Below are 57,671 nucleotides of genomic sequence, written 5' to 3'. Positions count from 1 at the left end.
CCGCCAGATCGCGGGCTATCTGGTAAATTCCCTCTTTGTTGGCGATATCCACGCCTACGGTAGGGGAGTCGAGGATCAGGATGCGGGGATTGGTCGCCACCCATTTGGCAATGGCGATACGCTGGGCATTACCGCCGGAAAGGGTTTTGACCGGCAGGTGCGGATCGGACACTTTGATATTCAGTTCGCGGATCAAGTCGGCGACCAGCTTTTGCGCTTTACGATGATCGAGCAGGCCGCTGCCGGTATGCAGTTGATCAAATACCGTGACGATGGTGTTGTCATAGATCGACTGCTCCATGATCAGCCCCTGTGTCAGACGATCTTCGGAGACATAGCCGATCCCGTGTTTGATGGCGTCATGGTTATTGCGCAGAGTAACCGGCTGGCCGTTAATACGAATCTCGCCGCTTTCCGGGTGGGTCATGCCAAACAGGCTCAGACAAAGCTCGGTGCGCCCGGCTCCCAGCAAACCAACAATGGAGACAATCTCGCCGCCGTGCAGCGACAGATTAATGTTTTGGTATTTGCCCCTGCGGCTCAGATTGCGCAGCTCCAGCAGAGGTTCTTGCTCAATTGTGGGCCTTTGTGGCAGTGGACTGTAGTGAAAGCGTTGTCCGGTCATCAGGAAGGCCAGCTCGTGGCTGTCGAGTTCGCTGGCAGGGTAAGTGCCTACCAGTTTGCCGTCGCGCATCACGCTGATGCGGTCTGCCACTTCCATCACCTCATCCAGACGATGGCTGACAAACACGACGCAAATTCCGGCAGCTTTCAGTTCGTTAACAACCCGCAGCAGGCCATTAACCTCCTGACGGGTTAGCGAGGCGGTGGGCTCGTCCATAATCACCAGACGCGCATCGGCGGCAATCGCCCGGCAAATGGCGACCAGCTGGCGGTCAGCAATCGAGAGTTTTTCAACTTTTTTATCGGGATCAATGTTCACCCCGATACGCTTCATGGCTGCCAGTGCCTGCTGTTTCATGGCGCCACGACGTACCCAGATATCGCCCCCGGGCAGATAGCGGTTGACGGCGATATTTTCCGCGACGCTAAAGTTGGGAAACAACGACAGGTCCTGATAAATAACCTGAATTCCATAATGGGAGGAGAGCTGCGGCGTCAGGTGATGGAACAATTTGCCGTCGAGTAAAATCTGCGCGCCTTTTTCCGGATGATAAACCCCGGAGATCACTTTAATAATGGTGCTTTTACCACAGCCGTTTTGACCCGCCAGACAGTGAACTTCGCCTTTTCTCAGCGTCAGATTCACGTTATCCAGCGCCAGCACGCCCGGGAATTGTTTGCTGATATTCTCAAGAGTGATAAATGCGGTGGTGTCTGTCATGGACAATACCCCTGCGAGCGTCCAGGTGGACGCTGAGTGTTAATTTGGTTGATAGCGCCGACCAGACGGCCGGCGTTAAGGTTCCCTGGTGTCGGCTAAAGCCTTAGAAACCAAGTGATTGTGCGTTGTCTTTGGTGACTTCGAGGATCTTGTTAAAGCGGATCACTTTCTTCTCCGTGTCGATATCGGCTTTCCCTAAACCATCAATACTCAGATCGGCGTTCACTGCTTTACCCTGTAACAGCTGATCGGCAACCGTTACCAGCGCGTAGCCCGCATCTTTTGGATCCCACAGCAGCGCTTTTTTGATATCACCACGCATCAGGTAAGGCGCAGCCTGTGCTGGCATAGCGATCCCGACGACGGCGATTTTATCTTTGGCGCGTTTTTTCTGCACAGCCTGACCCGCGCCGATTGGACCCAGCGAACCGAAGCCGATAATGCCTTTCATCTGCGGATAGGTTTTCATCAGGTCCAGCGTCGTGGCGTAGGATTTATCGATGCTTTCCGCGACCGGCAGACGTGAAGTGACCTCGAACATTTCCGGATATTTTTCTTTCTGGTACTTAATTGCATAATCCGCCCACGCGTTATGCAGCGGCACCGTCAGCGAACCGACATAGATAGCGTACCCGCCCTTACCACCCATGTTTTTCGCTAACTCATCGACGTTGGCCTGGGCGTATTTTTCACTGTCGATGGTTTCGATATCCCACTGGCCAATTTGCTCATCCGGGGATTCGTGCGTCAGCACCACGATGCCTTTATCGCGTGCTTTTTTTAGTACCGGCTCAAGAACCTTGGCATCATTCGGTACCACGATGATCGCATTGACGTTTTTGGCGATCAGATCCTCAATGACTTTCACCTGTTGCGCTGGATCCGGCGTGGAAGGCCCGGTCTGATAAGCATTCACATCCAGTTTTTTTGCTGCTTCATTAACGCCGGTTTCCATCCGGTTAAACCACGGAATCCCGGTGACCTTGGCAACCACAGCAATTTCATATTTTTCCGCCGCAAAGGACGTGCCGGACAACATGCATGCAGAAACCAGGGTTGCACTGAGTAATGCGAGTTTGAATTTCATAGTTGTACCTTTCGTAGGGGGCAGGACATGTCACGCCGTGAAGTTAACAACGAATGGAAGAGGGAATGAATCATGAGTTTCCTGAATGTGATCCATGCCCATTATTGTTAATATTTGGAAATTAAATGGTTAAATTTGAGTTAATTTTGTATGGTTTTACATTCAGTTATTCAAATTTGGTGTTAACAAAATATTAAAATGAAACTATAAATTAACATTTTATTATCATTTAACTTAAGTCGTGACCCCGATAAGGTAGTTGGACGGGATTTGTCGAAGAAGAAATTATCGAAATTGAGAACTGAATCGATACCGGAAAAGGGGACTCAACATTTTTTCGTTCAATGGTATCCTCAACACTCTTTCGCCAAACCCAGCTTCATTATTTGTGGCGGTGTCGATTTTTTCCGTGGAGAACTCATGCAAGGCGTTAAACGTATCATTGTCACGTTGTTTCTCGCTCTCCTGTCCTTTGGCGCAGGCGCGCATCCCCACAGCTTTATCCATCTGAAAACCGAGATAGTGAGCGCGAATGATCGGTTCGTCGCGCTTAAAATGCGCTGGACGATGGATGAAATTACCTCGGCGGATCTGCTTTATGATGCGGGGAATGCCAAACCTGGTGATGAGATCTGGAAAAAACTGGCGGCGGAAGTGATGGCCAACGTTCTCGGTCAGCACTATTTCACCGAAGTGTGGCACGACGGGCAAAAGGTAAAGTTTAAAAACAGGCCGACGGAATATGGTATGGAGCGTGAGGAACACCAGGCGGTGCTGACGTTCGTTCTGCCGTTGGCTGAAGCTCAGCCGCTGAGTGGACAAAAATATACCATTTCAACCTTCGACCCGACCTACTACGTTGATATGAGTTATGACAAAGACAGCGACGCCAGGCTGGGACATGTCATAAGCCAGAAATGCCGTATTTCAGTACATACGCCGACGCCGAATGAACAAACGCTGAGCTTTGCGCAGTCGCTGGATAAAGAAGATGCACCGCCGGAGGATATGGAGTTGGGTAAACAGTTTGCACAGACGGTAACGCTGCAATGTCAGTAGTTTCTCAACAACGTGCAGCCAGACGTCGCTGGCTCATGCTATGGCCGCTGGCGGTGTTTTTACTGCTGGCAGCAGGCGGCGTGCTGTGGCTATGGCAGACCTGGCCGCAGGTGATGATGCAAAGTATCGTCTGGCAGCGCGACGTTAATCAGCAGATGAGCGGTTTGCTCAAAGCGGTTGCCGCCAGGCCGGCCCAGGCTGGGGGATCGCTGCTGCTGTTTAGTTTTCTCTACGGCGTCCTGCATGCGCTGGGGCCGGGGCATGGAAAAGTCGTTATTACCACCTGGCTTGCAACGCATCCCTCGAAACTCAAATCAAGTATCGGCCTGACGCTGGCCTCGTCTTTATTACAAGGACTGGTCGCTATTGGTCTGGTCGTTATCGTGCTCACCGTCTTGCAGTTGCCTGCGCGACAGTTACATATGAGTAGTTTCTGGCTGGAGAAAGGGAGTTATGCGCTGGTTGGCGTGTTGGGCGTTTTATTGTGCGTCCGTGCGCTGAAGAAATTGCGCCAGCTGCTGCGTCGCCCGAAATTCACCGCCTTCACGCCGCATCATGTGCATCACGAAGGTTGCGGCTGTGGACATCAGCACTTGCCCGATCCTGAACAGCTGCAAAGCGGTGATGACTGGCGCGCCCGGCTGATGATCGTTTTATCAATGGGAATGCGTCCATGCTCGGGGGCAATCATGGTCTTACTGTTTAGTAAAGTGGTTGGCGTTTTTAGCTGGGGCATGGCGTCGGCGCTGGCGATGGCGGCAGGAACCTCTTTGACGATTACGTCACTGGCTCTGCTGGTGCACAGTTTCCGCTCGCTGGCGGTAAGACTTAGCGGGCATAAAGCGCCTGTGCTATGGCGACAGATTGGCTGGACGACGCTGGCGTTAGCCGGTGGTGCGGTGCTGATTGCTGCTGCGGTAGTGATGTGGATGAGCGCGGTGCCGGTGGGGCGGGGGATAAGACCGTTTTAGGTTAGAGAGCGGTATGGTATGAATTATTGGCCGGATAAGACGCGAGAGCGTCGTATCCGGCACCACAGCAGATTAACGCTTCAGCGCGTCGCTCAGTTCGTCACGCATGTTCGCCAGCATGGCTTTCACTACGCGCGGGTTGCCTGCAACGATGTTACCGGTCGCCAGGTAGTTATGACCGCCGGTGAAGTCGCAAACCAGTGCGCCAGCTTCACGAGCAATCAGCTCGCCTGCGGCGAAATCCCATGGTTTCAGGCCGATTTCGAAGTAACCGTCAACGCGCGCAGCGGCAACGTAAGCCAGATCCAGCGCAGCAGAACCCGTGCGGCGGAAGTCAGCGCACTCGGTGAACATCTTGCCAAGAATTTTCATGTAAGAAGCGGCGTGCTGTTTCGCTTTGAACGGGAAACCGGTAGCGATGATGGTGCCGTCCAGATCGCGGGCGGTGCTGCCACGCAGACGGTAGCCGTTTAGCTGTGCGCCCTGGCCGCGAGTTGCGGTGAACAGTTCGTTACGCATTGGATCGTAAACAACGGCGACTTCAGTACGGCCTTTAATGCGTACTGCGATGGAAACCGCGAAGTGCGGCAGACGTTTTACGAAGTTGGTGGTGCCATCCAGTGGATCGATAACCCATTGAACATCCTGATCTTCACCAGCGTGCTCACCGCTTTCTTCGGTGATGATGGTGTGCTGAGGGTAAGATTTGCGAATCGTTTCGATAATAATCGCTTCAGCGGCTTTATCGACGTTAGTCACGAAATCATTGCTGCCTTTCTGGCTGGTTTCTACTGAGTCTGGTGTTTCGTAGTGTTTGGCAATTACATTACCCGCCTTGCGCGCTGCGCGCACGGCGATGGTCAGCATCGGATGCATCGGTCTCTCTCACTGGATGTTAAAGAACGGGAAAACGGCGCAGAGTATAGCAGCGAGTTCGGAATATGTCTTCGTTTTATGATAATATGCCCGAATAATCTTTAGCTGAAGAAATACAATGCTGCAAAATATTCGAATCGTGCTGGTGGAAACCTCTCACACTGGCAACATGGGCTCTGTGGCCCGCGCAATGAAAACCATGGGTTTAACCAATCTATGGTTGGTAAATCCACTGGTTAAACCGGACTCCCAGGCCATCGCCCTGGCGGCAGGCGCCAGTGATGTGATCGGCAGCGCGCAGATCGTCGATACTCTCGATGAAGCGCTGGCGGGTTGCAGTCTGGTTGTAGGCACCAGTGCGCGCTCGCGTACGCTGCCGTGGCCGATGCTGGATCCGCGTGAATGCGGTTTAAAAAGCGTCTCTGAAGCAACGAATTCGCCGGTGGCGCTGGTGTTTGGCCGTGAACGCGTTGGCCTGACCAACGAAGAGCTGCAGAAGTGCCATTATCATGTCGCCATTGCCGCGAACCCGGAATACAGTTCGCTCAACCTGGCGATGGCGGTGCAGGTCATCTCTTATGAAGTGCGCATGGCCTGGCTGGCAACGCAGGAAAGCGACAAGACCGCAGATTACGAAGAAGCAGAGTATCCGCTGGTTGATGATTTAGAGCGTTTTTACGGTCATCTGGAACAAACGCTGTTGTCGACCGGGTTTATCCGCGAAGGGCACCCGGGGCAGGTGATGAACAAACTGCGTCGTCTGTTCACGCGCGCGCGACCTGAGAGCCAGGAGCTGAACATCCTGCGTGGGATTTTAGCTTCAATCGAGCAGCAGAATAAATGCAAGTAACTGTACTAATGCCGCACGGAACGTCAAATACCTGACTAAATTAGTCAAGTAAATAGTTGACTGATTTAGTCGGGAATGTCAGACTTGCCCCTGCTATGCAATACCCCCATTTTACAATAAAAAACCCCGGGCAGGGGCGAGTTTGAGGCTAAGTAAGACATGAGACTGACATCAAAAGGGCGTTATGCCGTGACCGCAATGTTGGACGTTGCGCTCAACTCCGAAACGGGCCCGGTACCGTTGGCTGATATTTCTGAACGTCAGGGAATTTCCCTGTCATATCTGGAGCAGCTGTTTTCCCGTTTGCGTAAAAACGGTCTGGTTTCCAGCGTACGTGGACCAGGCGGCGGGTACTTGCTGGGTAAAGATGCCGGCAGCATCGCAGTAGGTGAAGTGATTAGCGCTGTTGACGAGTCTGTAGATGCGACCCGTTGCCAGGGCAAAGGCGGTTGTCAGGGCGGCGATAAGTGCCTGACCCACGCGCTGTGGCGCGATCTGAGCGATCGTCTGACCGGTTTCCTCAACAACATTACGTTGGGCGAGCTGGTTAATAATCAGGAAGTCCTGGATGTGTCTGGTCGCCAGCACACGCATGACGCTCCGCGCACTAATCGTGCTCAAGACGCGATCGACGTTAAGTTACGCGCATAATTTGCCCGTTATATTTCGTGCCGCAACTGCGTTGGCCGCACTTGCTCGCCTTGCTGCAACACGAACTATTTAGGGCAAAGATAATAAGATATTAGAATCAGGCCGGGGTGTTCGACGCCCCGTTAACTCGGTCGTACATCCAGCCGGTTGCCTGATTCCTTGCATTGAAGCGATGTACGGAGTTTATAGAGCAATGAAATTACCGATCTATCTCGACTACTCCGCAACCACGCCGGTGGACCCGCGTGTTGCCGAGAAAATGATGCAGTGTCTGACCCTGGACGGAAACTTTGGTAACCCAGCGTCTCGTTCACACCGTTTCGGCTGGCAGGCTGAAGAGGCGGTAGATATCGCCCGTAACCAGATTGCCGACCTCGTGGGCGCTGACCCGCGTGAAATCGTCTTTACTTCCGGTGCGACTGAATCCGATAACCTGGCGATTAAAGGTGCAGCCAACTTTTATCAGAAAAAAGGCAAGCACATCATCACCAGCAAAACCGAGCACAAAGCTGTGCTGGATACCTGTCGTCAGCTGGAGCGCGAAGGGTTCGAAGTCACCTACCTCGCCCCGCAGCGTAACGGTATTATTGACCTGAAAGAACTTGAAGCGGCAATGCGTGACGACACTATCCTCGTGTCCATCATGCACGTGAACAACGAAATCGGCGTGGTGCAGGATATCGCGACTATCGGCGAAATGTGCCGTGCTCGCGGCATTATCTATCACGTTGATGCAACCCAGAGCGTGGGCAAACTGCCTATCGATCTGAGCCAACTGAAAGTTGACCTGATGTCTTTCTCCGGCCACAAAATCTATGGTCCGAAAGGTATCGGCGCGCTGTACGTTCGTCGTAAACCGCGTATTCGTATTGAAGCGCAGATGCACGGCGGCGGTCACGAGCGCGGCATGCGTTCCGGTACGCTGCCTGTGCACCAGATCGTCGGTATGGGTGAAGCTTACCGTATCGCTAAAGAAGAGATGGAAACCGAGATGGCGCGCCTGCGCAGTCTGCGTAACCGTCTGTGGAACGGCGTGAAAGATATGGAAGAGGTGTACCTCAATGGTGACCTCGAGCAGGGCGCACCGAACATTCTCAACGTCAGCTTCAACTTTGTTGAAGGCGAGTCGCTGATTATGGCGCTGAAAGACCTGGCTGTATCCTCCGGTTCTGCATGTACTTCTGCAAGCCTGGAGCCATCCTACGTGCTGCGCGCGCTGGGGATGACCGACGAGCTGGCACACAGCTCAATTCGTTTCTCTTTAGGTCGTTTCACTACCGAAGAAGAGATTGACTACGCCATCAATCTGGTTCGCAACTCCATCGGCCGCCTGCGCGACCTTTCTCCGCTGTGGGAAATGTTCAAACAGGGCGTGGATCTGAACAGCATTGAATGGTCACATCACTAATCGGTACCGATAAGGAGAATTCATCATGGCTTACAGCGAAAAAGTAATCGATCATTACGAGAATCCACGTAACGTGGGTTCTTTTGACAACAGCGACGAGAACGTGGGCAGCGGCATGGTGGGTGCACCGGCCTGTGGCGACGTGATGAAGTTGCAGATCAAAGTCAACAATGAGGGTATCATTGAAGACGCGCGTTTCAAGACTTACGGCTGCGGTTCCGCTATTGCCTCCAGCTCTCTGGTTACCGAATGGGTAAAAGGGAAATCTCTGGATGAAGCACAGGCGATTAAAAACACCGATATTGCCGACGAACTTGAACTGCCACCGGTGAAAATTCACTGCTCTATTCTGGCTGAAGACGCGATTAAAGCCGCGATTGCGGATTACAAAAGCAAACGTGAAGCAAAATAATTAAGAGTTGAGGTTTTATTATGTCGATTACCTTAAGCGACAGTGCAGCAGCGCGTGTAAATACCTTCCTGGCAAACCGCGGTAAAGGGTTTGGTCTGCGTCTGGGCGTGAGAACCTCCGGCTGCTCAGGTATGGCTTATGTACTGGAATTTGTTGACGAGCCGGCGGCTGAAGATACCGTGTTTGAAGACAAAGGCGTAAAAGTCGTGATCGACGGTAAGAGCCTGCAATTCCTCGACGGTACGCAGTTAGACTTCGTCAAAGAAGGTCTTAACGAAGGGTTTAAGTTCACTAACCCGAACGTGAAAGACGAATGTGGATGCGGCGAAAGCTTCCACGTGTAACGCGCTTACTGATAACCCCACCGTGGTCGCCTGCGCGTGGGGTTTGTTTTACCTGACTCTCTGGTTTTGCCTCATCGAACAACAGAGAATCGATGCCCTGAGAATGTTATGGACTACTTCACCCTCTTTGGCTTGCCGGCCCGTTATCAGCTCGATACTCAGGCGCTGAGCCTACGTTTTCAGGATCTACAACGTCAGTATCATCCTGATAAATTCGCCAGCGGTTCCCAGGCGGAACAACTTGCTGCGGTATCGCAGTCCGCCACTATCAACCAGGCCTGGCAAACGCTGCGTCATCCTTTGATGCGCGCCGAATACTTATTGTCTTTACACGGCTTTGATATCCGCAACGAGCAGCACACGGTGCGCGATACCGCGTTCCTGATGGAGCAACTGGAGCTGCGTGAAGAGCTGGACGAGATTGAACAGGCAAAAGACAGTCAACGTTTAGATGCGTTTATGCAACGCGTCAGTGAAATGTATAACGTTCGCCATCAACTGATGGTGGAACAGCTGGATAGCGAGACGTGGGACGCCGCGGCAGATACCGTGCGTAAGCTGCGTTTTCTCGATAAACTGCGAAGCAGTGCAGAACAACTCGAAGAAAAACTGCTCGATTTTTAATTTCCGGAAGCGAAAATGGCCTTATTACAAATTAGTGAGCCTGGTCTGAGCGCCGCGCCGCACCAGCGTCGTCTGGCGGTAGGTATCGATTTAGGCACCACCAACTCCCTGGTTGCGACCGTACGCAGCGGCCAGGCCGAAACGCTGGCAGACCATCAAGGTCGCCACCTGTTGCCGTCAGTGGTTCACTATCAGCAGCAGGGCTACTCTGTCGGTTACGATGCCCGCGCCAATGCCGCGCTGGATACGGCAAACACCGTCAGCTCGGTAAAACGCATGATGGGCCGCTCTCTGGCGGATATTCAGGCGCGTTACCCGCATCTGCCTTATACGTTCCAGGCGAGCGAAAACGGTTTGCCGATGATTGAAACCGCAGCCGGTTTGCTTAACCCGGTGCGTGTCTCCGCTGATATTCTGAAAGCATTGGCCGCACGGGCAACCGAAGCGCTGTCTGGCGAGCTGGACGGCGTGGTAATCACCGTTCCGGCTTACTTTGACGATGCGCAGCGTCAGGGAACCAAAGACGCCGCGCGTCTGGCGGGCCTGCACGTATTGCGTTTGTTGAACGAACCGACCGCAGCGGCGATCGCGTATGGCCTCGACTCCGGTCAGGAAGGCGTAATTGCGGTCTACGACCTTGGCGGCGGTACGTTTGATATTTCTATTCTGCGCCTGAGTCGCGGCGTGTTCGAAGTGCTGGCGACCGGCGGTGATTCCGCGCTCGGCGGCGACGATTTTGACCATCTGCTGGCCGATTACATTCGCGAGCAGGCGGGCGTGGCCGATCGCAGCGATAACCGCGTACAGCGCGAACTGCTGGATGCCGCGATTGCAGCGAAAATCGCGCTTAGCGACGCTGATTCTGTAACGGTTAACGTGGCGGGATGGCAGGGTGAAATCACCCGTGAAACCTTTAATGAACTTATTTCCGCACTGGTCAAGCGTACGCTGCTGGCCTGCCGACGCGCGCTGAAAGATGCGGGTGTGGAGCCGCAGGATGTGCTGGAAGTGGTGATGGTCGGTGGTTCAACGCGCGTGCCATTGGTACGTGAACGCGTCGGTGAGTTTTTTGGCCGTACGCCGCTGACCTCTATCGACCCGGACAAAGTGGTCGCTATCGGTGCGGCGATCCAGGCCGATATTCTGGTCGGAAATAAACCGGACAGCGAAATGCTGCTGCTGGACGTTATCCCGCTGTCCCTGGGGCTGGAAACCATGGGCGGACTGGTGGAGAAAGTGATCCCACGTAACACCACTATCCCGGTGGCGCGCGCGCAGGACTTTACCACCTTTAAAGATGGTCAAACCGCGATGTCCATTCACGTGATGCAGGGCGAACGTGAGCTGGTGCAGGACTGCCGTTCACTGGCGCGTTTTGCGCTGCGCGGCATCCCGGCATTGCCGGCAGGCGGCGCGCATATCCGCGTGACCTTCCAGGTAGATGCTGACGGGCTGCTGAGCGTCACCGCTATGGAGAAATCCACCGGCGTTGAGTCCTCAATTCAGGTTAAACCGTCCTACGGTCTGACCGACAGTGAAATCGCCTCCATGATTCAGGATTCGATGAGTTTTGCCGAGCAGGACGTTAAAGCCCGTATGCTGGCAGAACAGAAAGTCGAAGCGGCACGCGTACTGGAAAGTTTATCCGGTGCGCTGAACGCTGATGCCGCGCTGTTAAGCGCCGCAGAACGTCAGGCTATCGACACCGCCGCCGCGCACTTGAGCGAGGTTGCACAGGGTGACGATGTTGACGCGATAGAACAAGCCATTAAAAACGTAGACAAACAAACCCAGGAATTCGCCGCTCGCCGCATGGACAAATCCGTCCGTAGCGCGCTGAAAGGCCATTCCGTGGACGAGGTTTAATATGCCAAAGATTGTTATTTTGCCTCATCAGGATCTCTGTCCCGATGGCGCAGTTCTGGAAGCTGAGACCGGCGAAACCATTCTTGACGTTGCTCTGCGTAACGGTATCGAGATTGAACACGCCTGTGAAAAATCCTGTGCCTGCACAACCTGCCACTGCATCGTACGTGAAGGTTTTGATTCTTTGCCGGAAAGCACGGAAGAAGAAGACGACATGCTGGATAAAGCCTGGGGACTGGAGCCGGAGAGCCGTTTAAGCTGTCAGGCGCGGGTAACCGAGGACGATTTAGTGGTCGAAATCCCACGTTACACAATCAATCATGCGCGTGAGCATTAACAGAGGGTAGTATGGGACTGAAGTGGACCGATAGCCGCGAGATCGGCGAGGCGCTGTATGACGCGTTCCCCGACCTCGATCCCAAGACCGTTCGTTTCACCGATCTGCATCAATGGATCTGTGACCTGGAAGAGTTCGATGATGATCCGCAGGCATCGAACGAAAAAATCCTTGAGGCCATTTTGCTGGTCTGGCTGGACGAAGCCGAATAAGTCAACGGGCTGCCCACGGGTGGCCCGTTTTCCTGTATGCGCGAAAATAAGGATAAATAAAATGACAGAAGCCATGAAAATTACGCTTTCCACGCAACCCGCTGACGCCCGCTGGGGGGAAAAGGCGACATACAGCATTAATAATGACGGCATTACCCTGCATCTGAACGGGAAAGATGACCTCGGCCTTATCCAGCGCGCCGCACGTAAAATTGACGGTCTGGGGATTAAACACGTTCAACTGGACGGTGAAGGCTGGGATACCGAACGTAGCTGGGCATTCTGGCAGGGTTACAAAGGACCAAAAGGCACCCGCAAAGTTGAGTGGGCTGCTCTGGACGAAGCACAGCGCAAAGAGCTGGATAACCGTCTGAAGATTATTGACTGGGTGCGCGATACCATTAACGCCCCGGCGGAAGAACTGGGCCCGGAACAACTGGCGCAACGCGCGGTCGACCTGCTGTGTGGCGTGGCTTGTGATAACGTCTCTTACCGGATCACCAAAGGCGAAGATCTGCGTGAGCAGAACTACATGGGACTGCATACCGTGGGTCGTGGCTCCGAACGTCCGCCGGTGCTGCTGGCGCTGGATTACAACCCGACTGGCGACAAGGAAGCCCCGGTTTATGCCTGTCTGGTTGGCAAGGGAATTACCTTTGACTCCGGCGGTTACAGCATCAAGCAAAGCGCATTTATGGACTCAATGAAGTCCGACATGGGCGGTGCGGCAACGGTCACCGGCGCGCTGGCGTTTGCCATCACCCGTGGTCTGAACAAGCGCGTGAAGCTGTATCTGTGCTGCGCGGATAACCTGATCAGCGGCAACGCTTTTAAGCTCGGCGATATTATTCACTATCGCAACGGTAAAAAAGTTGAAGTGATGAATACCGATGCCGAAGGACGCCTGGTGCTGGCCGATGGCCTGATCGACGCCAGCGCGCAGAAACCGGAACTGATCATTGATGCCGCCACGCTGACCGGCGCGGCGAAAACAGCGTTGGGCAACGATTACCACGCGCTGTTTAGCTTTGATGATCAGCTGGCTGCTCGCCTGCTGGCCAGTGCGGCGCAAGAAAACGAACCGTTCTGGCGTCTGCCGCTGGCAGAGTTCCACCGAAGCCAGTTGCCGTCTAACTTTGCTGAACTGAATAACACCGGCAGTGCGGCGTACCCGGCTGGCGCAAGCACCGCGGCGGGCTTCCTGTCCCATTTCGTGGAAAACTACCAGCAGGGCTGGCTGCACATCGACTGCTCTGCGACCTATCGCAAAGCGCCGGTTGAGCAGTGGTCTGCGGGCGCAACCGGTCTGGGTGTGCGCACTATCGCGAATCTGCTGACTGCCTAATTCATGACTGTATTGCCGGATGGCGCTACGCTTATCCGGCCTACATGTATTCATCCAATTTGTGATACTTATGTCCGAATCAAAAAATGAACTAGAAACATTGCTGGAGCAAGCGGCGACAGAGCCTGCGCATCGTCCGGCATTTTTCCGTACTTTACTGGAATCCACCGTCTGGGTACCGGGTACCGCCGCTGAAGGTGAGGCGGTGGTTGAAGACAGCGCCCTCGATCTGCAGCACTGGGAGAAAGAAGACGGCACGACCGTGATCCCGTTCTTCACCTCTCTGGAAGCCCTGCAACAGGCGGTGGAAGATGAACAAGCGTTTGTCGTGATGCCGGTGCGTACGTTGTTTGAAATGACGCTCGGCGAAACGCTGTTTCTCAACGCGAAACTGCCGACCGGCAAAGAATTTATGCCGCGTGAGGTAAGCCTGCTGATGGGGGAAGAGGGTAATCCGCTGAGCACCCAGGAAGTACTCGAAGGCGGTGAATCGCTGATCCTCTCTGAAGTCGCTGAGCCGCCAGCGCAGATGATTGACTCGCTGACCACGCTGTTTAAAACCATCAAGCCGGTAAAACGCGCGTTTCTCTGCTCAATCAAAGAAAGCGCGGAAGCCCAGCCGAATCTGCTGATTGGTATTGAAGCGGAAGGGGATATTGAAGAGATCATCCACGCTGCGGGCAGCGTCGCAACCGATACGTTGCCGGGTGATGAACCCATTGACATCTGCCAGGTGAGGAAAGGCGAGAAGGGCGTCAGCCACTTTATCACTGAGCACATCGCCCCGTTCTATGAGCGCCGATGGGGTGGTTTCCTGCGCGACTTTAAACAGAACCGGATTATCTAAATTGTAGGCCGGATGAGCGAAGCGCTATCCGGCTTTTCCTGCTTTATAATTTCGGTTCTACCGGTAAATCACTCCGCGCTCCCCATTCGCTCCATGCGCCGTCATACAATGCGACGTTAGAAACGCCCAGCGTGGCAAGCGCCAGTACCACGACAGCAGCCGTTACGCCAGAGCCGCAGCTGGCGATAATGGGGCGGTCAAAGCTTACGCCGTGGCTGAAGAAAATAGCATCCAGTTCGTCGGTGGTTTTCAGTTCACCGTCACGAACCAGCTCTGTCCACGGTACGTTAAGCGCACCGGGCACATGACCACGTTTCAGGCCTGGACGCGGCTCGTCAACTTCAGCATTAAAACGCGCAGCCGGACGGGCATCGACGATCTGCGCCGTTTTTTCATGACTGGCCAGCAGCACATCAGTGACGCGCACGACGGCTTCAGGCGTAAATGCCACGTTAAATTCACCTTCAGGTAAATCCTCATCTCCTTCCTGGAGCATTAGCTCATCACGCTGCCAGCCTGCCAGACCGCCCGCCAGAATGGAGACATTCTCGACGCCAAAAGTCCGCAGCATCCACCATGCGCGTGGAGCGGAAAACAGATTTCCGTCATCGTAGACAATCAGATGCTTATCCTGATCAACGCCCAGCTCACGCATAGCTACAGCAAAGGCTTCCGGGCGCGGCATCATATGCGGTAGCGGTGACGTATGGTCGGAAAGCGCTTCAATATCAAAAAAGACTGCGCCAGGAATATGGCCCGCACGATACTCCTCGCCAACATCGCGATCTTCCTGTCCTGGAGGTGCCATCCGGGCATCAAGAATTTGTATTTCCGGGTCGTCAATGTGTTCGGCAAGCCAGTCGGCAGCGACAAAGAAGGCGGTGGTCATAGGCATCTCCATTTTTACCAGGTTTTGGTAAATTGTCGGACGTTTAGTACAAAGCGACAAGTAAAAGAGGCTGATTTGTCAGGCGAATCCACATTAATCACTAAAATTAGGACAACGTTGTACAGTTACTGGCTTCCACAGCCGGAAATCTGACGCATAATAGTTGTTCTACGTAGCTAACGGGCCACTACGGCCAGGGATGAAAAATGAAACATTTACGCGTAGCGGCCTGCATGCTGATGCTGGCACTGGTTGGGTGCGATAATAATAATGAAAAATCACCGACGGCTGCGAAACCTGACTCGCCAGCTTCCCAGACTGCGCCAGTAAAAGACAAGGCCCAATTACAAAAGCTGATGCAGCAAAGCCAGGGCAAGTCGCTGACGCTGCTGGATGCCTCAGAGGTCCAGCTCGACGGTGCGGCAACGCTCGTGTTGACCTTCTCCATTCCCCTCGATCCAGAACAAGATTTTTCCCGCGTCGTGCACGTTGTTGATAAAAAAAGCGGCAAAGTGGATGGTGCCTGGGAGCTGGCGCCAAATCTGAAAGAGCTACGCTTACGCCATCTCGAACCCAACCGGGAACTGGTGGTGACTATTGAGCGTGATTTGTTGGCGCTGAATAAAGCGACGTTCTCTATAGATTATGAAAAAAACATTACCACCCGCGACGTTCAGCCAAGCGTAGGGTTCGCCAGTCGTGGCTCGCTGCTGCCGGGAAAAGTGATTGAAGGGCTGCCGGTTATGGCTCTTAACGTTAACAGCGTGGATGTGAACTTCTTTCGCGTGAAGCCTGAGTCGCTCGGCGCGTTTGTCAGCCAGTGGGAATACCGCAATTCGTTGGCAAACTGGGAGTCCGACAATCTGCTGAAAATGGCTGAACTGGTTTATACCGGACGCTTTGACCTCAATCCGGCGCGTAACACCCGTGAGAAGCTGCTGCTGCCGCTGAGCGATATCAAGCCGTTGCAGCAAGCGGGCGTTTACATCGCTGTGATGAATCAGGCTGGGCAATACAACTACAGCAATGCCGCGACGCTGTTTACGCTCAGCGATATTGGTGTATCGGCGCACCGTTACCACAATCAACTGGATGTCTTTACGCAGAGTCTTGAAAACGGCGCCGCGCAGCAGGGTATTGAGGTCACGTTACTCAACGAAAAAGGGCAGACGCTGGCGCAGGCAACCAGCGACACTCAGGGTCATGTAACGCTTAAGACTGATAAAGACGCGGCCTTATTGTTGGCCCGCAAAGACGGACAAACCACGCTGCTGGATCTGAAGCTTCCGGCGTTGGACCTGGCTGAGTTTGATATTGCCGGTGCGCCGGGATACAGCAAACAGTTCTTTATGTTTGGTCCCCGTGACCTCTATCGGCCTGGCGAGACGGTGATCCTCAACGGATTACTGCGTGACAGCGACGGTAAAACGTTACCCGACCAGCCAGTGAAGCTGGAAGTCGTTAAGCCCGACGGACAGGTCTTACGCTCGGTAGTTAGCCAGCCGGAGAACGGCCTGTACCGCTTTAGCTGGCCGCTGGACAGCAGCGCGCCAACCGGTATGTGGCATATTCGTGCCAATACAGGCGACAACCAGTCGCGGATGTGGGATTTCCACGTTGAAGATTTTATGCCGGAGCGGATGGCGCTCAATCTCACCGCCAGCAAAATGCCGGTAGCGCCAACTGATGAAGTGAAGTTCTCGGTAGTGGGCTACTACCTGTACGGCGCGCCCGCTAACGGCAATGCCCTGCAAGGGCAGCTTTTCCTGCGCCCGCTGCGCGAAGCGGTGCAGGCATTACCAGGGTTCCAGTTTGGTAATATTGCCGAAGAAAACCTTTCCCGCAGTCTCGATGAAGTGCAGTTGACGCTGGATGATCACGGTCGCGGCGAAGTGACCACCAACAGCCAATGGCAGGAGACACATTCTCCGTTACAAGTGATCCTGCAAGCCAGCCTGCTGGAATCAGGTGGCCGTCCGGTAACGCGTCGGGCTGAACAAGCCATCTGGCCTGCGGACACACTGCCGGGTATTCGCCCGCAGTTTGCGGCAAAAGCCGTTTATGATTACCGCACCGATACCACCGTGAATCAGCCTATTGTCGATGAAGACAGCAACGCTGCTTTCGATATTGTGTATGCCGATGCGCAAGGCGATAAAAGAGCGGTGTCCGGCTTGCAGGTGCGTTTGATCCGTGAACGTCGTGATTATTACTGGAACTGGTCTGAAGGCGAGGGCTGGCAATCACAGTTCGATCAAAAGGATCTTGTTGAGGGTGAGCAGACCCTGGATCTTAAAGCGGATGAGACCGGTAAAGTCAGCTTTCCGGTTGAGTGGGGTGCCTATCGTCTGGAAGTCAAAGCCCCGAATGATGCGGTGAGCAGCGTACGCTTCTGGGCGGGTTATAGCTGGCAGGATAACAGCGACGGCAGTGGGGCAGTGCGTCCCGATCGCGTGACCCTGAAACTTGATAAACCCAGCTATCGTCCTGGCGATACCATGAAGCTACACGTTGCCGCTCCCGCTGCTGGCAAAGGTTATGCAATGGTGGAATCCAGCGAAGGCCCGCTGTGGTGGCAAGAAATAGACGTACCGGCGGATGGTCTCGATATCTCCATCCCGGTCGATAAAGCCTGGAATCGCCACGATTTGTATCTCAGTGCGCTGGTGGTTCGTCCTGGCGACAAGTCCCGTTCGGCAACGCCAAAACGGGCGGTCGGCTTACTACATTTACCGTTAGGCGATGAAAACCGTCGTCTGGCGCTGTCCCTGGAAAGCCCGGCGAAAATACGGCCAAATCAGCCGTTGACCGTCAAGATTAAAGCCAGCGTTAAAAATGGCGAGGTGCCAAAACAGGTTAATGTGCTGGTCTCAGCCGTCGACAGCGGGGTGTTGAACATTACCGACTACGCCACGCCGGATCCGTGGCAGGCGTTTTTCGGGCAAAAACGCTATGGTGCAGATATTTATGATATTTACGGCCAGGTGATCGAAGGGCAAGGGCGCCTGGCGGCGCTGCGCTTTGGTGGTGATGGCGATGAATTAAAACGCGGCGGTAAGCCACCGGTCAATCACGTCAATATTGTGGCGCAACAGGCGCTGCCGGTTACGCTTAACGAGCAGGGCGAAGGTACGGTGACGTTACCGATTGGTGATTTCAACGGCGAGCTGCGGGTAATGGCGCAAGCCTGGACGGCGGATGACTTTGGCAGCAGCGAAAGCAAAGTGATTGTCGCCGCGCCGGTGATTGCTGAACTGAACATGCCGCGCTTTCTGGCAGGGGGCGATACCTCGCGTCTGACGCTGGATGTGACCAACCTGACTGACAAACCACAAACGCTGAATATTAAGCTCGCGGCCAGCGGTCTGCTGGAACTCATGGGGCAAGATCCCGCCCCGGTGAATCTGGCGCCAGGCGTACGGACTACGCTGTTTATTCCGGTGCGCGCGCAGGAGGGTTTTGGCGATGGTGAAATTCAGGCAGAAATTAGCGGTCTGACTTTACCGGGTGAAACGCTGCCTGTGCAGCATAAACAGTGGAAGATTGGCGTGCGACCGGCATTCCCGGCGCAAACCGTGAATAACGGCGTCGCACTTCAGCCGGGGGCAACCTGGCAGCTTCCGGTCGAAGAACTGACCAATTTCTCCCCAGCGACGATGCAGGGGCAATTGCTGTTTAGCGGTAAGCCGCCGCTGAATCTGGCGCGCTACATCCGCGAACTGAAAGCCTACCCTTACGGTTGCCTCGAGCAAACGGCGAGCGGGTTGTTCCCTTCTTTATATACCAACGCCGCGCAGCTGAAGGTGTTAGGTATCGCGGGTGATAGCGATGAAAAACGCCGTGCGGCAGTAGAAATTGGTATTTCTCGTTTACTGCAAATGCAGCGTGATAACGGCGGTTTTGCGCTGTGGGATAAAAACGGATCGGAAGAGTACTGGCTGACCGCGTATGTGATGGATTTCCTCGTGCGAGCGAATGAACAGGGCTACAGCGTCCCAGCGGAGGTGATTAACCGGGGTAACGAGCGGCTGCTGCGCTATTTGCAGGATCCGGGCATGATGTCGATTCGCTATACCGACGACGCATCTGCAAGCCGATTTGCCGTACAGGCCTACGCCGCGCTGGTGCTGGCTCGTCAGCAGAAAGCCCCGCTCGGCGCGCTGCGTGAGATCTGGGATCACCGTGCACAGGCCGCTTCCGGTTTACCGCTGTTGCAACTGGGGATCGCGCTGAAAAACATGGGCGATGCCAACCGCAGTGAACAGGCGTTGACCCTGGCGCTGAATACACCACGTCGCGACGCGCAGCAGTGGATGGCGGATTACGGCAGCCAGCTGCGCGACAACGCGCTGATGCTGGCCTTGCTGGAAGAGAACAAACTCAAACCTGACGTGCAGAATACCTTGCTGAACACCTTGTCAGAACAGGCCTTTGGGCAGCGCTGGCTCTCTACTCAGGAAAATAATGCGCTGTTCCTTGCCGCGCGTACGTTACAGGCCTTGCCAGGCACATGGCAGGCGCAAACGTCACTCTCTGAACAACCGTTAGCCGGGGAGAAATCACAGACGCGGAATCTGGATGCCGATGCGTTGTCTACGCTGAGCGTCACCAATACCGGTAATCTGCCACTGTGGCTGCGTCTGGATGTGAGCGGTTACCCGCAAACCTCACCGACGCCTGCCAGCAACGTTTTGCATATTGAGCGTCAAATCCTGGGGCTCGACGGAAACAGCAAATCGCTGGATTCTCTGCGCAGCGGCGAGCTGGTGCTGGTCTGGCTGGAGGTGAAAGCCAGCCAGAATGTACCGGATGCGCTGGTGGTCGATCTACTGCCAGCCGGCCTGGAGCTGGAAAACCAGAATCTGGCCAACGGCAGCGCAAGCCTGCAGGATAGCGGTAGCGAAGTAGCGAATCTGCTCAATCAGATGCAACAAGCGGATATCCAGCACGTTGAATTCCGTGACGATCGCTTTGTTGCCGCGGTGGCGGTCAATGAAGGACAACCGGTTACGCTGGTGTATCTGGCGCGGGCGGTAACGCCGGGGACCTACCAGGTTCCTGTCCCGCAGGTGGAATCAATGTATGTTCCGCAGTGGCGCGCGACCGGTGCGACAGAGGGACTTTTGATTGTCAGACCGTAAATGATGCGCGGGTTGGGTAAACGCGGCTGCTGGCTCTGGGTGGCAGCCGTTGCGCTATTGTTTCTGGCGGCGGTTTGGGCGGCAGATAAAATCTGGCCGCTGCCGCTGCACGAAGTCGATCCGGCACGGGTCGTGGTGGCGCATGATGGTACGCCGCTGTGGCGCTTCGCCGATGCGGACGGTATCTGGCGTTATCCGGTGGCTATTGATGAGGTATCGCCTCGCTACCTTGAGGCGTTAATTAACTACGAAGACCGCTGGTTCTGGAAACATCCCGGTGTCAATCCGTTTTCCGTGCTGCGCGCAGCGTGGCAGGACCTCTCCTCTGGGCGTGTGGTTTCGGGCGGCAGTACGCTCACCATGCAGGTAGCACGATTACTCGATCCCCATCCGCGAACCTTCGGCGGCAAGTTCCGCCAGCTCTGGCGCGCATTGCAGCTGGAATGGCACCTCTCCAAGCGCGACATCCTGACGCTGTATCTTAACCGTGCGCCATTTGGCGGTACGCTGCAGGGCGTGGGGGCGGCAAGCTGGGCCTATCTTGGCAAATCGCCCGCGCAATTGAGTTATTCCGATGCTGCGCTGCTGGCGGTGCTGCCCCAGGCGCCGAGTCGTCTGCGCCCGGACCGTTGGCCGGATCGCGCGCAAGCGGCGCGCAATAAAGTGCTCGAACGTATGGCGACGCAGGGCATTTGGCCAGCCAGACAGGTACAGGAGTCGCGTGAAGAACCGGTCTGGTTGGCGCCCAGACAAATGCCGCAGTTAGCGCCGTTATTCTCGCGCATGATGCTGGGAAAAAGCCGAAGCGATAAAATCGTGACCACCCTTGACGCCGGGTTGCAGCGCCAACTGGAAGAGCTGGCGCAAAACTGGAAGGGGCGCTTACCTGCACGCAGTTCGCTGGCGATGATTGTGGTCGATCACACCGATATGAGCGTGCGTGGCTGGGTGGGGTCGGTAGATATGAATGACGACTCCCGCTTTGGTCATGTGGATATGGTGAATGCGATCCGTTCGCCGGGCTCGGTGCTAAAGCCGTTTGTATATGGTCTGGCGTTGGATGACGGACTCATTCATCCTGCTTCGTTGTTGCAGGATGTACCTCGGCGAACCGGGGACTATCGACCAGGGAATTTTGACAGCGGTTTTCATGGACCGGTGAGTATGAGCGAAGCACTGGTAAGGTCGTTGAATTTACCCGCCGTGCAGGTACTCGAAGCCTATGGCCCGAAGCGTTTTGCCGCATCGTTACGTAACGTTGGCTTACCGCTGTATCTACCCGCAGGGGCAGCGCCGAATCTGTCGCTGATTTTAGGCGGCGCGGGGGCAAGGCTTGGTGATATGGCCGCAGCATACAGCGCCTTTGCTCGCCAGGGAAAAGCGGGAAAACTGCGTCTGCAGCCGGGCGACCCACTGCTTGAACGTCCGTTGATGTCGGCGGGCGCGGCGTGGATTATTCGCCGTATTATGGCCGATGAAGCGCAACCGCTACCGGATAACGCTTTGAGCAGAGTGGTCCCGCTGGCGTGGAAAACGGGCACCAGCTATGGCTATCGCGATGCGTGGGCGATTGGTGTTAACGCTCGTTATGTGATCGGTATCTGGACTGGCAGACCAGACGGAACGCCAGTTGTGGGCCAGTTTGGATTTGCCAGTGCCGTGCCGCTGCTTAATCAGGTCAATAATCTTCTGCTCTCTCGCGGGACAAATCAGCCGGAAGATCCGCGTCCGGTATCCGTTAGCCGTGGCGTGGTGTGCTGGCCTGGTGGGCAATCTCTTGCGCCCGGTGACAGCAACTGTCGACGTCGTCTGGCAACCTGGATACTGGACGGCAGCCAGCCGCCAACGTTGCTATTGCCCGAGCAGGAGGGGGTGAGCGGCATTCGTTTCCCCGTCTGGCTGGACGAAGAAGGCAAACGTGTGGCGGCAGATTGCCCGCAGGCGCGCGAACAAACATTAATCGTCTGGCCTTTACCGCTGGAGCCATGGCTGCCGGAGTCAGAACGCCGTAGGGCGAGATTACCACCGGTTTCTGCCACGTGTCCGCCGCTGGGGCAGGACGATTCGCTGCCGTTGCAGTTGACAGGGGTGCGTGATGGCGCGATTGTGAGGCGTTTACCCGGTTCTGCACAAGCCTCATTGCCGGTACGAACCACCGGCGGGTCAGGTGAGCGCTGGTGGTTTCTCAATGGCGAAAGGCTGGATGAACGCGGACAACATCTTACGCTACGGCTGGCGACGAAAGGGGATTATCAACTGCTGGTGATGGATGACGCCGGGCAGGTGGCGACGGTGAGATTTTCGATGCAGTAGATCAGTTGGTGACTGTTTGTTGCTAAAATTCATCTTATTTTAAAGAAATGTTACCTTCATCAATAGTCAATTGCCGGGATGCTCTTTATAATCCGCGCCAGGTAAACCACAACAAAACATCTTTTTCAGAGGTAATCATGGCTATTGAACGTACTTTTTCCATCATCAAACCAAACGCGGTGGCAAAAAACGTTATTGGCAGCATCTTTGCGCGCTTTGAAGCAGCAGGGTTCAAAATTGTCGGTACTAAAATGCTGCACCTGACCGTTGAGCAGGCGCGCGGCTTCTATGCTGAGCATGACGGCAAGCCATTCTTTGACGGTCTGGTTGAATTCATGACTTCCGGTCCGATCGTTGTTTCTGTTCTGGAAAGCGAAAATGCCGTACAGCGTCACCGCGACCTGCTCGGCGCAACCAACCCGGCAAATGCGCTGGCGGGTACTCTGCGTGCAGACTACGCTGACAGCTTCACCGAGAACGGTACTCACGGTTCTGATTCCGTTGAATCTGCAGCGCGCGAAATCGCCTATTTCTTTGGTGAAGGCGAGGTTTGCCCGCGCACTCGCTGATAAGCTCGTCCTGTAGGCCGGATAAGCGTTTGCGCATCCGGCTCTGCTTTGCCTGATGGCGCCGCTGATGCGTCTTATCAGGCCTACGATCTTCCTTTACATATTATTTTCGCTAATGCTTCGTGCAAACGTGGCATCCCTGCGCCAGACTTTGTACAATGCAACGCCCCGGAAGAGCAGATCGCTTGCCGGGGCGTTTCTTTTTAACCCTCCACGGGCCACAACGTGTAACAACGAGGCCGGAAAAAATTATGTCTGAATTAGTTAACACCTCTGAAGTCGTCATTCCTGCGGTTCCAAATAAAAATGGAAAAATTAACCTGCTGGATCTGAACCGTCAGCAAATGCGCGAATTCTTCAAAGAGATGGGCGAAAAACCGTTTCGTGCCGATCAGGTCATGAAGTGGATGTACCACTATTGCAGCGATAACTTTGATGACATGACTGACATCAATAAGGTGCTGCGTAACAAGCTGAAAGAAGTGGCTGAAATTCGCGCCCCGGAAGTGGTGGAAGAGCAGCGTTCTTCTGACGGTACGATCAAATGGGCCATTGCAGTTGGCGATCAGCGCGTTGAAACGGTGTATATCCCGGAAGACGATCGCGCGACCCTGTGTGTTTCTTCACAGGTCGGTTGTGCATTAGAGTGTAAATTCTGCTCTACGGCGCAACAGGGCTTCAACCGTAACCTGCGGGTATCGGAGATCATTGGTCAGGTCTGGCGCGCGGCGAAAATCGTCGGGGCGGTGAAGGCTACGGGCGTGCGTCCTATTACCAACGTGGTAATGATGGGGATGGGCGAGCCGCTGCTCAACCTGACTAACGTGGTGCCGGCGATGGAAATCATGCTGGATGACTTCGGTTTCGGGCTGTCCAAGCGCCGCGTCACGCTCTCCACGTCAGGCGTGGTCCCTGCGCTGGATAAGCTGGGCGATATGATTGACGTCGCGCTGGCAATTTCTCTGCATGCGCCGAACGATGAAATTCGTGACGAAATTGTACCTATCAATAAAAAGTACAATATCGAAACATTCCTTGGCGCGGTTCGTCGTTATCTGGAGAAATCCAACGCTAACCAGGGACGTGTGACCATTGAGTATGTGATGTTAGATCACATCAATGATGGCACTGAACACGCGCATCAGTTGGCCGAGCTGCTGAAAGATACGCCGTGTAAAATTAACCTGATCCCGTGGAACCCGTTCCCGGGCGCGCCGTATGGTCGTAGCTCTAACAGCCGTATCGATCGTTTCTCCAAAGTGTTAATGAGCTATGGTTTTACTACCATCGTGCGTAAAACACGTGGCGATGACATCGATGCTGCCTGCGGTCAGCTGGCGGGCGACGTTATCGACCGTACCAAGCGTACTCTGCGTAAGCGTATGCAGGGCGACGCTATCGACATTAAGACCGTTTGATGTTGAGTGCACTACGGTACAATTCATGTACCGTAGTGTAATGTAAGCCATATGAGGTTTTTTGTTGTCGTCGTCAGGTCAATAATAACGGTGCGTTTTTGTCGACTTTAAGGCAGTATGTAACGGCGCAACAAGCGTTTAGCCCTCAGGCTTACGCTGTTTTGTCATTGATAGTCTGACCGTTTTATACTGTCTGACGAAGGTTAACTGACCAGATGTTTCGCGGTGTGGGTGAGCATTGTGGCTCGCCGGCATCAGAACCCAAATTTACGCAGCTGTAGCGAATGAATACTGAAGCCACGCACGACAAAAATGAAGCACTATCCACCGGCGTTCGTCTGCGCAATGCCCGTGAACAACTCGGATTCAGCCAGCAGGCAGTCGCGGAGCGACTTTGCCTGAAGGTCTCCACGGTACGCGATATTGAAGAAGATAAGGCGCCAGCCGATCTCGCTTCAACATTCCTGCGCGGGTACATCCGTTCTTATGCGCGTCTGGTGCATATTCCTGAAGAAGAACTGTTGCCAGGGCTGGAAAAACAGGCTCCGATTCGTCCTGCCAAAGTCGCGCCGATGCAGAGCTTCTCGCTCGGTAAGCGTCGTAAGAAACGCGACGGCTGGTTAATGACCTTTACCTGGCTGGTACTGTTTGTCGTTGTCGGGCTGACAGGCGCCTGGTGGTGGCAAAACCATAAAGCGCAGCAGGAAGAGATCACCACCATGGCCGATCAATCCTCCGCTGAGCTGAATGCCGGTAAAGAGGGGGCGCAGAACGTACCGTTAGATACCAGCGCCGCAGCGGGCCAGGAGACGACTCCGGCACCGGACGATGGTGCAGTGGCGGACGCAGCGCCTACGGCAGATGCGGCAGCGACCCCGGCACCTGCCGCTGATGCGCAGCAGAACGCCGTTGTGGCGCCTTCTCAGGCTAACGTCGATACCGCAACCGCAGCGCCAACTACCGCAGCACCGCTGCCGACCGATCAGGCTGGCGTGACTACGCCAGCTGCCGATCCTAACGCGCTGGTGATGAACTTTACCGCCGATTGCTGGCTGGAAGTCACCGATGCGACCGGTAAAAAACTGTTCAGCGGGATGCAGCGTAAAGACGGCAATCTGAACCTGACCGGTCAGGCGCCGTACAAACTGAAAATTGGCGCTCCGGCGGCAGTGCAGATTCAGTTCCAGGGTAAACCTGTCGATCTGAGTCGTTTTATCAGAACTAACCAGGTTGCGCGTCTGACCGTTAATGCCGAACAATCACCGGCTCAGTAACAGACGGCAATGCGGGAGATTTTTTAATGCATAACCAGGCTCCAATTCAACGTAGAAAATCGACACGCATTTACGTTGGGAACGTGCCGATCGGCGATGGCGCGCCCATCGCCGTACAGTCGATGACCAATACGCGTACCACGGATGTGGAAGCGACGGTTAATCAGATCAAAGCGCTGGAACGCGTAGGCGCAGATATTGTTCGTGTTTCTGTACCGACAATGGATGCCGCAGAAGCGTTCAAGCTTATCAAACAGCAGGTTAACGTCCCGCTGGTTGCCGATATTCATTTCGACTATCGTATCGCGCTGAAGGTGGCGGAATACGGCGTTGATTGTCTGCGTATTAACCCTGGCAATATCGGTAATGAAGAGCGTATTCGCATGGTAGTGGACTGCGCTCGTGATAAAAATATTCCTATCCGCATCGGCGTTAACGCCGGATCGCTGGAAAAAGATCTGCAGGAAAAATACGGTGAACCTACGCCGCAGGCGCTGCTGGAATCCGCTATGCGCCACGTGGATCACCTCGATCGTCTGAACTTCGATCAATTCAAAGTCAGCGTTAAAGCGTCTGACGTTTTCCTCGCCGTTGAATCCTATCGCCTGCTGGCGAAACAGATCGATCAACCACTGCATCTGGGGATCACCGAAGCCGGTGGCCTGCGTAGCGGTTCGGTGAAGTCCGCCATCGGCCTTGGCCTGCTGCTATCTGAAGGGATCGGCGACACGCTGCGTGTTTCTCTGGCGGCCGATCCGGTGGAAGAGATCAAAGTAGGCTTCGATATTCTGAAATCGTTGCGCATTCGCGCGCGCGGGATCAACTTCATCGCTTGCCCAACCTGTTCGCGTCAGGAGTTTGACGTTATCGGTACGGTTAACGCGCTGGAGCAACGTCTGGAAGATATCATTACGCCAATGGACGTTTCGATCATCGGTTGCGTGGTAAACGGTCCTGGGGAAGCGCTGGTTTCTACGCTGGGTGTGACGGGCGGTAACAAGAAAAGCGGTCTGTATGAAGACGGCGTGCGTAAGGACAGGATCGATAACGACGACATGATTACGCAGCTTGAAACCCGCATTCGCGCTAAAGCAAGCATCCTGGACGAAGCGCGTCGTATCGACGTGCAGCAGCTTGAAAAATAACAACGTGATGGGAAGCGGCGTGCTTCCCGTGTATGATTGAACCCGCATGGCGCCCGTATTGTTCGGGTTAGCGCTGAGGGTTCATTTTTATATTCATAAAGAGAATAAACGTGGCAAAAAACATTCAAGCCATTCGCGGCATGAACGATTATCTGCCTGGCGAAACCGCCATCTGGCAGCGCATTGAAGGCACTCTCAAAAACGTGCTCGGTAGCTACGGTTACAGTGAAATCCGCTTGCCGATTGTAGAGCAGACCCCGTTATTCAAACGCGCGATCGGTGAAGTCACCGACGTGGTTGAAAAAGAGATGTATACCTTTGAGGACCGTAATGGCGACAGCCTGACGTTGCGTCCTGAAGGGACTGCGGGCTGCGTACGCGCCGGCATCGAACATGGTCTCCTGTACAATCAGGAACAGCGTCTGTGGTATATCGGGCCGATGTTCCGCCACGAACGTCCGCAGAAGGGACGCTATCGTCAATTCCATCAGCTGGGTGTCGAAGTGTTTGGCCTGCAAGGCCCGGATATCGATGCGGAACTGATCATGCTGACTGCTCGCTGGTGGCGCGCGCTGGGTATTTCTCAGCATGTCAGCCTGGAGCTGAACTCAATCGGTTCGCTTGAAGCCCGCGCAAACTACCGTGATGCGCTGGTCGCCTACCTGGAACTGCACAAAGAGAAACTGGACGAAGACTGCAAGCGTCGTATGTACACCAACCCGCTGCGCGTTCTCGACTCCAAAAACCCGGAAGTACAGGCGCTGCTCAACGACGCGCCTGCACTCGGCGACTATCTGGATGACGACTCTCGCGAGCACTTCGCGGGTCTGTGCAAACTGCTGGAGTCCGCAGGTATTGCCTATACCGTCAATCAGCGCCTGGTTCGTGGTCTTGATTACTACAACCGCACCGTATTTGAGTGGGTCACCAGTAGCCTGGGCTCTCAGGGTACCGTGTGCGCCGGTGGGCGTTACGACGGTCTGGTTGAGCAACTTGGCGGTCGTGCAACTCCGGCCGTGGGCTTTGCCATGGGCCTCGAACGTCTTGTTTTGTTAGTTCAGGCAGTTAATCCGGAATTTATTGCCTCCCCTGTTGTCGATATATACCTGGTCGCTTCGGGGACGGACACGCAGTCGGCGGCAATGCGGCTTGCAGAACGTCTGCGCGATGAAGTTCCAGGTGTGAAACTAATGACCAACCACGGCGGCGGCAACTTTAAGAAACAGTTTGCCCGCGCCGATAAGTGGGGCGCCCGCGTTGCACTGGTACTGGGCGAGTCCGAAGTGGCTGACGGTACTGTTGTAGTGAAGGATTTGCGCTCTGGTGAGCAAACGGCAGTAGCGCAGGATAGCGTTGCCGCGCATTTGCGCACTCTACTGGGCTAAGGAGAAGGACAGCGTGGAAATTTACGAGAACGAAAACGACCAGGTTGATGCGGTAAAACGCTTCTTTGCTGAAAATGGCAAAGCGCTGGCTGTTGGGATCATTTTAGGGGTTGGCGCGCTGGTTGGCTGGCGTTACTGGACCAGCCATCAGACGGAGTCCGCACGCTCTGCTTCCCTGGCGTATCAAAATACGGTGACTGCGGTTAGCGCGGGTAAACCGGACAGTCTTCCTGCTGCAGAGAAATTTGCCGCAGAAAACAAAAATACCTACGGCGCGTTAGCTTCTCTGGAACTGGCGCAGCAGTTTGTGGACCAAAATGAACTTGAGAAAGCCGCAAGCCAACTGCAACAAGGCTTAGCTGCAACCAGCGATGAAAACCTCAAAGCGGTGATCAACCTGCGTCTGGCTCGTGTTCAGGTTCAGCTTAAACAAGCCGATACCGCGCTGAAAACGCTCGACACCATTAAAGGTGAAGGCTGGACGGCCATTGTTGCCGATCTGCGCGGTGAAGCGTTGCTGAGCAAAGGCGACAAACAAGGTGCGCGTAGCGCATGGGAAGCGGGCGTGAAAAGCGATGCCTCTCCTGCTCTGAGCGAAATGATGCAGATGAAAATCAATAATTTGTCCATCTGAGAGGGACCCGATGCAATTGCGTAAATTACTTCTGCCAGGGCTGCTTTCCGTTACCCTATTGAGCGGCTGTTCACTGTTTAGTGGCGAAGAAGATGTCGTTAAGATGTCCCCATTACCGGTGGTTGAGAACCAGTTTACTCCGTCTACGGACTGGAGCACCTCCGTAGGCAACGGTATTGGTGATTTCTATTCCAATCTTCATCCTGCGCTGGCGGATAACGTTGTCTATGCAGCCGATCGCGCCGGTGTCGTTAAGGCGTTGAATGCGGACGACGGCAAAGAAGTCTGGTCTGTTAATCTGGGTGAGAAAGACGGCTGGTTCTCCCGCGCATCTGCACAGCTTTCTGGCGGTGTAACCGTGTCCGGCGGACATGTTTACATTGGCAGCGAAAAAGCACAGGTTTATGCGTTGAATACCAGCGACGGGACCACTGCGTGGCAGACGAAAGTTGCCGGTGAAGCGCTGTCTCGCCCTGTTGTGAGCGATGGCGTGGTATTAATCCACACCAGCAACGGTCAGTTGCAGGCCTTGAACGAAGCTGATGGTGCTATCAAATGGACCGTTAACCTCGACATGCCTTCTCTGTCACTGCGCGGCGAATCTGCCCCAGCGACCGCCTTTGGCGCAGCTATTGTCGGCGGTGATAACGGTCGCGTGAGCGCAGTGCTGATGCAGCAGGGCCAGATGATTTGGCAGCAACGTATTTCTCAGGCGACAGGTCCAACGGAAATCGATCGTCTCAGTGACGTTGATACCACGCCGGTTATCGTCAATGGCGTTGTTTATGCGCTGGCTTATAATGGTAACCTGACGGCGCTGGATCTGCGCAGCGGCCAGATTATGTGGAAACGTGAACTGGGCTCGGTGAATGATTTTATCGTCGACGGCAACCGTATCTACCTGGTTGACCAGAACGACCGCGTACTGGCACTGACCACCGACGGCGGCGTGACGCTGTGGACGCAAAGCGATCTGCTGCACCGTCTGCTGACGTCCCCGGTATTGTATAATGGCAATCTGGTCGTCGGTGATAGCGAAGGCTATCTGCACTGGATTAACGTTGACGATGGCCGTTTTGTTGCCCAGCAGAAAGTTGACAGCTCTGGTTTCCTGACCGAGCCGGTCTCTGCTGATGGTAAACTGCTGATCCAGGCGAAAGACGGTACGCTGTACTCTATTACGCGTTAATCGTCCCGGCCGCTCGCTTTGAAAAACGGCTCCTGGTGCAGGGGCCGTTTTACTGTTTTTAACAACGGCGCAAAAATGTGCCCGTTGTCTGATGATTTTTTAAATGAGGCTTTAAACATGGTACCTGTGGTCGCGCTTGTCGGGCGCCCTAACGTTGGCAAATCCACGTTATTTAACCGTCTAACTCGCACCCGAGATGCGCTGGTTGCGGATTTCCCGGGTCTGACTCGTGACCGTAAGTACGGTCGTGCGGAAATTGAAGGCCGCGAGTTTATCTGTATTGATACCGGCGGTATTGATGGCACCGAAGACGGTGTTGAAACTCGTATGGCGGAACAGTCGCTGTTGGCTATTGAAGAAGCGGACGTTGTGCTGTTCATGGTGGATGCGCGTGCTGGCCTGATGCCAGCGGATGAAGCTATTGCGAAACATCTGCGTTCTCGCCAGAAACCGACGTTCCTGGTTGCCAACAAAACTGACGGACTCGATCCTGACCAGGCGGTTGTCGATTTCTACTCGTTGGGTCTGGGTGAAATTTATCCGATCGCGGCATCCCATGGCCGTGGCGTCCTCAGCCTGCTGGAGCATGTTCTGCTGCCGTGGATGGATGACGTTGCCCCTCAGGAAGACGTGGATGAAGACGCAGAATATTGGGCGCAACTGGAAGCCGAAGAAAACGGCGAAGAAGAGCCTGAGGACGACTTTAACCCGCAGGATTTGCCGATTAAACTGGCGATTGTGGGTCGACCGAATGTAGGTAAGTCCACGCTTACTAACCGTATTCTCGGCGAAGACCGCGTAGTGGTTTACGACATGCCTGGGACGACGCGTGACAGTATTTATATTCCGATGCAGCGCGATGAGCGCGAATATGTGCTCATCGATACCGCGGGCGTCCGTAAGCGCGGCAAAATTACCGAAGCGGTAGAAAAATTCTCCGTTATCAAAACGCTGCAGGCGATTGAAGATGCCAACGTGGTGATGCTGGTGATTGACGCGCGCGAAGGTATTTCCGATCAGGACCTGTCGCTGCTGGGCTTTATCCTCAATAGTGGGCGCTCACTTGTTATCGTGGTCAACAAGTGGGATGGCCTGACGCAGGAAGTGAAAGAGCAGGTCAAAGAGACGCTGGACTTCCGTCTGGGCTTTATTGATTTTGCGCGCGTACACTTTATCTCTGCGCTGCACGGCAGCGGTGTGGGGAATCTGTTTGAATCGGTCCGCGAAGCGTATGACAGCTCCACCCGTCGCGTCAGCACCGCGATGCTGACGCGCATCATGACTATGGCGGTAGAAGATCATCAGCCGCCGCTGGTCCGTGGTCGTCGTGTGAAGCTGAAATATGCTCACGCCGGTGGTTATAACCCGCCAATCGTGGTGATCCACGGCAACCAGGTCAAAGACCTGCCGGATTCTTACAAACGCTATCTGATGAACTATTTCCGTAAATCTTTGGACGTGATGGGCACGCCGATCCGTATTCAGTTCAAAGAGGGGGAAAACCCGTTTGCGAACAAACGTAATACGCTGACCCCGACTCAGATGCGTAAGCGTAAGCGTTTGATTAAACACATTAAAAAAAGCAAGTAACCGTTGCTGATGCTGATAAAAACCCGCGCCTGTCGCGGGTTTTTTTTCGCTAATCCATCGCCTGCCTCAACCCGTGCGATGTCAATTACTATTCGTTTTTTACCAAGTTTAAATCTAAGAAAGTAGACATTTGTCGAGTTTTCATCTTAAAGTCCGGGGGCTGGTACTAGACAAAACTAGCCTTAGGTTATCAAATGGTTAAATAACTTTTCGCCGCATGTAAAAAATCGGTCAGATACGTAACTGGCTGGCGTACATCGCGGTGTTTATACGCACGACGACATAAGTTTCGGGAGAATTATGCAATCCTCTGTTAATCAAAAAGAAAGCCGAACTTTCTTCGGCCATCCTTATCCGCTCGGCTCGCTGTTTTTCACAGAGATGTGGGAGCGTTTCTCGTTTTATGGCATTCGCCCGTTACTGATCCTGTTTATGGCGGCAACCGTCTATGACGGCGGCATGGGGCTGGCTCGTGAAAACGCCTCGGCGATTGTGGGTATCTTTGCCGGTACGATGTATCTTGCCGCACTGCCGGGTGGCTGGCTGGCGGATAACTGGCTCGGCCAACAGAAAGCGGTGTGGTACGGTTCCATTCTGATTGCGCTCGGCCACCTGTCGATTGCGCTCTCGGCCATTATGGGTAACAACCTGTTCTTTATCGGCCTGATGTTTATCGTGCTCGGTTCCGGTCTGTTCAAAACCTGTATTTCGGTCATGGTTGGCACGCTGTATAAAAAAGGCGATGCGCGTCGCGACGGCGGGTTCTCGCTGTTCTACATGGGTATCAATATGGGGTCGTTTATCGCGCCGCTGATCTCCGGTTGGCTGATTAAAACCCACGGCTGGCACTGGGGCTTTGGCATCGGTGGTATCGGGATGCTGGTGGCGCTGATCATTTTCCGCGTATTTGCCGTTCCATCGATGAAACGCTACGACAGCGAAGTGGGACTCGACTCCACCTGGAACAGCCCGGTTGTGAAACGTAACGGCGTGGGCGCGTGGCTGTTGGCGCTGGCCGTCGGTGTGGCAGTTATTGTTACGCTGATTGCGCAGGGCGTGATTGTCATAAATCCGGTCGCGGTTGCCAGCATGCTGGTATACGTGATTGCCGCCTCCGTTGCACTCTACTTTATCTACCTGTTCATCTTTGCCGGTCTGAACCGCAAAGAGCGCGCCAGACTGCTGGTCTGCTTTATCCTGCTGGTTTCCGCCGCGTTCTTTTGGTCCGCGTTTGAGCAGAAGCCGACCTCGTTCAACCTGTTTGCCAACGACTACACTAACCGTATGATCGGTGATTTTGAAATCCCGGCGGTGTGGTTCCAGTCGATAAACGCGCTGTTTATCATCCTGCTGGCGCCGGTATTTAGCTGGGCATGGCCGAAACTGGCGAGCATGAACATTCGCCCGAGCAGCATTACCAAATTCGTTATTGGTATTCTCTGCGCGGCGGCAGGCTTTGGCCTGATGATGCTGGCGGCGCAAAACGTTCTCAGTAACGGCGGTGCAGGCGTTTCTCCATTCTGGCTGGTGGGCAGCATCCTGATGCTGACGCTTGGTGAGCTGTGCCTGAGTCCGATCGGTCTGGCGACAATGACGCTGCTGGCTCCGGAAAGAATGCGTGGGCAGATGATGGGCCTGTGGTTCTGCGCCAGTGCGCTGGGTAACCTGGCCGCAGGTTTGATTGGCGGCCATGTGAAGGCTGACCAACTGGATATGCTGCCGGATCTCTTCGCTCGCTGCTCGATTGCGCTGCTGATCTGCGCCGCGGTACTGATCGTCCTCATTGTTCCGATTCGTCGCATGCTGGAGAATACGCAATCTAAACCGGCAACTAGCGCCTGATAACACCTCGATTGTGCCGGGGCAGACGTTATGTCCCGGCCATTCAATTTTTGAGGTGAGAACATGTTGTTAGGGTTTGTTGGGCTTGGCGCAGTTGTTGAAACGGCATACTTGCCCGCATTACGTCATATGTTCGGTGATTCACTCCGCTGCGTGGGTTTTGATGTCCAACCCGTAAAGCAGTTTGCAGACGTGGCACGCTGCGCGTCACTCGCTGAACTTCTTGCCACACCGCTTGATACCCTGTTTATCACCACCGCATCCCTGCACCACCTTGATGTGCTTGAACAGGCGCTGGCCGCGCCCATTGCACGTATCGTGGTCGAAAAGCCTATTGTCGCCACGCTTTCCCAAATTGAAAAACTGAAAATGCTGCTGGCTCAACCCGGTGCTGCCGACCGCGTGCTGGCGCTCGACCACTGGATGGCGCGCAATGGCGCAATGCGGCTGGCGTTGGGTAAACTCGGCGCGCAGTGGCAGGGCGATAATCCACAACCGGCACTGGTCTCTCACTTTTCGGACGTTGTTAAAATCGAAGGCTTCTTACAGGAACCGAGCGGGTTTAACGCTGCTGGTGAACCCATCGCGCTCAACTTTGCCACCGGTGAGCCGGATACGCGTGAACTCCGTCATCCGGACGGTGTGATTCTGGACATTGGCACGCATGTACTGGCAATGCTGCGTGAAACAGCGCGTTATCTGGGCGGCAATGACAGCATGAGCTTGCAGGTGATGAGCGCTAAAGACCGTCTGGGACGCGATATCGTAGAAGGCGACCTGACCACGGCGGAAGGAGAGGCACATCTGCAGGGACAGATTAGCGGTATACCGCTGGATATCTGGCTGAATAAATACGCAGGGCCTGCTGGTGGACAAAAAGCCCTGCGCCTTTATCTGCGCGACGGCCGTATCATCAGCCATGACCGTCGAGGTGCCGAGGATGTGCTCGAACTGATTGAGGGTAATGTTGTGCGATGCTGGCGCCTTCCCGGTAGCATTTATGCCCATTGTCTGGCGGAGCATATTCTGGGCGAGCACAGTCTGTTTGAACGCAGCCCACAGGAAGTGAGTCGCACGACGCAGCGCAGGCTGGAGGAAGTGGAGTACCTGTTAACGTTACAGCAGTTACGCGGGCGGCATTAAACGCAGCGTGATAAACTCTACGCAGTAATGGATCCCTGTACTGGAGTCGCTATGTCTATTATTTGCCCGGATTGTCATGCAGAACTGGAGCCGCAAAACGGTATGGCACACTGTGATAACTGTAATAAAGATATTCAGTTAGAAGCGCACTGTCCGGAGTGTAATCAGCCGCTGCAGGTGCTCAAAGCCTGTGGCGCAGTCGATTATTTCTGCCAGCACGGTCATGGCCTTATTTCAAAAAAACGTGTTATCTATTCTATTAGTAATTAATTATATTAGTTGTTCTATTTAGTTGAAATAAACATACGAAAGAGAATATTAATTCTCTTTCGATATCTATTAAACAAATAAGTAACGCGTAATTCAAATGAATACCTGTTTTTAGGAATATATTTAGGTGGCTAAATTATAGTTTGGTTTAGATCGTAGATATAATCTTTCTGTGTGAGGAAAGCTTTAACACAGGGATAATCTATGGTGTCAGGAGCACGCTTATTCTTTTTATTATTGGTGTCTGGCGTGGTAAGCGCTGAGGCCGATATAAGCGTCCCTGTCTCTGAAAATAATATTACCCTCTCCGCACTACCCGATCTGGCCAGTGATGCCGCAGAAAAAGAAGAACAAGAAAATAAGGGGCAATCATTTAAAGAAAAAGGCGCTGATTACATTACCAACTCAGCGACGCAGGGATTTGAAAATCTGACGCCGGAAGCGCTGGAATCCCAGGCGCGTAGCTATCTGCAAAACCAAATCACTTCATCAGCACAGTCATACCTTGAGGGCGCAATGTCGCCTTATGGCAAGGTGCGTACCAGTCTCTCCGTGGGCGAAGGGGGAGACCTTGAAGGTAGTTCGCTGGATTATTTTGTTCCCTGGTATGACAACGAAAGTACCGTACTCTTTAGTCAATTCTCCGCCCAACGTAAAGAAGAGCGTACTATTGGTAATTTAGGCTTCGGTGTACGCCAGAATATCGCGAGCTGGCTGCTGGGCGGTAACCTGTTTTATGACTATGACTTCACCCGTGGACACCGCCGCTTAGGTCTGGGGACCGAAGCCTGGACTGATTATTTAAAACTTTCCGGAAATTATTACCATCCTCTTTCCGACTGGAAAGATTCTGCAGATTTTGATTTTTACGAGGAGCGCCCGGCGCGCGGTTGGGATATTAGGGCAGAAAGCTGGCTGCCATTTTATCCGCAGTTGGGCGGCAAAGTCATTTATGAGCAGTACTATGGCGACGAGGTGGCGTTATTTGGCACCGATAATTTACAAAAAAATCCGCATGCCGTGACCGTAGGTCTCAACTATACGCCTGTACCTATGGTGACGTTGGGGGCGGACTATAAAGCCGGAACCGGGGACAACACCGATCTCAACGTCAATGCCACGGTCACATATCAGCTTGGTACCCCGCTGGCAGCACAGCTCGACCCGGAAAACGTCAAAGCACAGCATTCGCTGATGGGCAGTCGTCATGATTTTGTAGAGCGTAACAACTTCATCGTTCTGGAATACCGTGAGAAAGATCCGTTAGACGTCGCACTTTGGCTGAAGGCCGATTCAACCAATGAGCACCCTGAATGCGTGATTGAAGACACGCCTGAAGCTGCGGTTGGTCTGGAAAAATGCAAGTGGACCGTCAATGCGATGATTAATCACCATTACAAGATTATTTCTGCCTCCTGGCAGGCGAAAAATAATGCCAGCCGGACGTTAGTGATGCCGGTGATAAAAGCGGATGCCTTGACCGAGGGAAATAATAATCGCTGGAATTTAGTGCTGCCGGCGTGGGTGAATGCTGATACCGACGACCAGAGAACGGCAATGAACACCTGGAAGGTGCGCATGACGCTGGAGGATGAAAAGGGCAATAAGCAGAACTCCGGCGTGGTGGAAATTACCGTCCAGCAGGATCGTAAAATCGAGCTGATCGTCGATAACATCGCTGATGCCGATCGTAGCGATCACAGTCATGGCGCCAGCGCGCAGGCCGATGGTGTGGACGGTGTAGTAATGGACTTGCTGCTGACCGATTCCTGGGGCGACACCACCGATCGCAACGGTGATGAACTGGTCGATGAGGCCATGACGCCTGAGCTGTACGACAGCAATGATAAAAAAGTTACGCTAGCGGCGACGCCCTGTACCACGGAAACCCCCTGTGTATTCATTGCCAGCCGAGATAAAGCAGCGGGAACCGTTACGCTCTCCAGCACGCTTCCCGGCACTTTCCGCTGGAAGGCTAAAGAGGATGCTTACGGCGACAGCAACTATGTCGACATTACCTTTGTTGGTGAATCGCTTTCAGCGCTGAACCCCCTCATCTATCAATCGAAAACTTCCAGCCCAGTCAATCTGATCGACAAAGAAGATAAGCACCCTGTTGTGAATAACACCTATCGATTCCGGCTTTGGCGCGATGCTAACAGTGATGGCGTGTTCCAGATGTCGGAACAGCTTACAGAAGAAGAGATGGCCCAGTATGACTACCAATGGGAGTTTACCGGGCAGAGTACCAACGGGCATACCGGGGCGCAAACGAACACCAGCAATGAGGACCTGGTTCTGCCAGCCAGCAATAAAGAAGCGGCGCAGAAGTTTGGCGCCGACGAGCAGGATGGCGTGCAGGGGTATGGATTACGTGTGGCCTACAACCAGAAATAGCGTCGGCGCGAGTCGCTGAATTTTAAAGAAAAGGAGAGTCTTAATGCAGGCATTGTTAAAACGGCGGCTGAGTAAGGTCGCACTGGCGCTGGTGGTGGCAGGCTACTGCTCAATTCCATCGGCGATAGCAGCGAAAGAAGGAAAACTGCAAGGTGCCGGTTCCGATACGTGGCAGTTCAGCGGCAATACCGGCACGATTCAGGGGACGGTACCGTGGATCACCCGCTCAGCAGAAAAAGTCGCGGAAGCAGATAAAAACCACGTAACGGTTAGCATTGACCGGGGTGAGCGTGTCGTCAACGGCGAGGGGGATAAGCAGTTCCATATTGGCGATAAGGTCACGGTAAATTGGGCGATTGGCGATGAGCAGGGCGATCTCGATGTCAGCAATACCGCAACCAAAGCCACGGTGGTCTGGATTCGTTCAAAACAACAGGATGGTTCTGATGCTACCGTGATTAGCGGTAGTGCCGGGAAGGACTCCTATACCCTCCAGGAATCGGATGCAGACTATTACATTGGTATTCGCATCACGCCAACGACGACTACCGGTGACCCCAACGTTGCTGAACTCTTGACGTTAAACGATCTTTCTACCGGCTCGGGTGGTGGTGCGGATGATGATGACATCCCGGAAGGTCCGGTGGTGGATGATTCTATTGCCGTGGCTATCTACGACTCTGAGAATGCCTCTGTCAACCTGCTGAAAAACAGCAGTACCAAGCTGCATACCGGTCATACCTACGTTGCTCAGTTGTGGAAAGATGCCAACAAAAACGGCACTTACGACACGGGAGAACTGGTGGTTACCAATCAGTACGACTATCAGTGGGTCTTTACAGGCACCAGTTTGCAACTGGGAACGGCGGGAGGCGACTCTTCGGTTCAGAACGGCGATTTGCTTATTCCAGAGACCAATGCCGAAGCCAGAACCTCGATCTTCCCGAACGCAGGCGACGATGGCGTTCAGGGGTATGGCCTGTCGATCAAGTACAAGAACAAATAATTCGCACCGTACGTCGCTCTCCGGGGGAGCGGCGTTTTCCGTGCGCTTTTCTTAGCAGGACGCTAAGCAAAGCGTGTTGAAAATCCAATTATCAGACAGGCGTTAGGATGGGGATATGTACGGTAACCTGAAATCACTGCATCGTTTCCTGCTGCCGCTGTTATTTATCAGCGGCTTGTCTGCAAATGCCACAAATTTGAGTCATACATGGCAGGAGCCTGTCGGCGTTACGTCGGCGATTAACGGTACGAAACCGCAGGCCGACAGTGTCGCCATTCCGGTGTATCAGGGAAGCGTGCAACTTAGTGTGGATCAAGCCAATGCCGTGGCGAATACCGCGAGGCCAAACCAGTTCAGTACCGATGACAGCGGCAGCGCACTGATCCTCAGTAACCCGCACGACACCGAAGGTGACATTTTTGCCGAGCCGCCGCTGGTCTGGCAAAGCGATCGTGCGCCGGGTGTCTCTCTGGTATGGGCTGATGCCGCCACGCCCGACGAGCCGCTCAGTCCACAACCGTCCGCGAATCTCAGCTTCTGCGCGCAAAATATGGCGGGGCGTCATCTGGTGGTCTGGCCGCAGCTTGATACCACAACGGAGATACCACCACTCTGGCTGCTGACTCGTACCGGTGTCCCCTATAACAATGCGGTGACGTTACTCGAGCAAAAATTTGCAGTAGATATCGCCGCGGCTGCGGGCAAACCGGTGGCGGTGAGCGCAGACCATTTCAATGAAACGCTAAAGGCGGCAAAGGGTAAAGCTGGCGATAGCATCACTCTGACTGTGAGCACCAGGACCTGTGATGGTGAACCTGCGGCGAATACGGCTTTTATCATTACCCGAAGTGATGCTTTCAACCGACAAAATGCGGTCAACAACACCAATCCTGTACATGTAGGAGATACTGAACTCACCACGATCGCCACCGAATTTCACGGCACAACCGATGCCAGTGGCAATGCTACGGTGACGGTCACCCAGGACAATAGCCCTGGCGTAAAAACCACGCTAACGGTAAAAGCCGTAGGAGCGACATCGCTTGCCGATAGCGTAGATGTTATTTTCACCACTCTCAGCAGCCCGGACAGCGATAAAGCGGCGATGTGGGGTCATATGGCGGAAAGCTCCAGCGCTGAGGTGGAAGGTGAAACCTACACCTTTACCCGACCCGCGCTCGCCGCTGAGGTGGAGGGTGAAAGTACGACGGTGAATGCCGATAATGAAAGCTGGGCGCTGTTTAACTGGAAAGGGGCGGATGAGCACTGTGACATTCTGCCGGATGCGCGCCAGCTTATCGGGTTAAAAACTGCACGACGCGACCTGGCGACTACTCTTGGCTGGCCTGTCGCCGGGGACGATGAATACTGGTCCGCCACGGAAAGTTCGCTGAGCATGTACCATTATGGCGTCAATATGCGCTCCAGCAGCGTGGTGCAGGAAGCGGATACGGTGAACTCCCTGGTCAGTTGCGTAGATAAGGCCGCACCGGCGGTAAAGCCAAAGCTGGTGCTGAGTACAGACAGCTACGACAGTAGCCTGAGCGCCGCGAGGGTAAAGGTAGGGGAGGCGGTCATGATGCAAATCACGGTAACCGACGAACTCACCGGCAAGCCGCTGCCGTATCGCTATTTCAATCTGTACCTTGGCAACGCGCAGGCACGCAATACCGCTTACTATTCCGCTAGTTGGGAGGAGCATCCGGTTACCATTGCAGGTGAAGGCCTGATGGCCGGTGATACCCATCACTATCAGGGCGTTACCGACGCGAACGGTCAGGCTTCGCTGGAGATCAAACATGATTCAGGTACTGGCGTCTTAACGCCGTTGCGCGTGGTGCTGTTTGACGGCAGCACACAGGCAACGCAAAACGTGATCTTTACCGTTCTCACCAGTCCGGATGTCAGCGCGGCAAACATGTGGGGGCATATGCAGGGCGTAGTGGAGGCGGGCAATTTGTATAAACGTCCGCTGCTGGCAGCAGAAGCCACGCACAAAACGGGCTCCACGCAGGAAAACAATGAAAACTGGGCGACGTTCAACTCCGTTACGGCGGGTGAAAACCAGTGCGGCAGTGGACAGGTGCCAGGGCAATTGTCGCTGGACTCGCTCTATAATGCGCATCCTGATAACGAGATGCAAAGCGAGCACGGCTGGCCAACCGCCAGCCACAGCTATCTGGCGGCGGACACCAGCGACGGGCAGACGGCGCACGTCAATCTGGCTACCGGTGCTGACGCTTTGTTCAGCGGTAGTGAGCCAAACTATCTCTCCTGCTCGGGCAATGAGTTAGTCACTCAACTTGACGTGGCGATGAACGGCGATTTTGCCCTGCGCCAGACGACAGCCAAAGTGGGCGAGCAGATAACGCTGACGGTGCGCTCAATTAATGCGCTCAACGGTCTTACGGTCCCCAACGCGGCGTTTACAGTTACCATGGCTTATGGGCGCAATCGCGATAACGTCAGTACCGGCTTTACTGATGCCACCAACGGCGCGCTTGTTATAGCGGGTACGGCGTACGGTCCTTCTCAGGCGTCGATGACGTATCAGGGCACTACCGATAGTCAGGGGAGTGCCACCCTGACTATCGAACAACCGCAGGGCGTTGGACTGCAGACTCAGCTCTCTATTCTGCCGATGAACTCACTCATCTCCACGCCGCTCAGCCGCAGCGTGAAATTTACCGTCCCCACCAGCCCGGATACCGCTCAGGCATCGATGTGGGGACATATGCCCGATACCCTGACGGTAGGTGATGCGGTATTTGAGCGTCCAAAGCTTGCGGCAGAGGTTAGCGCTACCCGCACCCAGAAGGAAGCGAACGAAAGCTGGGCGCGCGTCACCCATAGCGATGCGGTGAGCAATACGGACGTCGGCGGCTGTGCGGCAAATCGACTACCACGCATCGATCAGCTTAAGGCGTTGTATGACGCCAACAGCGGCGGGGCTATTCACAGCACCCACGGCTGGCCAACCCTGATTAACTATTGGTCTTCAACGTTTGCCACAGCGACGTCGTGGAAACTCATCGCGCTTTCCAGCGGCAGCGAGTTTTCCAGTAACAATGCGTCGGATTATGTCACCTGCCTTGCCAGCGACAATCCGGTAGCCGCTTCTATTACCATCGAACCGGTCGATTCGTCGCTGTGGTATGAGGGTAATAACGAACATGCGCTAAAGGTGAAAAAGGGCGATACGTTACAGCTGAAGGTCACGGTGAAAGATGCCAGCGGCAAGCCGATCCCTGATGCACCGTTTGTACTGTCGCGCGGTGATGGTTATACCCGGCAGAACGATAAGCATATTGCGGGCAGCGGCGACGGTATCGTTTCTCCGGTCGTGATCGACGGAAACTCAATCAACGATACGGCAACCAAAGTGGGCGGCCTGACGGGAGCCGATGGCAGTAAAATCATCAATGTCACCCGCCCGGATACGCATGGCACCAAAGTGGCGGTTACCGCAGCGCTATATCAAAACGCCAGTGTCAGCGCCAGCGTTGACACGATATTCACCGTCGTCACCAGCCCCGACAGTAATAAAGCCAAAATGTGGGGCCATATGCCAGAAACGGTGTCAGCAGCTAATGGCAAAGTATTTAAGCGACCACAACTGGTCACAGAAATTGCCAGCGGGATTGCCGTTGGCAACAACACAGAAAACAATGAAATCTGGGCCACTGTTGATTTTGAGGGGATACAGAACGCCTGCGGAGTGGGATTTGTGCCCGCGCTGGCCGACCTGCAGTCGTTGTACGCAGCCTTCCCTGGCGGAGCTATCAATATTCAGCAGGGCTGGCCTGTCGAAGGGAAAAACTACCAGAACAGCACTGCTGATATCAGCCGCTCAACGGAAAACCGTTATGTGAAATCGCTCGATCTGGGCGATGGCAACATAAGCTCAATGTTATGGAATGAAAAACTCTATTTCTCCTGCCTGCAAACAGCGCAGAAAGTGGCAACCAGGCTCACGCTGACATCCTCGCTATACAATGCCGGCGACGATTTTGCTAAAGCCAAAGTTGGCGAAACTATCCCAGTAGTGATTACCACTCTGGATGATGAGGGGAATCCGGTTGGCAATACGCCGGTTATCTTTAAACGCGGTGATAGCATCGGGCGTAAGTACCAGGTGGCAAACACCTCCGCTGCGGCTGCGATACAAATTAATCATAGCGAGAGTCGTAGCAGTGGCGTTGAGTATTACTCCGCGACCAATGAGAACGGAACGCTGACGCTGGACATTAGCCAGGACAGTGGCGCAGGCTTTAAAACGCCGCTGCTGGCGTCGCTTGAGCATACCAGTTCTGCAACAGAGCAGACGCTGCCGGTCGTCTTTAGCGTAGTGACCAGTCCGGATACAGAGAAAGCGAACTACTGGGGGCACATGGCGGAAACGCTCACCGATCGTGATGGCGTCGTGTATAAGCGCCCGCTGTTATCCAGTGAGTTTAGCAACATGCCGGGGAAAACCGTGATTATCACCAACGGCAGCTACGATATGGGCGAAACCTGGGGCATGATCACCGTCAGCAATGCCTGGAATGGGGTTGGTGGTGGCTGTGGGCGTAACTTTCTGCCGACTGCCAGTAATCTTCAGGCGCTGTACGCCACCTGGCCCGACGGGGCGATGCACAGCCGCAATGGTTGGCCAATGAGCAGTACAGGGAACGTTAGCGCCAGCCAGTACTGGTGGGCGGGGGATTACGCTTTACCGTCCGCGGAGGGCGACCCAGTTGAATACGCGGTTGTTAACCTGTTGAGCAATGGTGATGTTACCTCAATAAGCAATGCGTCGATTTATCACATGCAGACGTGCCTCGTTTCACCCCGAGGTACGGCCGGTAACCTGACGCTTACACTCGCGGGTCAGGATGAAACGACGGGGATCGTTAAGGTCAAAAAAGGCGAGCAAATCGCCGCCACCGTGACAGTCAAAAATACGGCAGGCCAGCCGATGGCCAACGCGTTGGTGAAACTGAGCCGCAGTGAATCAACGACGCGTTCAGGAAGTATCCATAGCGCTGGTTCTGAAGATGATATTACTCTACGTAACGTCATGCCGTCCGGCCCTGCGACGTTTCTTATGGATACCAGCGCGAAATTTTTGTATATACAAACCGATGAGCAGGGGGAGGGGACCTTTACGCTTTCACAGGATATGTCTGCGGGGCTGAAAACCACTCTCAACGCCACAGCGATGGATGGCAGCAATCTGACCGACAGCAAAGATGCCATCTTCACCGTCATTACCAGCCCCGACAGCGACAAAGCCAGTATGTGGGGCCATATGCCGGAAACCTTTGTCAACAGCAAAGGGGCCGAGTTTAATCGACCATTATTGCGCGCTGAGCTTTCTGCCACGACGAATACCTCGGGCTTTCTGGAAAATAGTGAAACCTGGTATACGTGGAATAGTTATCCGCAGCTTTATCAGCAGTCCGCCAGCCCGTGTGACAGGCTGGGGTTGCCGACGCTGGAGCAACTTCAGACGCTGTATAACGATTACCCAAATGGCACGCTCTCCTCGACCTTCGGCCTGCCGGTGACAACGGGGAAATACTGGGGAGCGGGTAATAGCGTGCCGGACAGCGCGCACGCGACAAACCTGTTTCAGTACCTCCGGCTCAGTGATAACTCAAAGCTTGCTACCAACACGAATACTGCCACGGCGCAGCTGTGCTTGAGTAAAAAAAGGGTATTGTCGATAGCGCTCACGTCGAGCGCCATGAATGCGGAAAAAGGCGCCGCGGTTGTGAGAAAGGGAGAAATCGTACCGTTGACCGTCACCGTGACCGACGGTTCAGGAAATCCTGCACCTGATACCACTATTCGTCTGAGGCGCACCTCGTCGTTAAACCGGGCTGGGTTCGCTCAGGATGGTAATGAAAGCAATATGTTGCTGACAGCGCTCACGCCTGAAGCGGGTTCAATGGCGTTTAACTGTACGACTACTCGCTGCAACTATTACTGGTATGGCGTGACGGATGAGAATGGCCAAGCCCAGTTTGAGATAGCCCAGGATAATAGCAGCGGCCTGAAAACCGCCATTGTGGCAGAACTTCCCGACGATCTGGTGACTTCCAGCAATTTGGATGTGATATACACTGTACTTACCAGCCCGGACAGCGATAAAGCGAATTTCTGGGGGCATATGCCGGAAACGGTCACCAACAGCGCTGGGGTTAGATTTAAACGTCCACTTCTGGCGACCGAAACGTCGTTTACGTACTCCTATACGTACAATAACGAAAGCTGGGCGCTGGTCACCATTTCAAATACCCAAAAAGCGGGCGCTACTGGTTGTGACGCAGAATATCAGCCGCTGTTTAGCGATCTGCAAACACTGTACGCTGACGACCCTATAGGCGCTATTGGTACGAATTATGGCTGGCCGGTGTCAGCAGGCAAGTTCTGGCTGGCTGTGGATCGCGTGTCAAAAACCGGGGCATACCAGTATATGCGGCTGGATACGGGCGGGAAAAGTTCGACCACTTCTGTCGGGACGACCGGCGCGCAGATATGCCTTGTGGATCCGCATGCCCCATTGCCTGCGACCATTGCGTTGACGTCGAGCCTTGCTGACAGCGAAACCCGCATTGCGAAGGTTAAAAAAGGCGAGGAAATTCCGTTCACTGTCACCGTGAAAGATGCCAATGGCAACCCCGCAGCGAATGCATCATTTACGCTCTCTCGTAGTAATGGCATTTCGCGTAGCGGTTCGGTGAAAACGACGGATGGTAAAGGTGCGACGGACGATCTGGTTCTTCAGGGGATAGCCCCTGCGACAGCCGAGACGGTGTTGACCAGCAATACCAGCACCTGGAGTGGGGTGACCGGAGCGGACGGTACGGCAACCTTGAGCCTGCGCCAGGACGACGCGATGGGGCTGAAAACGACGATTACGGCAACGCTGGACACATACCCTAACCCGGCCTCTACTGTGGAGGCGATATTCACCGTGGTTACCAGCCCTGATACCGACAAAGCGCAATACTGGGGGCATATGCCCGAGACCGTTACCGACAGCAGCGGCGTGAGCTTTCAGCGACCATTACTGGCGGCGGAAGTCTCCGCAGAAGACACCACGTTTAGCTCCACGGTAGGTAATGAACTGTGGCCGCTGTATGACCATAACGGCGCAGGGCTGGCAAGCAAATCCACCTGCGGCGAAGCCTGGCAGCCGACGTTGAGTGAACTGAAATCACTCTACGATGAGCATCCCGGCGGCGAAATCGAAACGCTGTACGGCTGGCCGGTATCTCATGCAAGTTATGGCTGGTGGGTGACGGATAAAGCCGGAACCTCCTGGCAGAGCATGCAACTGAAAACCGGTGCGGTTTCCACCAGGAGCACAAGCGACAAACAGGCGCTGGTTTGCCTGGTCGATCCGCATCCTATGCCTGGGGCAATTACGCTGACGTCGACGGCTCTCAACGCTGAGAGGCTGGCAGCGCAGGTGAAAAAAGGAGAGACAATCCCGCTGACCGTAACGGTGACAGACACCGACGGCAATGTAATGCCGGACGTATATTTCACGATTTCACGCAGCAATGCGTTGTCGCGCGTTGGCAACGTCATTACCAGCGGCGGGGCGGATGATTTAACGCTGGACGAGCTAACGCCTTCTGCGCAGACCGCTAAGTTGGCTACCAACACCGCGATCTTTAGCGGTCTGACGGGCGCTAACGGTACCGCAACGTTTAACCTGCGACAGGATCTCAGTTCGGGGCTGAAAACTACGCTCACGGCGACGGTGACGAATAACACCACGCTTAAAGCCTCTCTGGATGCTATTTTTACCGTAATTACCAGCCCCAACTCTGCTAAGGCGAATTACTGGGGCCATATGCCCGAAACGGCCACCACCAGCGACGGCGTCATATTTAGCCGCCCATTGTTGGCGGCGGAAGTATCTTCCAGTAATACCAGCTATGGTGCGAATGGAGAACTCTGGTCATCGGTAAGCGCCTCGAATCTGGATAAAACCGGGATTACCGGATGTGACGCACAGCGTCAACCGCTGTATAGCCAGTTGCTGACGTTGTACAACGATAACCAAAATGGCGCGGTGGGGACGCTGTACGGTTGGCCGATTACCGGGGTGGATAACTACTGGTGGGCGGTCGATCAGGATGAGGCGACTCATGCTCGACAGGCGCTTAACTTGAGTAACGGGCAGAAACGTACGACAACCTCTACGTCATCCATTTATCGACAGGTGTGCCTGGTAAATGCGCGTGAGTGAAAGTTGTTAAGACGCTGCGAAGCGAATCAGCCCATATTCAGTCGGGCTGACTCGTTTTGCGGGAGCGTGTTTTTTTCTGCGGGGTTACGGTCGTGACCTCGCTCTCAACCCAGCCATCGGCAAGCCGGGTAGTGATAACGTCACCGGCACTGACCTGTTTGACCTTTTTCAATACGCCGCCGCCCGTGGTGGTGGAGACGCTGTAGCCACGCGCCAGGGTCGCCAGTGGGCTGACTGCTTCAAGATGGGTAACTGCGTTGCCAAACCGCTCGCGCTGTTCACTTAAACGTGCGCGGATATTCTCTGCTAAACGGTATTCCAGTTGCTGAATACGCGTTTGCGCACGATAAATACGTGGCTGCGGATTTTGTTGATTCAGACGCTGCAGCATGCGCTGCTGGCGTTGATTGGCCTGCTTAATCTTGTTCTCAAGCGCAAATCCCATCCGCTGACGCAGCCGTTCTAGCGCCGTTTGCTGGCGCGCCAGACGCAGCTGCGGATGCTGCTGTTGCAGGCGATGGAACATCTGCGTGAAACGACGGCTGCGGTTGGCGAGGTAGTAGTCCATCGCCATGCCCAGACGCTGCTGAGCGGACTGGATCTGACGCAACAACTCCTGCTGGTTGCGGCTGACAATTTCTGCCGCTGCTGATGGCGTAGGCGCTCGTAAATCTGCAATAAAATCGGCAATGGTAACGTCGGTTTCGTGGCCGACGGCGCTAACTACCGGAATGCCGCTGGCAAAAATCGCCCGTGCCACGCGTTCGTCGTTGAAACTCCATAAATCCTCCAGCGAGCCGCCGCCGCGCCCAACGATCAGCACGTCACACTCACGCCGCGCGTTCGCCAGTTCAATGGCGCGAACGATCTGCCCTGGCGCTTCGTCGCCCTGTACCGCAGTCGGGTAGATAATAACGGGCAAGGATGGATCACGACGCTTCAGCACATGAAGAATATCGTGCAGCGCAGCGCCGGTTTTCGAGGTAATCACTCCAACGCAGTGGGCTGGGGAAGGTAGAGATTGCTTGTATTGCTGATCGAATAGTCCTTCAGCCTGCAGTTTAGCCTTCAGTTGCTCATATTTTTGTTGCAGCAAACCTTCGCCCGCGGGCTGCATGCTCTCAACAATTATCTGGTAGTCGCCGCGCGGTTCGTACAACGTAATATTGGCGCGTACCAGCACCTGCTGCCCGTGCTGTGGGCGGAACGTTACCCGGCGGTTGCTGTTGCGAAACATCGCGCAGCGTACCTGAGCGGTGTCATCTTTGAGCGTGAAATACCAGTGACCGGAGGACGGCTGGGTGAAATTCGAGATTTCACCGCTGATCCACACTTGTCCCATTTCCTGCTCAAGCAGCAAACGAACCGTCTGGTTCAGGCGGCTTACGGTAAAAATTGAGGTGGTCTGAGAGGATAACATGTGAGCGGGATCAAATTCTAAATCAGCAAGTTATTCAGTCGAAAGTAACATGCTCACAGAGGAGCGCAAGGTTTTTTTGCAAAAAAGTGTGGATGCAATCGGTTACGCTCTGTATAATGCCGCGGCAATATTTAATAACCTCCCAGGTGAGATATTGCCCATGCTACGTATCGCAAAAGAAGCCCTGACGTTTGACGACGTCCTCCTCGTTCCCGCTCATTCTACTGTTCTGCCGAATACTGCTGACCTCAGCACCCAGTTGACGAAAACCATTCGCCTGAACATTCCTATGCTATCCGCAGCAATGGACACCGTGACGGAAGCGCGCCTGGCAATTGCCCTGGCCCAGGAAGGCGGCATCGGTTTTATCCACAAAAATATGTCCATCGAGCGCCAGGCTGAAGAAGTCCGTCGCGTAAAGAAACACGAATCTGGCGTGGTAACTGACCCACAGACCGTACTGCCAACCACTACCCTGCGCGAAGTGAAAGAACTGACCGAGCGTAATGGTTTTGCAGGCTATCCGGTTGTGACTGAAGATAACGAACTGGTTGGCATTATCACCGGTCGTGACGTGCGTTTTGTGACTGACCTGAACCAGCCGGTTAGCGTTTACATGACGCCGAAAGAGCGTCTGGTGACCGTTCGTGAAGGCGAAGCGCGCGATGTTGTCTTTGCCAAAATGCATGAAAAACGCGTTGAGAAAGCGCTGGTAGTTGATGACAGCTTCCACCTGCTCGGCATGATCACCGTTAAAGATTTCCAGAAAGCAGAACGTAAACCTAACGCCTGTAAAGACGAGCATGGTCGTCTGCGCGTTGGCGCTGCTGTGGGTGCGGGCGCAGGTAATGAAGAGCGCGTTGACGCGCTGGTTGCCGCTGGCGTTGATGTACTGCTGATTGACTCCTCTCACGGTCATTCTGAAGGCGTGCTGCAGCGTATCCGTGAAACCCGTGCTAAATACCCGGATCTGCAGATTATCGGCGGTAACGTTGCAACAGGCGCAGGCGCACGCGCGCTGGCGGAAGCCGGCTGCAGCGCAGTTAAAGTCGGTATCGGCCCAGGCTCTATTTGTACTACCCGTATTGTTACCGGCGTAGGTGTACCGCAGATCACCGCCGTTTCTGACGCCGTTGAAGCGCTGGAAGGTACTGGTATTCCGGTTATCGCCGATGGCGGTATTCGTTTCTCCGGCGACATCGCGAAAGCGATTGCCGCAGGCGCTGCCGCAGTGATGGTTGGCTCCATGCTGGCGGGCACCGAAGAATCTCCGGGCGAAATCGAACTGTATCAGGGCCGTTCTTACAAATCATACCGTGGGATGGGCTCTCTGGGCGCGATGTCCAAAGGTTCTTCCGACCGTTACTTCCAGAGCGACAACGCTGCTGACAAACTGGTTCCGGAAGGCATCGAAGGTCGCGTTGCCTATAAAGGTCGCCTGAAAGAGATCATTCACCAGCAGATGGGGGGCCTGCGCTCCTGTATGGGTCTGACCGGCTGTGGTACTATCGACGCGCTGCGAACGAAAGCAGAGTTTGTACGCATCAGCGGTGCGGGTATCCAGGAAAGTCACGTTCACGATGTGACCATCACCAAAGAGTCCCCTAACTACCGCATGGGCTCCTGATAAGTTTCCGCGCCCGGCTTTATGCCGGGCGAATTTGTTTCACTTGCCTCGGAATTAGCGTCAATGACAGACAATATTCATAAACATCGCATTCTCATCCTTGATTTTGGATCGCAGTACACTCAGTTGGTTGCTCGTCGCGTACGTGAACTGGGCGTCTACTGTGAACTGTGGGCATGGGATGTTACGGAAGCACAAATTCGCGAATTCAACCCAAGCGGTATTATTCTTTCCGGTGGTCCGGAAAGCACCACCGAAGAAAACAGCCCGCGCGCGCCGGAATACGTTTTCAATGCGGGCGTGCCGGTGTTCGGCGTGTGCTATGGCATGCAGACTATGGCAATGCAGCTCGGTGGTCATGTTGAAGGTTCTAACGAACGTGAATTCGGCTATGCGCAGGTTGAAGTTCAGACCGACAGCGCGCTTGTCCGCGGTATTGAAGACTCTCTGACCGCAGATGGCAAACCGCTGCTGGACGTGTGGATGAGCCACGGCGACAAAGTAACCGCCATTCCGGAAGGTTTCGTGACCGTTGCCAGCACCGACAACTGCCCGTTCGCCATCATGGCGCACGAGGAAAAACGTTTCTACGGCGTGCAGTTCCACCCGGAAGTGACCCACACCCGTCAGGGTATGCGCATGCTGGAGCGTTTTGTGCGTGACATCTGCCAGTGTGAAGCGCTGTGGACGCCGGCAAAAATTATCGATGACGCCGTTGCCCGCATCCGCGAGCAGGTTGGCAATGATAAAGTGATCCTCGGTCTGTCCGGCGGCGTTGACTCCTCCGTTACCGCGATGCTGCTGCACCGTGCGATTGGCAAAAACCTGACCTGCGTATTCGTTGATAACGGTCTGCTGCGTTTGAATGAAGCACAGCAGGTTATGGATATGTTCGGCGACCACTTCGGCCTGAATATCGTTCACGTTGAAGGCGAAAAGCGTTTCCTGGACGCGCTGAAAGGCGAGAACGATCCAGAAGCTAAACGTAAAATCATCGGCCGCGTATTCGTGGAAGTATTCGACGAAGAAGCGCTGAAGCTGGAAGACGTTAAGTGGCTGGCGCAGGGCACCATCTACCCGGACGTGATCGAATCCGCAGCTTCCGCGACCGGTAAAGCGCACGTCATCAAATCTCACCACAACGTGGGCGGTTTGCCGAAAGAGATGAAGATGGGTCTGGTAGAGCCGCTGCGTGAGCTGTTCAAAGACGAAGTGCGTAAGATTGGCCTGGAGCTGGGCCTGCCGTATGACATGCTCTACCGTCACCCGTTCCCGGGGCCAGGTCTGGGCGTACGCGTGCTGGGCGAAGTGAAGAAAGAGTACTGCGACCTGCTGCGTCGCGCGGATGCTATCTTCATTGAAGAGCTGCACAAAGCTGACCTGTACAACAAAGTAAGCCAGGCGTTCACCGTATTCCTGCCGGTACGTTCCGTTGGCGTTATGGGCGATGGCCGTAAGTACGACTGGGTTGTTTCCCTGCGTGCTGTTGAAACCATCGACTTTATGACCGCGCACTGGGCGCACCTGCCGTATGACTTCTTAGGCCGCGTATCCAACCGCATCATCAACGAAGTGAACGGTATTTCCCGCGTGGTGTATGACATCAGCGGTAAGCCGCCAGCAACGATTGAGTGGGAATAATATCCCTCTCTGTTCGCGGTTTCTGAACCGGTAGTATGCAAAAACCCTCTGTTTAAAGAGGGTTTTTTATTGCCCGTATGCCAGCAAGCGCGTCTGGCGAATGTTATAGCGTGGGATACTAATCGACCAGCTGTAGCTGGGGCTGAGATTGGGGTGCCACGTTCTCCACGCGTATATCCATCTGCGGATACGGCAGGGCAATGTGGTTGTCGTCCAGGGCCTCTTTAATGTTTTCCAGCAGATCGTAATAGGTATTCCAGTATTCGATGTTGGGTACCCATACGCGGACGTAAAAATTCAACGCTGAAGCGCCCAGTTCGCCCAGACGAACGGTTACCCCACGTTGCTTATCGATGCGACTGTCCTGCTCGATGATATGGTTAATCACGCGCTTAACATCTGCGATCCGGCTCTGATATCCCACGCCAATCACCAGGTCGATACGGCGAAACGGGTGGCGGGAATAGTTAATGATGTTATCCGCAATGATCTTACCGTTTGGAATCACCACTTCTTTGCTGTCAGCGGTGAGCAGGGTAGTGGAGAAGATGTGCACCTTTTCTACCGTTCCGGTGACTGCGCCAATCTGCACGACTTCTCCGGCGCGGAAAGGACGCAAAGAGACCAATAATACGCCTGCGGCAAAGTTGGAAAGCGATCCTTGTAGCGCGAGACCAATAGCCAGTCCGGCGGCCCCAATGACGGCAATAATGGAAGAGGTTTCAATACCGACGCGGCCCAACGCGGCGACAACGGAAAAAGCGAGGGTGATGTAACGTACCAGCGCGGTGAAAAACTGGATAATGGTCCGGTCAACTTTACGTTTTAACAGTAACTTTTCCAGGCCACGGGAAAGCAGACGAGAGACAAATTTACCGATAAACAGTAAAATCACGGCGGCAACGATATTCCAGCCGAATTGAATAACCGCATCGCTGTGCCCGGCAATCCATTCAACACCGCTTCTTATTTTCGGAAATAATGAAAAACCACTCATGGTATTACCCTGTACAATTTAATAATGGTAACAATTCAAATAAGCATTTAATTTCATGCAAAATATTAATATTTTCGCCCGTGATATTTTCTGGCGATATTGATTAGCGTCTATTTGAGCACTGTGTGTCTTTTTTATATCCAGTAAACCGGAACGTAAAAAATCAGCGCGAATGGTGCGGTGAAGTGGGATGAAAAGATTGTGTATTTGTGCGAAAAATACGGTCGATTATCCGATAATACAGCGAGGGTGGTGGGGGAAGTGTATGAAGTTTCATCACGCAAATCCCTTACCGGATGGTTAAATGTCAGGCGATTAGCCATCCGGTAAGGAATCTTAATGCTGGGGATATCACAGGTGCGAGAGATCAGCGCACGTCGGTTTGAGCAGGAGATGCCTGTTGCGGCTGAGTTATCTGCTGAGATTCTTTTTTGTTCTGGTGGTGGTGCCACGCACCTATGGCGGAGTAGACGAAGCGTCCGAAGAAGAAGAGAAAGCTGATAAGCAGTACGATCCGGATCATGCGACTGTTAAATCGGTGTCGTTTGCGTAGGCTGGTAACCTGGCTCACAAAAGGTTCCTTGTAGTGTACCCAACTGAGGGCGATACTTACATTAAGGCATACTGTGAGGGAATGGTCAATTCTTCGTTATGTAAAATTGCCTCAGTGGTTTTATCCATTTATGTTATGGAAATTAATATTATTATTTGCATGAATAATGAGATAACGATAAAAAACCATGAAAAGAGTAATAATTGATTAATGAGAGACTTTTTTTTTGATGTGTATCAAGCATCCCCCTTTGCTGCCAACTAAAATTGATGAATCATTGTGATGTATTTTACTTTATCGTTTTAACGTCAGGTGGGATGCCTGTCTGAATACCCCCTGCAGGATGTGCGGGATTCTACTGAGCATCTATGAAACTCAATAAAAATTATATTGGTATTAGAGATAAATGGTGGGCGTTACCTCTCATCTTGCCTTCATTACTGTTGCCTGTATTGAGCACTGCCAACACCTATGCCCATATTAGTACCGGGACAGTAATTCTTTTCTATCTGCCTTTAGCGCTGATGATTAGCCTGATGTTGTTTTTTGGTTGGGCTGCATTACCCGGAATTATCATTTCCATTATTTGGTACAAATATCCGCAGGTTGGGCTATTTGAAACACTCTCAATAATTTCGCACTTTATTGTTACCATCGTGCTTAGTTGGGGAGGGTATAAGGTATTTTCTCCCCGACGAAACAATGTTTCCCACGGCGATTCCCACCTGATGTTCCAGCGCATGTTTTGGCAGGTCTTCTGCCCGGCGACGCTGTTTTTGATACTCTTCCAGTTTGCCGCGTTTGTGGGCGTCTATGAGAGCAAATCGGGTATGGTAGGCGTTATGCCCTTTAATACTGGTACGTTGATCAACTATCAGGCCATGCTGGTCGGGAATCTGGTTGGGGTTCCACTGTGCTATTTTATTATTCGAACGATACGTAACCCTTTGCATGTGAGAGGCTATTTTTCTCAGTTAAAGCAGCAGTTTGATACCAAAGTCACCAAAACTGAGTTTGCTGTCTGGTTGATTATATTGACCGTGCTGATGGCAATGTTGTGCATGCCGTTAAATGAGCAAAGCTCAATATTTAGTACCAATTATACCCTGTCATTGTTGCTGCCTGTGATGCTATGGGGAGCTATGCGTTACGGTTATAGATTTATTTCGTTGATATGGGCGGTCGTACTTATTACCGCGATACATTATTATCAACGCTATATGCCCTGGTATTCGGGCTACGATACCCAGCTTGCCATTACCTCATCAAGTTACCTGGTTTTCTCCTTCATCGTAAATTTCATTGCCGTACTGGCAACGCGCCAACGGTTTGTTACCCGGCGCAACCATCGTCTGGCCTTCTTTGACCCCATGGTGCATATTCCGAATTTGCGCGCGTTGAACCGGGATTTGAAAAAAGCGCCATGGTCAGTGCTCTGCTTTTTGAGTGTTCCGGGCATGGAACTGCTGGTGAAAAATTACGGCATTATGCTGCGTATCCAGTACAAGCAAAAACTCGCCCAGTGGGTAACGCCGATGCTGGAACAAGATGAGCATGTCTATCAGTTATCGGGTAATGATTTAGTTTTGCGTTTTAATACCGAGTCGCATCAGGAACGCATTGAAGCGCTGGACAGGCATATCAAGCAGTTTCGTTTTATCTGGGATGGCATGCCGTTACAGCCGCAGGTGGGGATCAGTTTTTGCTATGTCCGTTCTCCTGTTAACCACATCTATTTGTTACTGGGAGAGCTAAGCACCATCGCCGAGCTTTCTCTGGCGACCAATGCGCCAGAGAATTTGCAGCGACGGGGCGTGATGCACCTGCAACGTGACCTGAAAGATAAGGTTGCGATGATGAATCGCCTGCAGCAGGCGCTGGAGCACAATCGCTTTTTCCTGATGGCGCAGCCGATTTCTGGTGTACGCGGCGATGTTTATCATGAAATCCTGCTGCGTCTTCAGGGGGACGACGGGGAGACTATCGCCCCTGATAACTTCTTGCCGGTAGCGCATGAGTTTGGTTTGTCCTCCAGCATCGATCTGTGGGTGATTGAAAATACGCTGAAATTTATGGCGCAGAATCGGGAAAAAATGCCCGCCCGTCGATTTGCGATTAACTTATCACCTACGTCGGTATGCCGCGCCCGACTTCCGCATGACATCAACCAGCTACTGGCTAAGTACAAAGTCGAGGCGTGGCAGCTGATTTTTGAGGTCACGGAAAGCAATGCCTTAACCAATGCAGAACAGGCGCAGGCAACGTTGCTGCAGTTGCAATCATTGGGATGTCAGATTGCGATTGATGATTTTGGTACTGGTTATGCCAGCTATGCGCGGCTGAAGAATGTGAATGCCGATATTCTGAAAATTGACGGCAGCTTTATTCGCAATATCGTTTCGAACAGCCTCGACTACCAAATTGTGGCGTCCATTTGCCACCTGGCGCGAATGAAAAGAATGCTGGTGGTTGCGGAGTACGTCGAAAGCGAGGAAATACGCAGTGCGGTGATTTCGCTGGGGATTGACTACATGCAGGGGTATCTGATTGGTAAACCGCAACCGCTGCACGAAACGCTGGAAGAAAAGGTGCCAGAAGAACTGGCACCTGCTGAGAGCTTATGCGGCGATATCGGGTGAGCTTTCTTCTTCAATTTTGAGACGCCAGCCGGTTACGGCTTCCCAGTATTGTTGCTCTTTTTCCAGATCGAGCAGCACCAGCGCATTCTGGCTAAACCAGTCATGCGGGAAGCGTAAAGTCCAGTGGTTGTCGTCGGTAATCAGGGTCAGCGTCGGTGGAGTGGTGGTTGCCTGACGCTGATTATTCAGCAGCACGCCCAGGCGTAACAGCTGAATTAACGGTAGAAACTGTTTTTTCTTGAACAGCGTAAAGCGGGGCAAATCATCCAGCTTCACCGCTTTGCGATGATAACGAACTAAGGTTGCCATCATCAGCTGTTGTTCCTGATTAAAGCCCGGCAAATCACTGTTTTGCAGGATATAAGCAGAGTGGCGATGTAAACCGCTGTGGTTGATGTTCAGCCCAACCTCATGCAGCATCGCCGCCCAGCGCAGTAACGCTTCCAGTTGCGGATTGGCCAGTTTTGGCTGCTGCGTATGCCACTGATCGTACATTTGCATCGTCGTTTCCAGTACGCGCCGGGCCTGTTCACTGTCGATGTTGTACTGGTTCGCCAGACTGCTGGCGGTACGGCTGCGAACGTCCTGGTGGCGAAAACGTCCTTCCATCTCGTACAGTACGCCTTCACGTAGCGCGCCATCAGAAAGGCGAAGTTCGCGGATAGCGAGCGCGTCAAAAACGCCGCACAGAATCGCAAGCCCGGGCACAAACACCGCTTTTCGCTCTTCTGACAGCCCTGGCAGGCTGAGGGCTTCGAATGACGCATGTTTTAGTACTTCGGATGTCAGTTTGTCCAGGCGTTCGGGAGTGATGAAACCATCTTTCTCGCCCATCTCCAGCAGCACTTCATGTGCCGCTTTAATCGTACCCGATGCGCCCATCGCAACGTTCCAGCCCTGAATGCGAAACTGCCAGGTTAAGGTTTCGAGCTTTTGCGCTGCCGCCATGCGGGCACGCTGGAAGTTTTCCCGACTGATAACGCCGCCCGGGAAATACATCTGGGCAAAACTGACGCAGCCCATACGACGGCTTTCGACCAGTTTGGGTTCGAAATCTTCGCCGATCACCAGTTCTGTTGAACCACCGCCAATATCGATAACCAGCTTGCGACCTTTTTCCGGCTGGGTGTGCTCTACACCCATAAAAATCAGTCGGGCTTCTTCATTACCGGAAATAATCTCAATCGGGTAGGGGATGACTTTTTCTGCGCGCTTGAGAAAATCGGTCGCATTCAGCGCCTGACGCAAAGTATGGGTACCCACGATGCATACGCTTGATGGGGGAAAGCCCTGCAGGCGTTCGGCGAACAGCGACAGACAGCTTAATCCGCGCTCCATTGCCTCTTCGCTCAGCTTGTTGTCTTCGCCGAGACCATCAGCCAGATGAACGCGTTGTTTCAGGCGTCCGATAATTTGCATAGCGCCATCAACCACACGGGCAATGACCATATGGAAACTGTTTGAACCGAGGTCGACCGCAGCAAATTCCTGCGGTCGCGGAGTCTTGTCGTGTATTGGCATATCTTTAGTCAGGTTGCTCGAGTGATTTGATGTAGTCGTAAATCGCCAATTGTGACTGAACCTTACGGCGATTTCCGCGCGGTACGTAGCGATTACTGAGTTCTTTATCGATGAAGCGAGCCTTCACCGTGTCGCTGAACAGGATATCGATAATATCCAGCACACGTTGCTTAAGACGCGGGTCCAGCAGCGGCGTGGCGACTTCGATGCGATAGTCGATATTCCTGGTCATCCAGTCTGCGGAGGAGAGATATACCTGCTTGTCGCCGCCGTTTTCGAAGATATAAACCCGGTCGTGTTCAAGGTAGCGGTCAACGATGCTTATCACGCGAATATTATCACTGATGCCTTCCAGATTCGGGATCAGGGAGCACATACCGCGGATCAGCAAATTAACCGGCACGCCCGAGCAGGACGCCGCATACAGGCGGTCAACGAGGCCTTTATCGACCAGATTGTTAAGTTTTAGCGTAATACCGGAAGGCCGCCCTTGCTGTGCGTTGGCGATTTCTTTGTCGATCATCGCGTACAGCAGACGGCGTGAGTTCTGTGGAGAAACCAGCAGATAATCGAACGTCACCGG

41 protein-coding genes (2 of these 41 running past the window's edge) are annotated in these 57,671 nt (G+C 53.8%); 32 read left to right on the top strand and 9 right to left on the bottom strand.

Annotated elements, in window-relative coordinates; translation table 11 throughout:
- Nucleotides 1-1,345: the 5' portion of a sugar ABC transporter ATP-binding protein gene (locus OGV77_RS22520; RefSeq protein WP_080626236.1), read on the bottom strand. It extends 164 nt beyond the left edge of the window; the window shows 1,345 of its 1,509 coding nt (coding positions 1-1,345); the start codon lies at nt 1,343-1,345; its stop codon lies beyond the left edge, outside the window.
- Nucleotides 1,346-1,448: 103 nt separating this feature from the next.
- Nucleotides 1,449-2,432 (bottom strand): autoinducer 2 ABC transporter substrate-binding protein, encoded by a 984-nt coding sequence (locus OGV77_RS22515; protein ID WP_043017197.1) that lies wholly within the window; start codon nt 2,430-2,432, stop codon nt 1,449-1,451.
- A gap of 420 nt (nt 2,433-2,852) precedes the next feature.
- On the opposite strand from OGV77_RS22515, the gene OGV77_RS22510 reads away from it, so the two are divergent.
- Together OGV77_RS22510 and OGV77_RS22505 are read left to right on the top strand one after the other, a co-directional pair.
- Complete coding sequence (locus OGV77_RS22510) at nt 2,853-3,491, top strand: DUF1007 family protein (protein ID WP_087050923.1); 639 nt, start codon at nt 2,853-2,855, stop codon at nt 3,489-3,491.
- A complete protein-coding gene (locus OGV77_RS22505; protein ID WP_087050922.1) occupies nt 3,482-4,462 on the top strand; it encodes a nickel/cobalt transporter in 981 nt (326 codons plus the stop codon). Before OGV77_RS22510 ends, OGV77_RS22505 begins: the two co-directional genes overlap by 10 nt.
- A gap of 72 nt (nt 4,463-4,534) precedes the next feature.
- On the opposite strand, the gene suhB is transcribed toward OGV77_RS22505, so the two are convergent.
- Nucleotides 4,535-5,338 carry an inositol-1-monophosphatase gene (gene suhB / locus OGV77_RS22500; RefSeq protein ID WP_003037670.1) on the bottom strand — a complete coding sequence of 268 codons (804 nt, stop codon included), beginning with the start codon at nt 5,336-5,338 and terminating at the stop codon, nt 4,535-4,537.
- Between the two features lie 118 nt (nt 5,339-5,456).
- Here suhB and trmJ point away from each other — a divergent pair, with 118 nt between their 5' ends.
- From trmJ to sseB, 11 genes are all read left to right on the top strand, one after another.
- On the top strand, nt 5,457-6,188 hold the full coding sequence (gene trmJ / locus OGV77_RS22495; RefSeq protein ID WP_087050921.1) for a tRNA (cytosine(32)/uridine(32)-2'-O)-methyltransferase TrmJ: 732 nt from the start codon (nt 5,457-5,459) through the stop codon (nt 6,186-6,188).
- A 159-nt stretch (nt 6,189-6,347) separates the two neighbouring features.
- Entirely contained in the window at nt 6,348-6,839 is a 492-nt protein-coding gene (gene iscR / locus OGV77_RS22490; RefSeq protein ID WP_003037674.1) for a Fe-S cluster assembly transcriptional regulator IscR, read from the top strand.
- A gap of 193 nt (nt 6,840-7,032) precedes the next feature.
- Entirely contained in the window at nt 7,033-8,247 is a 1,215-nt protein-coding gene (gene iscS, locus OGV77_RS22485) for a cysteine desulfurase (protein ID WP_003835233.1), read from the top strand.
- A gap of 25 nt (nt 8,248-8,272) precedes the next feature.
- On the top strand, nt 8,273-8,659 hold the full coding sequence (gene iscU / locus OGV77_RS22480; protein WP_002913991.1) for a Fe-S cluster assembly scaffold IscU: 387 nt from the start codon (nt 8,273-8,275) through the stop codon (nt 8,657-8,659).
- Between the two features lie 20 nt (nt 8,660-8,679).
- Nucleotides 8,680-9,003, top strand: coding sequence for an iron-sulfur cluster assembly protein IscA (gene iscA, locus OGV77_RS22475; RefSeq protein ID WP_003835203.1), 324 nt, complete (start codon nt 8,680-8,682; stop codon nt 9,001-9,003).
- A gap of 108 nt (nt 9,004-9,111) precedes the next feature.
- Nucleotides 9,112-9,627, top strand: a complete 516-nt coding sequence (gene hscB / locus OGV77_RS22470) for a co-chaperone HscB (RefSeq protein ID WP_043017193.1) — start codon at nt 9,112-9,114, stop codon at nt 9,625-9,627.
- 15 nt (nt 9,628-9,642) lie between these two features.
- On the top strand, nt 9,643-11,493 hold the full coding sequence (hscA, locus tag OGV77_RS22465; RefSeq protein WP_075145823.1) for a Fe-S protein assembly chaperone HscA: 1,851 nt from the start codon (nt 9,643-9,645) through the stop codon (nt 11,491-11,493).
- 1 nt (nt 11,494) lies between these two features.
- Nucleotides 11,495-11,830 (top strand): ISC system 2Fe-2S type ferredoxin, encoded by a 336-nt coding sequence (fdx, locus tag OGV77_RS22460; protein ID WP_003037690.1) that lies wholly within the window; start codon nt 11,495-11,497, stop codon nt 11,828-11,830.
- An 11-nt stretch (nt 11,831-11,841) separates the two neighbouring features.
- The gene (iscX, locus tag OGV77_RS22455) at nt 11,842-12,042 is read left to right on the top strand and encodes a Fe-S cluster assembly protein IscX (RefSeq protein WP_003037694.1); all 201 of its coding nucleotides are present in this window, start codon (nt 11,842-11,844) and stop codon (nt 12,040-12,042) included.
- Nucleotides 12,043-12,103: 61 nt separating this feature from the next.
- Nucleotides 12,104-13,387: an aminopeptidase PepB gene (gene pepB / locus OGV77_RS22450; protein WP_043017192.1), complete on the top strand. Its 1,284-nt coding sequence runs from the start codon at nt 12,104-12,106 to the stop codon at nt 13,385-13,387.
- A gap of 70 nt (nt 13,388-13,457) precedes the next feature.
- Nucleotides 13,458-14,234, top strand: a complete 777-nt coding sequence (sseB, locus tag OGV77_RS22445) for an enhanced serine sensitivity protein SseB (protein ID WP_075145824.1) — start codon at nt 13,458-13,460, stop codon at nt 14,232-14,234.
- Between the two features lie 43 nt (nt 14,235-14,277).
- On the opposite strand, the gene sseA is transcribed toward sseB, so the two are convergent.
- Nucleotides 14,278-15,123 (bottom strand): 3-mercaptopyruvate sulfurtransferase, encoded by an 846-nt coding sequence (gene sseA, locus OGV77_RS22440; RefSeq protein WP_043017190.1) that lies wholly within the window; start codon nt 15,121-15,123, stop codon nt 14,278-14,280.
- A gap of 206 nt (nt 15,124-15,329) precedes the next feature.
- Between sseA and OGV77_RS22435 the strand changes: the two genes are divergently transcribed.
- The 16 genes from OGV77_RS22435 (at nt 15,330) to OGV77_RS22360 (ending at nt 46,690) form a co-directional block, all read left to right on the top strand.
- Nucleotides 15,330-20,264 (top strand): alpha-2-macroglobulin family protein, encoded by a 4,935-nt coding sequence (locus OGV77_RS22435; protein WP_286502978.1) that lies wholly within the window; start codon nt 15,330-15,332, stop codon nt 20,262-20,264.
- Entirely contained in the window at nt 20,265-22,577 is a 2,313-nt protein-coding gene (gene pbpC, locus OGV77_RS22430) for a peptidoglycan glycosyltransferase PbpC (protein ID WP_087050919.1), read from the top strand. It begins immediately after the preceding gene.
- A gap of 137 nt (nt 22,578-22,714) precedes the next feature.
- A complete protein-coding gene (gene ndk, locus OGV77_RS22425) occupies nt 22,715-23,146 on the top strand; it encodes a nucleoside-diphosphate kinase (protein WP_003037710.1) in 432 nt (143 codons plus the stop codon).
- A gap of 251 nt (nt 23,147-23,397) precedes the next feature.
- A complete protein-coding gene (rlmN, locus tag OGV77_RS22420; protein ID WP_003037713.1) occupies nt 23,398-24,564 on the top strand; it encodes a dual-specificity RNA methyltransferase RlmN in 1,167 nt (388 codons plus the stop codon).
- A 284-nt stretch (nt 24,565-24,848) separates the two neighbouring features.
- Complete coding sequence (rodZ, locus tag OGV77_RS22415; protein WP_043017187.1) at nt 24,849-25,838, top strand: cytoskeleton protein RodZ; 990 nt, start codon at nt 24,849-24,851, stop codon at nt 25,836-25,838.
- A gap of 26 nt (nt 25,839-25,864) precedes the next feature.
- A complete protein-coding gene (gene ispG / locus OGV77_RS22410; RefSeq protein WP_043017186.1) occupies nt 25,865-26,983 on the top strand; it encodes a flavodoxin-dependent (E)-4-hydroxy-3-methylbut-2-enyl-diphosphate synthase in 1,119 nt (372 codons plus the stop codon).
- Nucleotides 26,984-27,093: 110 nt separating this feature from the next.
- Nucleotides 27,094-28,368: a histidine--tRNA ligase gene (hisS, locus tag OGV77_RS22405; RefSeq protein WP_043017185.1), complete on the top strand. Its 1,275-nt coding sequence runs from the start codon at nt 27,094-27,096 to the stop codon at nt 28,366-28,368.
- A 13-nt stretch (nt 28,369-28,381) separates the two neighbouring features.
- Nucleotides 28,382-29,002, top strand: a complete 621-nt coding sequence (locus OGV77_RS22400) for a YfgM family protein (protein ID WP_043017184.1) — start codon at nt 28,382-28,384, stop codon at nt 29,000-29,002.
- Nucleotides 29,003-29,012: 10 nt separating this feature from the next.
- Nucleotides 29,013-30,191 carry an outer membrane protein assembly factor BamB gene (bamB, locus tag OGV77_RS22395; RefSeq protein ID WP_016153997.1) on the top strand — a complete coding sequence of 393 codons (1,179 nt, stop codon included), beginning with the start codon at nt 29,013-29,015 and terminating at the stop codon, nt 30,189-30,191.
- Nucleotides 30,192-30,308: 117 nt separating this feature from the next.
- Nucleotides 30,309-31,781, top strand: coding sequence for a ribosome biogenesis GTPase Der (gene der / locus OGV77_RS22390; protein WP_047409536.1), 1,473 nt, complete (start codon nt 30,309-30,311; stop codon nt 31,779-31,781).
- 300 nt (nt 31,782-32,081) lie between these two features.
- The gene (locus OGV77_RS22385; RefSeq protein WP_047409540.1) at nt 32,082-33,623 is read left to right on the top strand and encodes a peptide MFS transporter; all 1,542 of its coding nucleotides are present in this window, start codon (nt 32,082-32,084) and stop codon (nt 33,621-33,623) included.
- Between the two features lie 63 nt (nt 33,624-33,686).
- Nucleotides 33,687-34,766 carry a Gfo/Idh/MocA family oxidoreductase gene (locus tag OGV77_RS22380; RefSeq protein ID WP_087050918.1) on the top strand — a complete coding sequence of 360 codons (1,080 nt, stop codon included), beginning with the start codon at nt 33,687-33,689 and terminating at the stop codon, nt 34,764-34,766.
- A 51-nt stretch (nt 34,767-34,817) separates the two neighbouring features.
- Nucleotides 34,818-35,036 (top strand): zinc ribbon domain-containing protein, encoded by a 219-nt coding sequence (locus OGV77_RS22375; RefSeq protein ID WP_043017181.1) that lies wholly within the window; start codon nt 34,818-34,820, stop codon nt 35,034-35,036.
- A 204-nt stretch (nt 35,037-35,240) separates the two neighbouring features.
- Complete coding sequence (gene sinH, locus OGV77_RS22370; protein WP_043017180.1) at nt 35,241-37,433, top strand: intimin-like inverse autotransporter SinH; 2,193 nt, start codon at nt 35,241-35,243, stop codon at nt 37,431-37,433.
- A gap of 43 nt (nt 37,434-37,476) precedes the next feature.
- Nucleotides 37,477-38,439 (top strand): SinI family autotransporter-associated protein, encoded by a 963-nt coding sequence (locus tag OGV77_RS22365; protein WP_043017179.1) that lies wholly within the window; start codon nt 37,477-37,479, stop codon nt 38,437-38,439.
- Nucleotides 38,440-38,554: 115 nt separating this feature from the next.
- Nucleotides 38,555-46,690 (top strand): adhesion domain-containing protein, encoded by an 8,136-nt coding sequence (locus OGV77_RS22360; protein WP_087050917.1) that lies wholly within the window; start codon nt 38,555-38,557, stop codon nt 46,688-46,690.
- A gap of 37 nt (nt 46,691-46,727) precedes the next feature.
- Here OGV77_RS22360 and xseA read toward each other — a convergent pair whose 3' ends face one another.
- A complete protein-coding gene (xseA, locus tag OGV77_RS22355) occupies nt 46,728-48,110 on the bottom strand; it encodes an exodeoxyribonuclease VII large subunit (protein WP_087050916.1) in 1,383 nt (460 codons plus the stop codon).
- A gap of 160 nt (nt 48,111-48,270) precedes the next feature.
- On the opposite strand from xseA, the gene guaB reads away from it, so the two are divergent.
- Both guaB and guaA read left to right on the top strand, forming a co-directional pair.
- Nucleotides 48,271-49,737, top strand: a complete 1,467-nt coding sequence (gene guaB, locus OGV77_RS22350) for an IMP dehydrogenase (RefSeq protein WP_003037756.1) — start codon at nt 48,271-48,273, stop codon at nt 49,735-49,737.
- Between the two features lie 63 nt (nt 49,738-49,800).
- A complete protein-coding gene (gene guaA, locus OGV77_RS22345) occupies nt 49,801-51,378 on the top strand; it encodes a glutamine-hydrolyzing GMP synthase (protein WP_043017966.1) in 1,578 nt (525 codons plus the stop codon).
- 118 nt (nt 51,379-51,496) lie between these two features.
- Here guaA and mscS read toward each other — a convergent pair whose 3' ends face one another.
- The gene (gene mscS, locus OGV77_RS22340; RefSeq protein WP_043017176.1) at nt 51,497-52,375 is read right to left on the bottom strand and encodes a small-conductance mechanosensitive channel MscS; all 879 of its coding nucleotides are present in this window, start codon (nt 52,373-52,375) and stop codon (nt 51,497-51,499) included.
- 367 nt (nt 52,376-52,742) lie between these two features.
- The gene (locus OGV77_RS22335; protein WP_072033354.1) at nt 52,743-52,946 is read right to left on the bottom strand and encodes a YfgG family protein; all 204 of its coding nucleotides are present in this window, start codon (nt 52,944-52,946) and stop codon (nt 52,743-52,745) included.
- A gap of 350 nt (nt 52,947-53,296) precedes the next feature.
- Here OGV77_RS22335 and OGV77_RS22330 point away from each other — a divergent pair, with 350 nt between their 5' ends.
- Nucleotides 53,297-55,567 carry a bifunctional diguanylate cyclase/phosphodiesterase gene (locus OGV77_RS22330; protein ID WP_087050915.1) on the top strand — a complete coding sequence of 757 codons (2,271 nt, stop codon included), beginning with the start codon at nt 53,297-53,299 and terminating at the stop codon, nt 55,565-55,567.
- On the opposite strand, the gene ppx is transcribed toward OGV77_RS22330, so the two are convergent.
- A complete protein-coding gene (gene ppx / locus OGV77_RS22325; RefSeq protein ID WP_043017173.1) occupies nt 55,547-57,088 on the bottom strand; it encodes an exopolyphosphatase in 1,542 nt (513 codons plus the stop codon). The genes OGV77_RS22330 and ppx overlap by 21 nt on opposite strands.
- A gap of 4 nt (nt 57,089-57,092) precedes the next feature.
- On the bottom strand, nt 57,093-57,671 hold the 3' portion of the coding sequence (gene ppk1, locus OGV77_RS22320; protein WP_043017172.1) for a polyphosphate kinase 1. It continues 1,488 nt past the right edge of the window; the window shows 579 of its 2,067 coding nt (coding positions 1,489-2,067); its start codon lies off the right edge, out of view — the gene reads right to left on this strand; it ends in the stop codon at nt 57,093-57,095.

This window comes from Citrobacter sp. Ce129 (genome assembly GCF_030334545.1).
GTDB classification, from domain to species: domain Bacteria; phylum Pseudomonadota; class Gammaproteobacteria; order Enterobacterales; family Enterobacteriaceae; genus Citrobacter; species Citrobacter europaeus.
The sequence above is the reverse complement of the archived record's forward strand: the minus strand, read 5'-3'. Positions and strand labels throughout refer to the sequence as shown.

What these genes read in the sequence shown, in the direction of transcription:
- ispG (WP_043017186.1), top strand. Translation starts at nt 25,865, where the DNA reads ATGCATAACCAGGCTCCAATTCAACGTAGAAAATCGACACGCATTTAC.
- OGV77_RS22510 (WP_087050923.1), top strand. Translation starts at nt 2,853, where the DNA reads ATGCAAGGCGTTAAACGTATCATTGTCACGTTGTTTCTCGCTCTCCTG.
- OGV77_RS22385 (WP_047409540.1), top strand. Translation starts at nt 32,082, where the DNA reads ATGCAATCCTCTGTTAATCAAAAAGAAAGCCGAACTTTCTTCGGCCAT.
- OGV77_RS22435 (WP_286502978.1), top strand. Translation starts at nt 15,330, where the DNA reads ATGAAACATTTACGCGTAGCGGCCTGCATGCTGATGCTGGCACTGGTT.
- xseA (WP_087050916.1), bottom strand. Translation starts at nt 48,110, where the DNA reads ATGTTATCCTCTCAGACCACCTCAATTTTTACCGTAAGCCGCCTGAAC.
- iscU (WP_002913991.1), top strand. Translation starts at nt 8,273, where the DNA reads ATGGCTTACAGCGAAAAAGTAATCGATCATTACGAGAATCCACGTAAC.
- iscR (WP_003037674.1), top strand. Translation starts at nt 6,348, where the DNA reads ATGAGACTGACATCAAAAGGGCGTTATGCCGTGACCGCAATGTTGGAC.
- sseA (WP_043017190.1), bottom strand. Translation starts at nt 15,123, where the DNA reads ATGACCACCGCCTTCTTTGTCGCTGCCGACTGGCTTGCCGAACACATT.
- der (WP_047409536.1), top strand. Translation starts at nt 30,309, where the DNA reads ATGGTACCTGTGGTCGCGCTTGTCGGGCGCCCTAACGTTGGCAAATCC.
- OGV77_RS22515 (WP_043017197.1), bottom strand. Translation starts at nt 2,432, where the DNA reads ATGAAATTCAAACTCGCATTACTCAGTGCAACCCTGGTTTCTGCATGC.
- hscA (WP_075145823.1), top strand. Translation starts at nt 9,643, where the DNA reads ATGGCCTTATTACAAATTAGTGAGCCTGGTCTGAGCGCCGCGCCGCAC.
- hscB (WP_043017193.1), top strand. Translation starts at nt 9,112, where the DNA reads ATGGACTACTTCACCCTCTTTGGCTTGCCGGCCCGTTATCAGCTCGAT.
- ndk (WP_003037710.1), top strand. Translation starts at nt 22,715, where the DNA reads ATGGCTATTGAACGTACTTTTTCCATCATCAAACCAAACGCGGTGGCA.
- sinH (WP_043017180.1), top strand. Translation starts at nt 35,241, where the DNA reads ATGGTGTCAGGAGCACGCTTATTCTTTTTATTATTGGTGTCTGGCGTG.
- ppx (WP_043017173.1), bottom strand. Translation starts at nt 57,088, where the DNA reads ATGCCAATACACGACAAGACTCCGCGACCGCAGGAATTTGCTGCGGTC.
- rodZ (WP_043017187.1), top strand. Translation starts at nt 24,849, where the DNA reads ATGAATACTGAAGCCACGCACGACAAAAATGAAGCACTATCCACCGGC.
- iscX (WP_003037694.1), top strand. Translation starts at nt 11,842, where the DNA reads ATGGGACTGAAGTGGACCGATAGCCGCGAGATCGGCGAGGCGCTGTAT.
- iscS (WP_003835233.1), top strand. Translation starts at nt 7,033, where the DNA reads ATGAAATTACCGATCTATCTCGACTACTCCGCAACCACGCCGGTGGAC.
- mscS (WP_043017176.1), bottom strand. Translation starts at nt 52,375, where the DNA reads ATGAGTGGTTTTTCATTATTTCCGAAAATAAGAAGCGGTGTTGAATGG.
- guaA (WP_043017966.1), top strand. Translation starts at nt 49,801, where the DNA reads ATGACAGACAATATTCATAAACATCGCATTCTCATCCTTGATTTTGGA.
- pbpC (WP_087050919.1), top strand. Translation starts at nt 20,265, where the DNA reads ATGATGCGCGGGTTGGGTAAACGCGGCTGCTGGCTCTGGGTGGCAGCC.
- trmJ (WP_087050921.1), top strand. Translation starts at nt 5,457, where the DNA reads ATGCTGCAAAATATTCGAATCGTGCTGGTGGAAACCTCTCACACTGGC.
- bamB (WP_016153997.1), top strand. Translation starts at nt 29,013, where the DNA reads ATGCAATTGCGTAAATTACTTCTGCCAGGGCTGCTTTCCGTTACCCTA.
- guaB (WP_003037756.1), top strand. Translation starts at nt 48,271, where the DNA reads ATGCTACGTATCGCAAAAGAAGCCCTGACGTTTGACGACGTCCTCCTC.
- rlmN (WP_003037713.1), top strand. Translation starts at nt 23,398, where the DNA reads ATGTCTGAATTAGTTAACACCTCTGAAGTCGTCATTCCTGCGGTTCCA.
- pepB (WP_043017192.1), top strand. Translation starts at nt 12,104, where the DNA reads ATGACAGAAGCCATGAAAATTACGCTTTCCACGCAACCCGCTGACGCC.
- OGV77_RS22380 (WP_087050918.1), top strand. Translation starts at nt 33,687, where the DNA reads ATGTTGTTAGGGTTTGTTGGGCTTGGCGCAGTTGTTGAAACGGCATAC.
- OGV77_RS22375 (WP_043017181.1), top strand. Translation starts at nt 34,818, where the DNA reads ATGTCTATTATTTGCCCGGATTGTCATGCAGAACTGGAGCCGCAAAAC.
- OGV77_RS22505 (WP_087050922.1), top strand. Translation starts at nt 3,482, where the DNA reads ATGTCAGTAGTTTCTCAACAACGTGCAGCCAGACGTCGCTGGCTCATG.
- iscA (WP_003835203.1), top strand. Translation starts at nt 8,680, where the DNA reads ATGTCGATTACCTTAAGCGACAGTGCAGCAGCGCGTGTAAATACCTTC.
- OGV77_RS22360 (WP_087050917.1), top strand. Translation starts at nt 38,555, where the DNA reads ATGTACGGTAACCTGAAATCACTGCATCGTTTCCTGCTGCCGCTGTTA.
- sseB (WP_075145824.1), top strand. Translation starts at nt 13,458, where the DNA reads ATGTCCGAATCAAAAAATGAACTAGAAACATTGCTGGAGCAAGCGGCG.
- OGV77_RS22330 (WP_087050915.1), top strand. Translation starts at nt 53,297, where the DNA reads ATGAAACTCAATAAAAATTATATTGGTATTAGAGATAAATGGTGGGCG.
- suhB (WP_003037670.1), bottom strand. Translation starts at nt 5,338, where the DNA reads ATGCATCCGATGCTGACCATCGCCGTGCGCGCAGCGCGCAAGGCGGGT.
- OGV77_RS22365 (WP_043017179.1), top strand. Translation starts at nt 37,477, where the DNA reads ATGCAGGCATTGTTAAAACGGCGGCTGAGTAAGGTCGCACTGGCGCTG.
- fdx (WP_003037690.1), top strand. Translation starts at nt 11,495, where the DNA reads ATGCCAAAGATTGTTATTTTGCCTCATCAGGATCTCTGTCCCGATGGC.